The sequence below is a fragment of the Streptomyces sp. NPDC088762 genome (genome assembly GCF_044750905.1).
GTDB lineage: Bacteria > Actinomycetota > Actinomycetes > Streptomycetales > Streptomycetaceae > Streptomyces.
This window is the reverse complement of record NZ_JBIVKT010000026.1, coordinates 1-44,772: the sequence shown is the minus strand read 5'-3', so window position 1 is coordinate 44,772 and position 44,772 is coordinate 1. Positions and strand designations below refer to the sequence as shown.

The window sequence follows — 44,772 nt, the reverse complement described above, 5'->3', positions numbered from 1 at the left end:
GGGGACCCTGTGGGAGAGTAGGACGCCGCCGAACAATCATTGCGGGAAGCCCCGCACCAAATCCTTCGGGGTTCGGTGCGGGGCTTTTCTGCGTTTGCTGCCGGATGGCCGGACTAAGATCCGGCCCCACGCGGGGGACTCCCGGCCCGGAGGGCACTTCGGTGGGTGGGCCGCTGCTGTGGCCGGCCGGGGAGGAGTGGCCCACCTGTGCTGAGCCGGATGTGGAGATGGTGGCCGTCGCACAGATCTACCGGCGGGATGTGCCGGGGGAGTGGTGGCCGGATGGTGCGGATCTGCTGCAGATCCTCTGGTGCCCCAATGAGCACTGGGACGCGGGGCCTCCGCAGGACGAGGGCGCGCCGACTGTCGAGCTGCGTTGGAGGACCGCCGCCGAGGTGGTGGGCCCGGTGTCGGCCGCGGTATTCGCAGGCCGCCATGAAGAGGGATTGCTGCCGCAGCCTTGCACGCTCAAGGCAGTGGCGGCGGTGGATGACGATGCACATCCCATCAGCCGCTACGACGTGTGGAAGATCGGCGGGTTTCCCCGCTGGGTGCTCGCGGATCGCCATGAGATCCGGTGCGCGGACTGCGGTGAGGAGACCACGCTGCTGTTCACGATCTCCAGTGGCGATGTCACGGGGGTGAATGCCGGTCGTGCCGGGGAGCTGAGAATCTTCCGCTGTTCCTCCGTTCACCAGCATCGGGTTGCCGTGAACCTTCACTGACGGCTCGTAGGGTTGGGGTATGGGCTATGACCTCGTCATCTTCGACAACGACGGCGTGCTGGTGGACAGTGAGCCGCTCGCCAACAGCATCCTCGCCGAGTACCTGACGGAGCTGGGGCACCCGACCTCGTACGAGGACTCTCTCCGTGACTACATGGGGGGCGCCGTGCACCGGGTGCACGACCTCGTGCTCGAGCGGACCGGGAAGCGGCTGCCGGACGACTTCGACGAGATCCTGCACGGGCGGACCTTCGCAGCGTTCGAGCGGGAGCTGAAGCCCGTGCCCGGCGTGGAGGAAGTGCTCGGACTGCTGACCGCCCAGGGGGTCGGGTACTGCCTGGCCTCCTCCGGCACGCACGAGCGGATCCGGGTCGGGCTCCGGGTGGCCGGGCTCGACGGGTGGTTCGAGGAGGAGTGGATCTTCAGCGCTCAGGACGTCGGCCGGGGCAAGCCGGCGCCCGATCTGTACCTGCACGCGGCCCGGCACATGGGCGTCGAGCCCTCGCGGTGCGTCGTCGTCGAGGACAGCCCGCTCGGCCTGGAGGCCGCCCGGGCCGCCGGCATGGACGTGTTCGCGTTCACCTCGATGGTGCCCGCTGACCGGCTGCCCGGGGCCAGTGCGTACTTCGGGGACATGAAGCAGCTCCCGGGGCTTCTGCAACTGCCCGTGTGATCGCTCTACCCACCGGTAGTTCCGGGGCCTACGCTGTGCCGCCATGACGGTTGATGTGCGGTTGCGGCGCGGGCGCGGCGCTCTGGGGTTCAGCTTCTTCGCGCAGGGTGTCGCCTTCGCGCTGCTCGTCACGCGCATCCCGGCCATCCAGGACCGGTACGGGATATCCGACGGTCTGCTGCCCGCCTTCCTCGCCGCCGTGCCCGTCCTCGCGGGCGTGTCGAGCGTCGCCACCGAGCACCTCGTGAAGCGGGTCGCGCCCAGCGCGGTACTGCGGTGGGCGCAGCCGCTGGTGCTGCTGTCGCTGCTGGGGGTCGGGGCCGGTACCGAGATGTGGCATGTGGCGGCGGCCCTGGGGGCGTTCGGGCTGTCGGTGGGTGCGCTGGACGCCTCGATGAACATGCTGGGGGTCAGCCTGCAGCGGGCGTACGGGCGCAGCATCATGCTGGGCTTCCACGCCGCGTACAGCCTCGGCGGGATCCTGGGGGCCTCGGCCGCATGGGCCGGGGCGCACTGGCACCTGGAGCTCTTCGTGAGTTACCTGCCGGCGGTGGTGGTGCTGCTGCCGCTCGGGCTGGTGGGGAGCCGGAGTTACGTCGACGCGCCGGCCGAGGCCCAGGAGAAGGGGCTGGGGGCCGGTGGTGGCAAGCTGCTGCTGCCGCTCTGCCTGGTGATGGCGTGTGCGTACATCGGGGACTCGACGGTGGCGAACTGGAGTGCCAAGTACCTCCAGGACGTGCTGGGGAGCTCCGAGCAGCTGGCGACCGTCCCCTACAACGTCTACATGGTGACCACGCTCATCGGCCGGGCCGTCGGGGACCTGGGCGTGCGGCGCTTCGGGGCCGCGGCCGTCGTGCGGGGCGGGACGGTGGTCGCCGCGTCCGGTTTCGCCGTGGTGGCCGCGGCGCCCGGCGCGTGGGTGGGGATGCTCGGGTTCACGCTTCTGGGGATCGGGCTGTGCGTGATCGTGCCGCAGACCTTCGCCGCCGCCGGGAGGTTGTTCCCCGGGGCGTCGGACACCGCGATCGCCCGGCTGAACATCTTCAACTACGTGGGTTTCCTGATCGGGTCGCCGCTCGTCGGGGGGATCGGGGACGCGTGGAGCTACCGCGGGGCCATGCTCGTACCGATGGTGCTCGTCTTGATCACGCTTTTCCACGCCCGCTCGTTCGGCTCCGACGTGGCCAGATACGGTGTCCGGCATGAGCGGCCGCGGGTTGTTGATGTGGGACGAGGCGGTAACGAGGTATGACTTCGGACCGGACCATCCGATGGACCCGGTGCGCCTGGCGCTGACCATGGGCCTGGTGCGCGCCTTCGGGCTCGACCGGGTGATGGAGGTACGGGCGGCCCGTGCGGCCGGGGACTCGACGCTGAGGCTCGTCCACCGCGAGGACTACGTGGCCGCGGTGCGCGAGGTGTCGGCCGACCCGGGGATCGCCGACGGGTCGTACGGGCTCGGGACGATGGACGATCCCGCCTTCCACGGGATGCACGAGGCCTCGGCGTTGATCGCGGGGCAGTCGGTGGCGGGCGCGGAGGCGATCTGGCGCGGGGAGGCCGAGCACGCCGTGAACTTCGCGGGTGGGTTGCACCATGCGATGCCGGGTGGGGCGGCCGGGTTCTGCGTGTACAACGACGCGGCGTTGGCGATTGCGCGGTTGCTGGAGCTGGGGGCGGAGCGGGTCGCGTATGTGGATGTGGACGTGCACCACGGGGACGGTGTGCAGGCCGCGTTCTGGGACGACCCGAGGGTGTTGACCATCTCGCTGCACGAGCATCCGCGGACGCTGTTCCCCCAGACGGGGTGGCCCGAGGAGACGGGTGGCGCGGGGGCCGAGGGGTCGGCGGTGAATGTGGCGCTGCCGGCCGGGACGGGGGACGAGGGGTGGCTCCGGGCCTTCCACGCGACCGTGCCGGAGCTGTTGGCGGACTTCCGGCCACAGGTGCTGGTGACGCAGCACGGGGCTGATACGCACTTCGAGGATCCGCTGGCGCATCTGGCGGTGTCGCTGGACGCGCAGCGGGTGGTTCAGGAGGCGTGTCACGGGCTGGCGCACGAGTACGCCGGGGGGCGGTGGCTGGCGTTGGGGGGCGGGGGGTACGCGGTGGTGGACGTCGTGCCGCGGTCCTGGACGCATCTGGTGGCCATCGCCGGGCATCGGGGGGTCGCTCCGGAGACGGCGGTGCCGGCGTCTTGGCGGGACGAGGTGTTCGCGCGGACGCGGATGGTGGCGCCGGCGCGGATGACGGATGGGCGGCGCCCGGCTTGGCGGGACTGGGAGGCCGGGTACGACCCTGCCGACCGGACGGATCAGGCCGTTCTCGCCACGCGGCGGGCGGTGTTCCCCCTGCGGGGGATGCTGACCTGAGCGTCTGCGCTGCGCTGGCCTGCCTTGTCCTGTTCTGCCCTGCGGGGCCTGTCCCCTACCCGCCCTTCCGCCGTTCCCCGGGGCTCCGCCCCGGACCCCGCGCCTCAAACGCCGGCGGGGCTGGGTGGGCCTGGCGGGGCTGGGTGGGCCTGGCTGGGCTGGGAGGGGTCGGCCGGCTGGGTGGCCGGCTGGGTGGGGGCGGTGTGGCTGGATGGGGGTGGGGCGGCTGGAAAGGCTTAGGCCAACTGTGGGGCTGTTGCCGGTAATTGATGAGGCGCCAGGTGCGGTGAGGGAGCATCGGGGGGTGTTGAGCACCGGCGCGTTGCGTGCGCATCTGCTGGCCGCCCGGTTGGCCGGGACCGTTGCGACCTCGCGGGAGGAGAGCCTGCGCAGCTACCGGCTGTTCGCGGTGCGGGACCCGCGGGTGCTGCTGGGGCTGGAGCCCGAGTGGGGCTGGGGCGAGGGTGACCTCCTGAGGCTGATGGCGGACAAGTGCGGGGTGTCGGCGGATCCCGCGCATGTCAGCGGGCCGGACGTGATCGATCCGGAGCGGACGGTGGCAGCGCTGGAGGCGTTCGCGGGGCGGCTGCGGGCGGCGGCCGGGGCGCGGGCGCCGGTGTTGTTCGGGACGGGGCACCCGCACCGGCTCCTGGGGTTCTACGCCGGGTTGGCCGAGGCGATGTCGGCGGCGGGATGTGTTGTTCTCACCCCGGCGCAGGGGGTCAGTGTCGACATGGCGACCCGGTTCGGCGTACGCACGTACAGCATCGATTACGTACGGGGGGTCGCGCTGGTGCGCGAGCCCGGCGTGCGGTCGGCGCGGAGTGCGACCGGCGCGCACTCCCATTCGCCGCTGCCGGTGCGGGTCGCCCTCGGGGCGCTCGCGGAGGCCGGCGGGCCCTTGCCGGAACTCGTGGTGGGGGATCACGGGTGGGTCTGCGGTGCAGGTCAGTTGGGTGTGGAGGCGATCGGGCTGGCGGATACGGATGATCCGGCGCTGTTCGTCGGGGAGGCCGAGGGGCGAGTCTCGGTGACTGTTCCGCTTGATGATGCGGTGCGGGCGGACTACTACCGACCGCTTGTCCGCTACGTGCTCGACAGGGCGCGCTTGCCGGCCGGGCAGGAGTGGCCGTAGCTCCTCTTCCCCACTCGTATCACGCGCCCCTACTCTGGGGAGTGAGCGTGCGACGACGAGGAGTAACCGGAGGGGAAGCCGGTGCCCGTCATGCGCGGAAGGTCAAGGTGTGTCATGGCTGCTGGCGAGAGGCCTCTCAGTGAGGTTCAGTTCCTGACCGTGGCGGAGGTTGCCTCGGTGATGCGAGTGTCGAAGATGACCGTGTACCGCCTGGTGCACAACGGTCATCTGCCCGCAATCCGGGTGGGCCGGTCCTTCCGGGTCCCCGAGAACGCGGTCCACGAGTACCTCCGAGAGTCCTATGTGGGGGTGGAGTCGGCCTGAGACTGACCCCCGGCACGCCTCGGATTACAAGCTCAGAGCTGGGACGGGTAGGCTAGGCCGACGTAGGTCGTGTGGGCCCAGACGCCCCGCACCAGTAAAGAGAAGTGAGCGAGGGTAGTCGTGGGCTCTGTTATCAAGAAGCGGCGCAAGCGGATGGCCAAGAAGAAGCACCGCAAGCTGCTCAAGCGCACCCGCGTCCAGCGCCGTAACAAGAAGTAAACGGCAGCTGTACGTGTTCTCCGCAGCCCCTCCACCATCCTTGGTGGAGGGGCTGCGGTGCAGCCGGGGTACTTCTCGAGGGAGGCGCTGAACTCGTGGGGAAGGTCGTGCTCGTCACCGGGGCTGCCCGGCAGCTGGGCGGCCGCTTCGTGCGCCGGATCCAGCGCGACCCGGGGGTCGAGCGGGTGATCGCGGTGGACGCGGTGACGCCGCCGCACCGGCTCGGATCGGCCGAGTTCGTCCGTACGGACATCAGGCAGTCGGCGATCGCCCGCGTGCTCGCCGAGCACGCCGTGGACACGGTGGTCCATTTGGCCGTCACCGGTGGGAGTGCCGGCAGCGGCGGTGCGCACAGCGCCGTGAAGGAAACGAACGTCATCGGGACGATGCAGCTCCTCGGGGCCTGCCAGAAGTCGCCGACGGTACAGCGGCTCGTGGTGAAGTCCAGTACCAGCGTGTACGGGGGCACCTCGCGGGATCCGGCCGTTTTCACCGAGACAACGGAGCCCAAATCGCTGCCGGCGGGCGGCTTCGCCAAGGACGCGGCCGAGGTCGAGGGGTACGTACGGGGCTTCGCGCGCAGGCGGCCGGACGTGGCGGTGTGCGTGCTGCGGTTCGCGAACATCCTGGGTCCCTTCGCGGATTCGGCGCTCGCCGAGTACTTCTCGATTCCCGTGATGCCGACCGTGCTGGGCTACGACCCGCGGCTCCAGTTCGTCCACGAGGACGACGTCCTCGACGTGCTGGGGCTGGCGTCGCGGGAGCCGCGGCGGGGGACGCTGAACAGCGGGACCTTCAACATCGCGGGCGACGGGGTCCTGTTGCTGTCGCAGTGCGCGCGGCGGCTGGGGCGGCCGACGGTGCCGATGCTGCTGCCCGCGGTGACGTGGGTGGGGTCGGCGCTGCGGGCGGTCGGGGTCACCGATTTCTCGCCGGAGCAGATGAGGCTCCTGACGCACGGCCGGGTCGTGGAGACCAGGCAGATGCGGGAGGTGCTCGGCTTCGAGCCGATGTACACGACCGTCGAGACCTTCGCGGACTTCGCGCGGAGCCGGGGGAACGGGCTGCTGCCGCCCGAGCGGATGGGGCGGGCCGTGGAGCGGGTGGCGGCCCTGCTGAATGCCGATGCCGATGCCGATGCGGATGAAGGAGCGAAGCGATAGTGGCCGACGCCAAGGTCATTCCGTTCGACGAGGACCGGCCCCGACGCCGGCCGCCGCGCAGGGTGCGGGCGGTGTCTGCGCCCGAGCCGGCCGTGGAGCCCGTGGAGCCCGCCGCTCCCGAGCCCGGACCGGTGGAGCCGCGCGGGGGCGGCTGGGACCGGCGGATCGCGGGCGGCCTGTCGTTCCTGCGGCGGCGGATCACCGGGGACTACGAGGTCGACGAGTTCGGCTACGACAAGGAGCTGACGGACCAGGTCCTGATGTCCCTGATGCGGCCGCTGTACGAGAAGTACTTCCGGGTCGAGGTGAAGGGGCTCGAGAACGTCCCGGCCGAGGGCGGGGCGCTGATCGTGGCGAACCACTCGGGGACGCTGCCGCTGGACGGCCTGATGCTGCAGGTGGCGGTGCACGACCACCATCCGGCGCAGCGGCACCTGCGGCTGCTGGCGGCGGACTTGGTGTTCATGCTGCCGGTGGTGAACGAGCTGGCGCGGAAGGCCGGGCACACGCTGGCGTGCGCGGAGGACGCGCAGCGGCTGCTGGAGGCCGGGGAGCTGGTCGGGGTGATGCCGGAGGGCTTCAAGGGGATAGGGAAGCCGTTCGGAGACCGGTACAAGCTCCAGCGGTTCGGGGGGGGCGGGTTCGTGTCGACGGCGCTGCGGGCGGGGACGCCGATCGTGCCGTGCTCGATCGTGGGGGCGGAGGAGATCTACCCGATGGTCGGCAACGCGAAGACGCTGGCGCGGCTGCTGGGGATTCCGTACTTTCCGATCACGCCGACGTTCCCCTGGCTGGGGCCGTTGGGGGTGGTGCCGTTGCCGACGAAGTGGACGATCCAATTCGGTGAACCGATCCCGACGGACGGGTACGCGGCTGAGGCGGCGGATGATCCGATGCTGATGTTCAACCTGACGGATCAGGTGCGGGAGCAGATTCAGCATACGCTGTACAAGTTGCTCGTGCAGCGGCGGTCCGTCTTTTTCTGACCGTTGAGTGCCGGGGCTCTGCCCCGGACCCCGCGCCTCAAACGCCGGCGAGGCTGGGGTGGTCCGGCGAGGGCCGGGGTGGTCTGGCGAAGGCTGGGCGTGGAAAGGGCGGGCTGCGAGGTGCAGCCCGCCCCTTTCCTTGCTACTCCGCGTCCTCCGCGTTGATGCCCAGGCCCGGGAGGAGGCCCGGCAGGAGCGGCGGGAGGGTGATGTCCGGCTTGGGCTGGTCCGGGGTGCCCGGGGAGGGCGGGGCGGACTGGCCCGTCGGCGGGTTGAGGAGGTCGCCGGCGCCGCCGATCAGACCGCCCGTGGCCGGGGGTCTGGTGCTGCCCGAGGGGGACGGCGCGGGGCTGCTCGACCGGGTGCCGGAAGCCGGAGACGACTGGTGACCGGCGTCGGGGCTGCCGGGTGCGGCGGGGGTGGTGCCGGGCGCGCCGGAGCCGCGGGTCTGCTCGGGGGGCTTGGGGAGCAGACCCTGGAGCGGCGCCACGTCTTCGTCTATGGCCTGGAACACCGATTCCACCTCACCGCCCACGTCCGTGAGTTGCGGGGGGAGGTTCGACCGCAGCCGCCCCCACGTGTCGCGGTGCGAGCGGGAGAACGCGGACAGGGCCTGGATCGGGCCCAGCGAGCCGTCCCGTTCGTACGCTGCCTGGAGGAGCCGGTGGCCCTCCGCGGCGTCGTGCTTCATGCCCGCCAGTGCGCGGCGGATCTCGCCCAGGGCCTCGTGGTCCAGGATGCTTCCGCCCCGGCCGCGCTCCATCAGCCTGCGGGCCTCCGACAGACGGTTCGAGGCCTGGTCGAGATAGAGCTCGCCCCGGTCCGCATCGTCGTCGGCCATCCCGAGCTTCAGGTCCTCCATACCCCGCTTGACCGGGTAGAGGGAGTCACCGGGCAGGGCGTCGGTGCTGGCAGCGGCCACTCCGCTGAAGGCCCCTGCGGCCACACCCACGGTGAGGCCGCCCGCTGCGATGCCCTTGGACCAGCGGGAGCGGGGCCGCAATTTCCGGAGCGGGGTCGCCCGGTGGGCGCCGCGGCCGGTCCGCTGTTCGGGCAGCTGAGGGTCCGAGGCGGCACCGCCCCCGGCCCTTTCCTCCATCACCATGGCCTCCATGGCGGCAACGAGCTGGGCTCGCTGCACCACTTTGACCTCGGGGTCCAGCACCGGGCGCGGCATTCGTTCGCCGAGCACGCTCGCCAGGGCCAACAACCGGTCGTGGTCGGCAGGTTCGGCAGGTGCCTCGGACTGCTCGGCCGCCGGGTCCGGTTCCGAAAGGTCGGACGGGGTCCGATCCTCCAGGGCCTGGGCGAAGGCGTTCGCCCGCCGGTGCGGAGTCACGTTCGCGATCACTGGCGGCACCTCCTCTCGTCATGACGATCGACTCCCCAAGGTGTCCGGAAGGTTGCCTTCCTTGAGCACATCCACACTTTCGAGTGAGCGGCTTCGGGCAGGGCGTGTCCACAGGGAGCCTGCATTCCGCACAACGAGCGTCGCGGCACTTGGGTTACGGACGAAGGATGATCGGACCACAGCGTCATCGAGGGGTCACCGGTTGTAGGTGTCAGCGGGCGTCTTCGGGGAGGAGGCGGGCCAGGGTGCGGACCGCCCGGTACTGGAGGGTCTTGATGGCGCCCTCGTTCTTCCCCATCACCCGGGCCGTCTCGGCGACCGAGAGGCCCTGCAGGAAGCGCAGGGTCACGCACTCCTGCTGCTGCGGATTGAGTTTCCGTACGGCCTCCAGCAGGGCCGCGTTGGAGAGGGACTCGAGGACCGAGTCCTCGGGGGACCGTTCCACCTCGTTCGCGTCCAGCATCTCGCCGGTCGTGACTTCGAGGCGGAAGCGGCTGGACTTGAAGTGGTCCGCCACCAGGTTGCGGGCGATCGTCACCAGCCAGGCGCCGAAGTCGCGGCCCTGCCAGGTGAAGGTCGAGATGCGGCGCAGCGCGCGCAGGAAGGTCTCGCTGGTGAGATCCTCCGCCGTCGCCTTGCCGCCGACGCGGTAGTAGATGTAGCGGTAGACCGTGTCGCTGTACTGGTCGTAGAGGCGGCCGAAGGCCTCGGCCTCGCCGGCCTGCGCGCGTTCGACCAGGTCCATCATGCGGGCCTGGTCGCTGTCCGCGGTGGGGCGGCGGGGCGCGGCCTGGGTGCTCGTGCCGGCGGCTCCGGCCGAGCCCGCGGCCGTACGACCTCGTCTGCCCACCGTCGCTCCGCCGTCCGTCAGGGCATAGCAAGGGCCGGCCGGGCCGAGACCGGCAGGGACCGCGGCGAGGGCGGGGACGGCGTACGCGGTGGGGACGAAGCCGCGCAGGTGGTCGAGGACCGTTGCGCGCAGCGTAGCCAGGCCCGAGGCGTCAACCCCGACAGGTGGGTACACGGGACTCCCAGAGGCAGAGCTTCCATCACGTGCAGTGCGGGACCGTTCACCCGTCGTGGCGACAGATGGCCGGTGGCATGCGTTTGAGGAGAATAACGCTTCGTACAGGCAGCGCTACACCCAGTTGCTCAAATCACCGGTTCCGACACTTCTGTTGCGTGTCGAGGGCATATTCAGTCGCGGTTGGTGATCGATTCTTGATCACTTGGGTGTGCGGAATGGCCGCTTCCGGAGGGACCCGCGACCGAGTCGCACAGGGCGGAGTGCCGCGCGGCGGGCGCGGGTAGAGGTGAGCGAATGCCCGGGGAGGGGCCGGAGGCGGACCGGGCGGGCGCGGGCGCGCCGGCGGTGCGGGGCCGGGGCGGGCGTGGGGCCGGGAGAGGGCCCGGAGTGAGGCCCGGAGCGGGGCCCGGCGCGGCTACTTGCGGCGGCGGTGCAGGGCGATCGCGGCGGCGGCGCCGCCCGCGATCGCGCCGACCCCGGCGGCCGCCGGGACGCCGACCTTCACGGCCTTGCGGCCGGTGCGATAGTCGCGCAGCCGCCAGTCGTGGGTGCGGGCATGCTTGCGCAGTTTTGTGTCGGGATTGATCGCGTACGGATGCCCGACCAGCGACAACATCGGAATGTCGTTGTGCGAATCGCTGTAGGCGGCGCAGCGTTCGAGATCGAGGCCCTCGGCCGCGGCCAGCGCGCGGACCGCCTCGGCCTTGGCGGGGCCGTGCAGCGGCTCGCCGACCAGGCGGCCGGTGTAGACCCCGTCGACGGATTCGGCGACGGTGCCCAGCGCTCCGGTCAGGCCGAGCCGGCGGGCGATGATCGTGGCCGTCTCCACCGGGGCGGCGGTGACCAGCCACACCTTCTGGCCCGCGTCGAGGTGGGCCTGGGCCAGGGCGCGGGTGCCCGGCCAGATCCGCTCCGCCATGTACTCGTCGTAGATCTCCTCGCCGATGGCCATGAGTTCGGAGACCTTGTGGCCCTTGACGATGGACAGGGCGCTGTCGCGGGCGTCCTGCATGTGCTCGGGGTCCTCGACCCCGGCGAGCCGGAACCAGGCCTGCTGCCAGGCGAAGCGGGCGAGTTCGCGGCGGCGGAAGAACTCGCGCTTGTAGAGGCCGCGGCCGAAGTGGAAGATCGCGGCGCCCTGCATGACGGTGTTGTCGAGGTCGAAGAAGGCGGCGGCGAGGTCGTCGCCGGCGACCGGGAACTCGGGCTCGGCCGGTACTTCCTCCGCTGCTTCCGGCGCTTCCGCTTCCGCCTCCTGCGGCTCCGCGGGCGCGGCCCCCGCGGATTCGGTCAGCGCGGTCTTGCGGGCGGCCTCGGCCGAGGCCTCGCCTGCGAGAACGCTCCGCGCGGTGGCGGAGCGCCTACGGGGGGTGAGCCATCCCAGAGCGGCCATGACGCGAGCATAGCCACTGTGTTCGGGAGATCCCGAACCGATGGGATTCCGCGGCGTGAACTCTTCGGGGCGCGGTTGTTAAGGCGGGGAGCGGGAGAATGGCCGCATGAGCCCTTTGTTGCGCCGCAAGGAGAAGAAGCGTCCCGAGGACCGGGTGGTGACGCTCGTCGGGAAGCCGGGGTGCCACCTGTGTGACGACGCACAGGAGGTCATCGAGAAGGTCTGCGCGGAGACCGGTGCGCAGTGGCAGAAGAAGGACATCTCGCAGGACGAGGAGCTGTACCGGCTGTACTGGGAGCAGATTCCGGTCGTGCTGGTGGACGGCGAGCAGCACACGTTCTGGAGGGTGAACCCGGACCGGCTGCGCCGGGCGTTGGAGGGCTGACCTTCTCCCCGGTTACCATCATGGGCGATTTGTGGGGTCTCGGGGGCGTATCTGTGAGGAGTGTGTGCGGTTTTGCCCCCTTCGGTATTTGAACGGGTTCGGCGTGCCGTCGGTTCCACCCTCACCCGCCCCGGTTGCGTGACCCCGGTCACTTTGGTCGGACAAAGCGGACACAATCTTTGTGCACGCGTTCACAAAGGCATAGCCTGCTGTCGACGGGGCGGTCCTGGGACAAGTGACCGCCTGCAGCCCCGCTCATCCCGCAGGAGCATCGTGGCAACTGGCCGAACTCACCGACCGGCGACCCGCAGCCGAGGTATTCCCGAGGCCACTGTCGCCCGGCTTCCGCTGTACCTGCGCGCACTCACCGCGCTCTCCGAGCGATCGGTCCCGACGGTGTCCTCCGAGGAGCTCGCGGCCGCCGCCGGAGTCAACTCGGCGAAGCTGCGCAAGGACTTCTCCTACCTCGGTTCCTACGGGACGCGCGGCGTCGGCTACGACGTCGAGTACCTCGTCTACCAGATCTCCCGCGAGCTCGGGCTGACCCAGGACTGGCCGGTCGTCATCGTCGGCATCGGTAACCTCGGCGCCGCGCTCGCCAACTACGGCGGCTTCGCGTCCCGCGGTTTCCGTGTGGCCGCGCTGATCGACGCCGACCCGGCGATGGCCGGCAAGCCGGTGGCCGGGATGCCCGTGCAGCACACCGACGACCTCGAGAAGATCATCGAGGAGAACGGTGTCTCGATCGGCGTCATCGCGACGCCGGCCGGTGCGGCCCAGCAGGTGAGCGAGCGGCTGATCGCCGCCGGTGTCACCTCCATCCTGAACTTCGCCCCGACCGTGCTGTCCGTGCCCGAGGGCGTGGACGTGCGGAAGGTCGACCTCTCGATCGAGCTGCAGATCCTCGCCTTCCACGAGCAGCGCAAGGCGGGCGAGGAAGCCGCCGCAGCCGCTGCCGCGGGCGGTTCCTCCGTGGGCGGCGCCGCCCCCGCCGCGGCCGTGGTGCCGCCGGCCGGGCGCGCGGCCGCAGAAGCGCGCAAGGGCAACCCCGACGGTGACGTGCCGGCGGTGATGCCGGCATGAGTCTGCTCGTCGTAGGGCTGAGCCACCGCAGCGCGCCCGTCAGCGTGCTGGAGCGGGCCTCGCTGTCCGCGGATGCCAAGGTGAAGCTGCTGCACGACACGCTGGCCGCCGAGCCGGCGGCCGAGGCGGCGGTGCTCGCCACGTGCAACCGGATCGAGCTGTACGCGGACGTGGACAAGTTCCACGCCGGTGTCGCGGAGCTGTCGACCCTGCTGGCGCAGCACAGTGGTGTCGCGCTGGAGGAACTCACCCCGTACCTGTACGTGCACTACGAGGACCGGGCCGTCCACCACTTGTTCTCGGTGGCGTGCGGACTGGACTCGATGGTCGTCGGCGAGGGGCAGATCCTCGGACAGATCAAGGACGCGCTGGCGCTGGGGCAGGAGCTCCACACGGCGGGCCGGCTGATCAACGACCTGTTCCAGCAGGCGCTGCGGGTCGGCAAGCGGGCGCACTCCGAGACCGGGATCGACCGGGCGGGGCAGTCGCTGGTGACGTTCGGGCTGGAGCAGCTGTCCATGGGCGCCGAGGTGTCCCAGTGGGCCGCCGGCAAGCGGGCTCTCGTGATCGGGGCCGGGTCGATGTCCTCGCTGGCTGCGGCGACGCTGGCGCGGGTTGGCGTCGCCGAGATCGCCGTGGCGAACCGGACCGCGGAGCGGGCGGAGCGCTTGGCGGAGATTCTGGTTGCCTCAGGCACGGGTGTCGCTGCGCGGGCTCTGCCGATGGCTGCCGTTGCCGATGAGCTGGCTCGGGTTGATGTCGTTGTGTCCTGCACTGGGGCCACTGGTCTTGTGCTGACCGCCGATGACGTGCTCGCCGCCGTGTCCCAGGGCTCTGCCCCGGACCCCGCTCCTCAAACGCCGGAGGGGCTGGATTTTGCCCCCGCCGGAGATTTGGCTTCCGTTGGGGGTGTGGCCCTTGCCGGGGATGTGGCTGTCGGGCTGGACCCCGCGGTCGTGGCCCGGCTGGTTGCTGCTGCCCAGGCCGGAGGCCGGCTGGTCGATGCCGGGGCCGTGCGGACCATTGCGGCCGTGCCGGGTGGCGACGGGTGTCCCGTTGACCTGCCGGGAGGCGACGGGCGGGCCGCGTTGACCGGGGTCGACGCCAACTCGCTCGAGTTGCACGGGACCTGGGCCGATCAGGGGGAGGCCGCCGCGCAGCGGCAGCCCCGCCGGGCGGTCCGGGCCCAGGGCGACGGTACGGCCGTACGGCTGGCGCTGCTGGACCTGGCCATGCCCAGGGACATCGACGCCGCCGTGCACCGGATCCCGGGCGTGAGGCTCGTGGACATCGAGTCGCTCGCGGAGGCTTCCGCGGACGCACCCATGGCGGCCGATGTGGATGCCGTACGCGGGATCGTCACCGAAGAGGTGGCCGCGTTCGGGGCGGCGCAGCGGGCCGCGCACATCACGCCCACCGTCGTCGCCCTGCGGGCCATGGCGGCCGAGGTCGTGGCCATGGAAGTGGCCCGCCTCGACGGGCGGCTGCCCGATCTCGACGAACGGCAGCGGGCCGAGGTCACCCAGACCGTGCGCCGCGTCGTCGACAAGCTCCTCCACGCGCCGACCGTGCGCGTGAAGCAGCTCGCGAGCGAGCCCGGCGGCGCCGGGTACGCCGAGGCGCTGCGCGAACTTTTCGATCTCGACCCGCAGACGGTGGCCTCCGTCAGTCAGGCCGACAAGAACGACGATCCAGGACGGGCATCATGAACCCACGTCTCGACCAGCCCCTCCGGCTCGGCACGCGGCGAAGCAAGCTGGCCATGTCCCAGTCGGGCCATGTCGCCGACGCCGTGCGGGCGATCACCGGCCGCCCCGTGGAGCTCGTGGAGATCACGACCTTCGGCGACGTGTCGCGGGAGCACCTCGCGCAGATCGGCGGGACGGGCGTCTTCGTCACGGCCCTGCGGGAGGCGCTGTTGCGCGGCGAGGTCGACTTCGCCGTGCACTCGCTGAAGGACCTGCCGACCGCGCAGCCCGACGACCTCGTGATCGCGGCCATGCCGCCGCGCGAGGACGCGCGCGACGCCCTCGTGGCGCGCGACGGGCTGACCTTCGAGCAGCTGCCCGACGGGGCGCGGGTCGGTACCGGCTCGCCGCGGCGGATGGCCCAGCTGAACCACTACGCCCGTTCCCTCGGCAAGCGGATCGAGACCGTCCCGATCCGCGGGAACGTCGACACCCGCATCGGGTTCGTCCGCGACGGCGAGCTGGATGCCGTCGTGCTGGCCGCCGCCGGTCTGAACCGGATCGGGCGCAGTGACGAAGCGACCGACCTGCTGTCGGTCGACCACGTCCTGCCGGCTCCCGGTCAGGGCTCCCTGGCCGTGGAGTGCCTCGCGTCCGACGCGGAGCTCATCGCCGCGCTCGGCGAACTCGACGACCCGCACACGCGGGCCGCCGTGACCGCCGAGCGTTCCCTGCTCGCCGCCCTGGAGGCAGGCTGCAGCGCACCCGTGGGCGCGTTCGCCGACCTTTTGGCCGACGGACAGACTGTCAATGAAATGCGCCTGCGCGGCGTCGTCGGAACCCTCGACGGCTCGACGCTGGTGCAGCTGTCCACCACCGGTCCCGTGCCCCAGTCGTACGACGAGGCCATGGCGCTCGGCCGCGAACTCGCGGACGAGATGCTGGCCAAGGGCGCGGCCGGTCTGATGGGGGAGCGATCGCTTTGAACCCCTCAAGTCCGACCACCTCCGCTTTTCCGGCGTTCGCCGCCCACGGACACGTCACCTTCCTCGGTGCCGGCCCCGGCGACCCGGGTCTGCTGACGCTGCGTGCCGTGGAGGCACTCGCGGCCGCGGACGTACTGATCGCGGAGCCCGACGTGCTCGACGTCGTACGCACGCATGCCCGGGCGGGTGTGGACACGCCGCAGCTGACGATCGCTGACGAGGTGTCAGCAGCCGCCGGTGTACCGGTAATCCGGGACGCGGCCAATCTTGTCATGGAGGCCGCGCGCTCCGGCAGGCGGGTCGTGCGTGCCGTCACCGGTGACCCCGGGCTCGACGGGAACGCGGCCGAGGAGATGCTGGCCTGCGCCACCGGCGGGATCCCCTTCGAGGTGGTCCCCGGTGTGGCGACCGCCGTCGGCGTGCCCGCGTACGCGGGTGTGCCGCTGCGGGGCGAGCAGGGTGCGGACGTGCGGTTCGTCGACGCCCGCAACGCGTCGGCGCGCTGCTGGAGCGAGGTGGGTGCCAGCGACGGGATCCTCGTCGTCTCCGCGACGCTGGAGACGGTGTCCGCGGCGGCCGCCGAGCTGGTGGGCGCCGGGCGCAAGCCCGACACCCCGCTGACGGTGACCGTGGCCGGTACGACCACGCGGCAGCGGACCTGGACCGCGACGCTCGGGACGATCGCCCAGGTGTTCAAGCAGGGCAAGGTGCTGCCGTCGCCCGAGGGCGCCCGGCCGGTCATAGCCGTGGTCGGTGAGCACCGCGCCGCCGCGCGGCGTGAGGACATGGCCTGGTTCGAGTCGAAGCCGCTGTTCGGCTGGCGGGTTCTCGTGCCGCGCACCAAGGAGCAGGCCGCCTCGCTCTCCGACCAGCTGCGTTCGTACGGCGCGGTGCCGCACGAGGTGCCGACCATCGCCGTGGAGCCGCCGCGGACCCCGCAGCAGATGGAGCGGGCCGTGAAGGGCCTGGTGACGGGCCGCTACGAGTGGATCGCCTTCACCTCGGTCAACGCCGTGAAGGCGGTGCGCGAGAAGTTCGAGGAGTACGGGCTCGACGCGCGGGCCTTCGCGGGCATCAAGGTCGCCGCGGTCGGCGAGCAGACCGCGGCCGCGCTGGTGGAGTTCGGCGTGAAGCCGGACCTGGTGCCGAGCGGGGAGCAGTCCGCGGCCGGGCTGCTGGAGGACTGGCCCCCGTACGACCCGGTCTTCGACCCGATCGACCGCGTCTTCCTGCCGCGCGCCGACATCGCGACCGAGACGCTGGTCGCGGGCCTGATCGAGCTGGGCTGGGAGGTCGACGACGTGACAGCCTACCGGACCGTGCGCGCGTCGCCGCCGCCGGCGGACACGCGCGAGGCGATCAAGGGTGGCGGCTTCGACGCCGTTCTCTTCACGTCGTCCTCGACGGTGCGCAACCTCGTCGGCATCGCCGGCAAGCCGCACAACGTGACCGTGATCGCGTGCATCGGGCCGGCGACGGCCAAGACCGCCGAGGAGCACGGCCTGCGGGTCGACGTCCTCTCGCCGGAGCCGTCGGTTTCGAAGCTGGCGGAGGCGCTCGCCGAGTACGGCGCGGCGCGCCGCGAGGCGGCCAAGGAGGCCGGCGAGTCGGTGTTCCGGCCGAGTGAGCGGCGGCCGGGCGCGCGCCGTCGTCGTACGACCTGATCGACGAGGTCCCCCCAGGGCCCGGGTGCCGCGTGCACCCGGGCCCTGTGGCATGTTCGGGCCCATGGACCTGGTGGGAGCGGTACGGGCGCAGGACGCCGAGGCGGTGCGCGAGCTGCTGGATGCGGGCGCGGACCCGGACACCGTGGGCGAGGACGGGCTGCCGGTGCTGTGCGTGGCGGTGGCGGCGTACGCGGTGGAGACCGTACGGGCGCTCGTGGAGGGCGGCGCGGACCCGGACCGGCTCCTGCCGGACGGGACGACCCCGCTGCTGCGGGCCGTGGAGGGCGGCTCCCCGGCGGTGGTCGACGAGGTCCTGGGGCGCGATCCGCGGCTGCGGCTGCCCGAGGTCGAGCGGGGGCGGCTGCTGGACGCGGCCCGTCGGTGGTACGAGGCGGGCGCGGAGGTGGAGTTGCGTCGGCTGACGGGCGCCCTGGGCCCGGCGCGCACCCGGATCGTCCTGGACGGGGAGTCCGACCTCGTCGAGGAGGTCACGCTCGGCGGACGGACCGTACGGGCCGGACACGGAGCGGTCCTGACCCACCTGGAGTGGCAGTTCCGGATCCTGGCCCCGGTCGGGGAACTCGTTGCCCGGGCCGTGAGGTACGGAGACGAGGACCACGTCGACCGTCAGGCGGCCCGCTGGATCCTCGTGCTGCGGCGGAGCGCGGAGACCTGGTCGGCGGTGGTGGAGTACCACCGGCATCCCTCGCCCGCACACCGGGCGTTCGTCGCGGAGTTCCTGAGTCTGGGCGAGCTGATGTCGGGCGTCACCCTGCACGACCGCTGGTACCGGCAGCAGTTGGCGGTGCTGCTCCCCGACTGGGCGGACGTGGAGCCGGACGGCGGGGTCCTGGCACGTGTGCTGGGCCTGCTCAGGGACCAGGTCCACCCGCAGACGCGGGCGTTCGGGTTGCGGTACGCCGCGCATCCGGACCGGCGGGTGCGGCGCCGCATACCGCGGCTGTTCGACGAGCCACTGGACCCCATGACGGCGCAGGCGGTCCGGGACCTCGGCCGGGACCCCGACGGCGGTGTGCGGGCGGTGGCCGCGGAGACGCTGGGCCGGGAGGACGAGCTGGGGGAGCACGGCCGGACGGTCATGCTCGCCCTGCTGCGGGACGGGGATCCGGAGGTCCGGCGCAGCGCGGCGTACGGCACCGGCAGGGGCCGCGACTGTTCGCCGGAGATCGTCGAGGAGCTTGTCGCACTCCTCGGCTCCGACGACCAGGACGTCCGGCTGAGCGCCGCCTACGGCCTGGCCGGGCGGGACGACCCGCGCACCCCGCAGGCGTACGCGCGGGTGGGGCCGCTCGGACCGGAGCTCGAGGGTGACCCCCGGGCCGACGGCCTGTGGCGCTGGAGGGTCAGGAACGAACCCACCGGGTGAGGCCGGCCCAGGCGGCGGGGGCGAGGGTGAGGTGCGGGCCGTCTTGGACCTTGGAGTCCCGGACGTGGACCCCGTCGGCGGGGCAGGCGGCCATTTCGACGCAGGCGTCGCCCTCACTGCTGCTGTAGGAGGACTTCCGCCAGGTGACGGCTACCTCCAGGCACTGGCCGCCCTCGCTACCGCTGTAGCTGGACTTGAACCACTTCAGTGGGGCGCTCATGACTCTCCTAGCAGCCGGTCCAACAGGTCCTTCGTCTCCGCGAAGTTGAGGGCCTGTGACCGCAGCATCGCATACTTCTGAGTCAGGATGCTGACCTCGTTCGGGTCGCGCACGAGGAAGCTGCCGCGCTGGGTTTCCGAGTAGGCGAGGTGCTGGAACTCGGGTGTTTCCAGCAGGGTGAACGGGCCGTCGAGGCCCGCGTGGGCGCTGATGCCCAGGGGCAGCACTTGAAGCGAGATGCCGGGGCGATCGGCGCAGGAGCGCAGGTGGCGCAGCTGCTCCCGGCGAACCTCGGTGCCGCCGATCCGGTCGCGCAGGGCGGGTTCCCAGACAATGAAGCTGAGGGTCGGAGGGACGGGCCGGTTCAGGATCTCCTGGCGCTTCATGCGGTGGGCGGTCTGGAGGCCGATCTTTTCCTCGCCCATGAACGGGACTCGGCAGCCGAGCACCGCACGGGCGTAGCTCTCCGTTTGGAGCAGGCCCGGAACGGCCAGCGTGTCGAACCAGGACAGGGCGAGCGCCTCGCGCTCCCTCTCCATGTACTCCTCCGCCCAGGCCGGGATCGTGTCGACCTCCGGCATTTTGAGCGCCGCGACGGCCAGGAGGCCCGGGAGGCCGAGGACCCGGTCCATCTTCTCGGCGACGTTGGGCATGAGCACGCGCCTGCCCTGCTCAATGGAGGCGACGGTCTCGACGTCGATGTGCAGCGCCTCCGCGAAGACGCGCTGGGTCAGTCCTTTGGCGATGCGGGCGGCGGCGACCTGGGCGCCGACCATCTTCATCGCGGTTTCGTTGGGCCGGGGCCTCTTGCGTGGTGGCATGCCTGTGAACTCCCCGTGTGGGCACGAGAGATACCGGTACCAACCCGTACTCATGAAGGAGTACGGGTTACCGGTCTCGCCCACGCTAGTCACGCACCGCGACGATCGCCCTGTGAACGTGGAAATCCAACCCGCCCTGCTGCGCGAGCGGTTCTACCCCCGCAGCCGGCAAAGCATCCGCTCTGCCAGGCAGTTCACGGCAGTGACACTGCACGCGTGGGGTGTCACATGCCGCCGCGACGACGTGTTGCTCTGCGTGAGCGAGCTGGCGACCAACGCCCTGCTGCACGGGGTCCCGCCCGGCCGCGGCTACCGGCTGCGGCTGCTGCGGTTCGGGGACGCGGTCCGCGTCGAGGTGCACGACAGCGGGGGCGGGCGGCCGCGTGTGGAGGACCGGGATCCGGGGGCGGAGGGCGGGCGGGGGCTGCTGCTGGTCGCCGCCGTCGCGGACCGGTGGGGGGTCGGGGTGCGGGTGCCGGGGAAGGTGGTGTGGTGCGAGTTCGGGCTCGTACCCAGGCGGGATTGAGTAGCTGTGCGGATCCGGGGACCCTCGCGGTCGGGGTTGGGTGTCCCCATGAACGAGATCGACCGCGACCGCCGGGCCTTCATCGCACCGCTGGCCTCCACCGTGCTGACGCTGCCGCTGGCCTTCCTGTCGCTGCTGTACGCGGGGCTGTCCCCGATGGCCTGCGACTCCTGCAACGGGCAGACGGCCGACGCCTTCGACGCGAGCTTCGAGACCGCCTTTCCCATGTTCCTGGCGGGGCTGGTGACCGTGCTGGTGCTGCTGGTGTGGTGCTGGGCCCTGCCGTGGCGGACGCACAACGCCGCCCGGCGCGTCGGGATCGCGGTGGCCGCGCCGGCCGTGGTGCTGCTGAACGCGGCGGTGTTCTGGGCCCTGCTCGACCTGCCGTAGATCCGGGGCGGGGTCTCAGCTCTGGGCCTGCTGCAGGAGGGAGACCTGCTGGGCGATCAGGCCGGCCGGGAAGTCGTGCGGGTCGAGGCCTCCGACCGACAGTTTGGTGAAGGTCGCGACGACCCTTCCCGTGCGGACCACCGTGTACTGGGTCACGTGAGCGCCCATCTCGCTTGGGGCGGTGATGTCGAACTGGACGGCTTCGTCCCCGAGTCGCGGGGCGGCGGCGACGGTGACCGTGCCCCTGTAGATCATGGCCGGGGCCGGCGCCGGGGTCTCGAAGTACCGGCAGGTGTTCAGTCCCTCGCGGATCTGTGCGAACGCCGCCACCGCGCCGGAGTTCCCGTACGAGGCGAGGGTGGAGCCGCCGCCGCTCACGTCGTTCTTCCAGTTGAAGGTCTGCACCGCCACGGCCGGCGTGGGGCGGGAGGGCTGCCGGGCATGGGCGGCCGCCAGCATCTGCGCGCAGGCCGGGTCGGACGGCTCGGATTTCGGGTCGGCGGTCCGGGGCTTGCGGACCGAGACCGGGTGCCCGTACGAGTCCGCGCTCTCCTCTCCCGGCAGGGCGGCCGCCACAAGTTGTTCCGCGGTCAGCGGGCGGCTCGCGGAAGCAGCCGGAGCCGCAGGGGCCGCCGAGGTGGGCTCGGACGCCGGCTTCCCGGGTTCCGTCCCGCAGCCGACGAGAGTCAGGGCGGCGACGGCCCCCAGGGCGGGCAGGCCGAAAGGCCGTCGTGCAAGGCGTATCGGCATGCTCTGTCCTCGGGAACCGTACGGATGACCAGGCGGACGGTACCGGCCGCGGCAGACCTTCACCAGGGCTTCCCACCTGTCGGGACTCCGACAGGCCCTAGGCTTGTGCCGACTGCTGTCGATGCTCGAAGAGGCGACTGAAGATGAGCGCGTACGGATCCTTCCCCGGCTCGCGGCCCCGCCGGCTGCGCACCACCCCGGCGATGCGGCGGATGGTCGCGGAGAACCGGCTGCACCCCTCGGACCTGATCCTCCCGGCGTTCGTGCGCGAGGGCATCAGCGAGCCCCTGCCGATCTCGGCGATGCCGGGCGTGGTCCAGCACACGCGGGACACGCTGCGGAAGGCGGCCGTGGAGGCGGTCGAGGCGGGCGTCGCGGGGATCATGCTCTTCGGGGTCCCGGCGGACGAGAACAAGGACGCGCTGGGCACGGCGGGCACCGAGCCGGACGGCATCCTGCAGGTCGCGATCCGCGACGTGAAGGCCGAGGTCGGCGACGACCTCGTCATCATGTCGGACCTGTGCCTCGACGAGTACACGGACCACGGGCACTGCGGGGTCCTGGACGAGCACGGCCGCGTCGACAACGACGCCACCCTGGAGCGGTACGCGGAGATGGCGCAGGTCCAGGCGGACGCGGGCGTCCACGTGGTCGGGCCCAGCGGGATGATGGACGGCCAGGTCGGCGTCATCCGCGACGCGCTCGACGAGACCGGGCACGAGGACGTCTCCATCCTCGCCTACACGGCCAAGTACTCCTCCGCCTTCTACGGGCCCTTCCGGGAGGCGGTCGCCTCCAGCCTCCAGGGTGACCGCAAGACCTACCAGCAGGACCCGGCGAACGCCCGGGAGTCGCTGCGCGAGCTGGCCCTGGACCTGGAGGAGGGCGCCGACATGGTCATGGTCAAGCCGGCCGGTCCCTACCTCGACATCCTCTACCGCGTCGCGCAGGCGGTGGACGTGCCGGTGGCCGCGTACCAGATCAGCGGTGAGTTCGCGATGATCGAGGCGGCGGCGGAGAAGGGCTGGATCGAGCGCGACCGGGCGATCCTGGAGACCCTGCTCGGCATCAAGCGGGCCGGCGCCGACACGATCCTCACCTACTGGGCCACCGAGGTGGCGGGCTGGCTGCGCGAGGCCCGCTGAGGTCCCGGCGGCAACCGTGACCCCCAACCGGTTCGTCCTCGAGGCCGGTTGGGCAAGGTGACGGTGGAGGTGGGGGCTCTTGTCCGGATGGGTGCGCGCGTTACGGGTTCCGTCGACGAGGAAGCGGCTGCTGGTCACGCTGGGCGCGGTGTTGATGTTCCGGCTGGGGCAGAACCTGCCGCTGCCGGGGGTGGACGGGCCGGTCGGCCCGGGCGGGCTGCTCGACCTGGTCACCGGCGGCGGATTGCGGGCGCCCGCGGTCCTCGCGCTGGGCGTCGTCCCGCTGTACGCCGCGCGCGTCCTCACCTCGGTGCTGACCGTGCTGGTCCCGCGGATGCGGGCGCTGAAGGCGTACGAGGACCGGGAGGGCGGGAGCGCGGTCGGGCGGTTCACCCGCTACCTCACCGTCGGGCTCGGCGCCCTCGGGGGCGTGGCGGTGGTGGTCGCGGCGGATGCGGGCCGGCTCTTTCCGGACGGGGTCGCCGCGGTGGCCTGCATGACCGCCGGGACCGCGCTCACCCTGCGGCTGGCCGAGTGGATCGGTGACCGCGGACTCGGCGCCGGGATGTCCCTGCTCTTCCTGACCCAGGTCGCGGCCGTCCTTCCGGGCCAGGCGTACGCCGCGGGAGGCGTTCCGGCCCTGGCCGTCGTACCGGCCGTGGCCCTGGTCGTCGTCCTGGCCGTCGTCACGGCCCGGCAGGCCAAGCGGAACGTCCCGGTGCAGCGCGCGAAGAGAATGATGGGCCGCTGGCCGCACCCCACGGACACCGTCCACATCCCCATCCGGTTCGACCAGGCCGGCTACAACCCGATGGTCTGGGCCTCCCTCGCGGTGTTCGTACCGGCGTGGGTGTGGGACCTGGGCGGCCCCTGGTACCTCGCGGCCGCCTTCGTGGCCGTCGTCCTCGGCATGTACCTCTGCGCGCTGCGGGTGCTCGACCCCGAGAAGGTGGCCGGTGACCTCCGGCGGCAAGGCGGTTTCGTCCCGGGCATCGAGCCGGGCAGGCCGACCGCCGCCTACCTCGGCCACGTCCGCGCGCGGATGGCCTGGTGGAACGGCCTGTACTCCGGGGTGATCGTGCTGCTCCCGATGGTGGCGCTGGCCGTGCTGGGCATCGGGGCCCGGGACCCGCTGAACGCTCCGGGGATCCTGGTGGCCGCCGGCCTCTCGATGATCGTCTCCAGGGACGTCGCCCAGCAGGTCGAGAGCTCCTTCCTCGAGGAGAGGTACGCGGCCTTCCTGCGCTAGCCAGCGCTCGCGTACGGGGCATCGTGGGCGCACCCTGGAAGTCAAAGGGTGACCCCTGGAGGTGATGCACCATGGCCACGCTGGTCGGGTGGCATGTGGAGCTGGAGTTCACCGAGGAAGGCCACCGCACGAGTGCGGCGGCCATGGTCAGGCTCGGTGACGGTACTGAGGTGAAGGCGCGCGGCTACGCCCTGCGTCACCCGTCCGACCCGGAGCAGCTGCGGGTCGGAGAGGAGATCGCGGGAGCCCGTGCGCTCATGGATCTCGCGTCGCAGCTGCTGACGAAGGCACACGGTGAGATCGACGAGGTGACGGGCCGGCACTCGTATCCGCTGAGCCACTGAGCCACCTCCGCGGCAGGGCGGTCCGGGCCGTGCTCGGGCCGCCCGCTACCGCGTCCGGCGGCGGAAGAGGACGGCCGTCAGGGCGACGGCGAGGACCGTGATGGCCGCGCACCAGGCCAGGGCGATCCAGGGAGCGTGGCCGGCGGGCCGGTCCAGGAGCAGGGCGCGGAGGGATTCGATCACCGGGGTCAGCGGCTGGTGGTCGGCGAAGCCGTGGAGCCAGCCCGGCATGGTGTCGATCGGCACGAAGGCGCTGGACGGGTAGGGCAGGAACATCATCAGGAACGTGAACCCGCCCGCGCCCTCGGGGGACTTGGCGAGCAGACCGAGGGCCGCGGCCAGCCAGGAGATCGCCGTGATGTAGGCGGTGAGCAGGCCGGCGGCGGCGAGGAAGCCGGGCGCGCCGGCCTGGGGGCGGAAGCCGATGGCGAGGGCGACGGCGAGGACCAGGGTGGTGGAGAGCAGGTTGCGCGCGACCGAGGCGGTGACGTGCCCGGACAGGATCGGGATGCCGCCGATGTCCAGGGAGCGGAAGCGGTCGATGACGCCGCTGCGCATGTCGTCGGCGACGCTGACGGCGGTGCTCGCCGCGCCGAAGCCCGCGCAGAGCAGCATGGCTCCCGGGACGACGTAGGTCACGTACGCGGTGCCGGTGTCGATGGCCCCGCCGAAGAAGTAGACGAAGATCAGCATCAGCATGACGGGCAGCATCAGCGCGGCGATCAGGGCGTCGGGGCGGCGGCTGCTGATGCGCAGGCTGCGGCCGGCGAGGGAGAGGGCGGCGGTGCTCATGGGGCGGCTCCCGTCAGGGTGAGGAACACGTCGTCGAGGGTGGCGCTGCGGACCGCGAAGCGGTCGACGGTGGTGCGGGCCGGGTCGAGTTCGTCGAGCAGGGCGCGGACGTGGGCGGCGGTGCCGTCGGTGGGCAGTCCGAGGGTGAGCTCGTCGGGGGCGTGGTGGACGGCGCGCGGGGCGAGCGCGTCGTAGGCGGCCCGGGTGGCGAGGGTCAGGTCGAGCCGGTGTCCGGCGACGCGGGACTTCAGTTCGGCCGGGGTGCCCTCGGCGGCGATCCGCCCGTCGGAGAGGACGGCGACGCGGTCGGCGAGCCGGTCGGCCTCCTCCAGGTACTGGGTGGTGAGCAGGACGGTCGTGCCGTCGGCGCGCAGTTCCCGTACGAGGTCCCACAGGTCCTGGCGGCTGCGCGGGTCGAGGCCGGTGGTGGGTTCGTCGAGGAAGAGCACCTCGGGGCGGCCGACCAGGCTGGCGGCCAGGTCCAGGCGGCGGCGCGTGCCGCCCGAGTACGTCTTCGCGGTGCGCCCGGCGACCTCGGCGAGCCCGAAGCGGTCGAGCAGCTCGTCGGCGCGGGTGCGGGCGGCGCGCGGGGAGAGCCCGGACAGCCGGCCCATCATGCGGAGGGTCTCGGTGCCGGTCTGGAGCTCGTCGACGGCCGCGAACTGCCCGGCGAGGCTGATGCGTTCGCGGACGCGGGCGCGGTCGGCGGTGATGTCGTGGCCGGCGACGCGGGCGGTGCCCGAGCCGGGGTCGGGCGTGGTGAGGGTGGCGAGGAGGCGGACGACGGTGGTCTTGCCGGCGCCGTTGGGGCCCAGGAGGGCGAGGACGCTGCCGCGGGGGACGGCGAGGTCCAGGCCGTCCAGGACGCGGAGGTCGCCGTAGGACTTGACGAGGCCGGAGGCGTGGATGCCGAGGTCGGCGGCGAGGCCGGGTTCGGCGCGGACGCCGAGTCCGGCGTGGACGCCACGTTCGGTGCGATCCAGGTCGTACGTGGTCATCGGGACCACGCTCCCTTCTGCGTATGGGTTACGCGCTTCTGCGTAAGTAATACACAGACCTAGGATGTGGGTCAATCGGGAAATGGCGGAGGGAGGGGCGGCGATGCCGGACGAGGACAGTGGCACGGGACTCCCCGCGAGCCTGGAAATGGCCTGGGGCCTGCGGGAACGCCCCGGCAAGGGCCCGCGTCCGACGCTGACGCTGGCGAGGATCGTGGACGCCGCCGTCGCGCTGGCGGCCGGTGAGGGCATGGACGCCGTCTCCATGGGCCGCGTCGCCAAGGAGCTGGGCGTCTCGACGATGTCCCTCTACCGCTACGTGACCGCGAAGGAAGAGCTCTACATCCTGATGGCGGACGCGGGCGTCGGCACCCCGCCCGCGCCCACCGGCGGGGAAGGGGCGGGCTGGCGCGAGCTGCTCTCGGAGTGGGCGTACGCGCAGCGGGCGGTCCTGATGGCCAACTCCTGGATCCTGCGCATCCCCATCACGGCCCCGCCCGCCACGCCGAACCAGCTGGCCTGGATGGAACGCGGGCTCGCGGCGCTGGCCGGCACGGGCCTGGAGGAGGGCGAGAAGCTCTCGACGATCATCCTGATCGGTGGCCTCGTACGGAACGAGGCCACCATGGCCGCGGACATGATGGACGCCATCGTCAAGGCCGGGCTCTCACCGGACCAGGTACTGGGCCAGTACGTACGCACGCTGCACCTGCTGACCACTCCGCAGACGCACCCGGCCCTGACGCGGCTGCTGGAATCCTCCGCGTTCGGCGGATCCGGCGAGCCGGACTTCCAGTTCCGCTTCGCCCTGGACCGCCTGCTGGACGGCCTGGCCGAGCTGATCGGCGCCCGCTCGTCAGACGGGTGACTCAGGAGCCGGGGGCGCGGACCGAGCCGGTGCTGGAGCCGCTGCTGTCGGTCAGGACGCAGGTGACCTCGTGGTCGCCCTGGTCCCAGCTCCCGGACTTCGGGTAGTAGTAGGAGGTCCTCATCGTCTGGGGCAGCTTCGCGGCGTCGCCCACGTAGTCGGTGAGCAAGGTGCCGCCGCACTTGTCGTCGGCGAGGGCGATGATTTTCTCCGTGCCCGGGTACGGCCCGTCCTCCAGGTCGAAGACGGCGTAGGCCTCCCCCTCGTGCGGCTGCTCGCAGGGCACGATGCGTACCGAGGGGGCGGCCTCGCCGCCGGTGCCTTCGGTGTGCTCCGTGAGGTCGTCTTCCGTGTCGAAACAGTCCCCCGTGCGGATGTCGTGCACGTCGCTGGTGCCCGGGCCGGTGACCTGGCCGCTCTCGTCGCGCTTCGGGCCGCTGTCCAGCACTCCCAGGCCTCCGAGGCCCACCACGAGCACGAGGGCCACGCCCTGGATGACGATGGCCGCGATGGCGAAGCCCTTGCCCTTCTCGCCACGGTTGCGGATCTGTGAGAGGGCGATGAAGGCCAGGATCAGCGGGATCAGCGGCACGCAGACGAGCGACGCGACGAACGCCACGACGGCCAGCACGTTCGTCTTCTGCGACGGCGGCGGGGCCGGTGCGTGCCAGCCCAGCGGATACGGCTCAGGTGGTAGGGACATGCGCGTTGCGCTCCTTGCACGGAGGGGAAGACGCAACCAACAGGTCGTTCATTTCACGCTAACCCCGAGCCCGGGGGAGCGCCTGGCGAAGGCGCCCTAGCCCGCGGCGGTGAGGGAGGCGGCGAGGCGCAGGCGTTCGTCGAGCTGCTTCTTCACGCGGTCCAGGGTTTCGGCGTTCTGTTCCACCAGCCGCTTCTGGTAGGCGACTTCGACCGTGTACCAGGTGCCCACCAGGTTGGTCTGCTTCTTGCAGTCCACGTCCTGCTTCGCGATGGCGATGGCCTGCGGGCCGCCGATGTTGGTCTCGTTGATGCCGGGTGGCGGGTCCAGCGGGGTGCTCATGGTGTAACCGTGCTTCGCCATGCACGCGCTCCAGGCCCGGGTCGCGGTGCGGACCCGGCTGTCCTCGCGGGAGCGGCCGAAGGCCTCGAAGCCGATGTTCTGCGGAACCATCTGGTCCACGGTGTCCTTGGACGGGTTGTACAGCTTGAGGGCGCTCTCGCGCAGGCAGCCGCCCGCCGGGACCTTCTGGCCGCCGACGGCCGTGGTCGCCACGTCGGACCCCTCCGCCTCCTCCTGGCTCATCGGGACCGGCTTGGAGGGGTCGACTTCCAGCCCGTGCAGCACCAGCTGCTCGTTGGCGCCGAGGGGCGGCTGCGGCGGCCGCTGGGTGGCCTTCGCCGCCGGGTTCTCGTAGCCGGTCCGCTCGGCCTGGGCGGCGTCGGAGATCCCGTAGCGCCGCTCGTTGTCCTTCCTGGCGGCCGGGTCGGCCTGGCGGCGCAGCCCGTAGCGGAAGCCGTAGCGCTGCATGCACCGGTCGACGAGGACGTCCTGCGCCTGGTCGAGCAGGCCGCGCCGTTGCGCGTCCGGGATGTACGGATCCAGGGGGAAGGCGAGGTCCCGGCTTTCGAGCAGCTGCGGTACGGAGCCGATGACGGGCTCCTTGGCCACGTCGCCGCCGGCGCCGCCGTCCGGTGCCGAGCAGCCGGCCAGCAGGAGCGTCAGTACGGCTGCGGAGGCTGCCAGCGCGGGCAGTGCGGGCAGTGCGGGACGCGGCGGGGGCATGGTGACTCCGTGGGGCGGGGACGCGGGCGGGGAGGGCGGGTGGACGGGTGGTGTGGGGGGAGGCAGTTCCGCTGCGGCGGCGGACGGCGGAACTGCCGTCGTCCGCCTAGAAGTAGAAGGCCGAGGAGATCGTGTTGGTGAAGGTCGAGGTGGTGTTGCCCCGCGCGCCGGCCGGGATGGTGGCCGTGTAGCCCTGGCCCCCGAAGCCGGTGTAGATCTTCCAGTCGTAGGTGTCCCTGTTCAGGTACGACTCCGTGTAGTTGTCGACGAGCTGATTGGCACAGCTCTGGCTGCCCTTGAAGAAGTCGTCGCCGAAGTTGATGTCGTTGCCGTAGAGGTCGAAGACCGAGTCGGTCTGGTTCTTGTAGCAGAACAGGCCGAACTCCCCGCTGGTGAGCCAGCCGTCCTTCTCCGTGGCGGAGGCGGGGCCGGCACCTATGCACAGGGCGGCGAGGACCAGGCCGGCAGCGGTGGCGGCGCGCAGTGAATTGCGAAGCTTCATCGGGAATGCCCTTCATTCACGTCGTCGGGTCTTGAGATTGGGATTTCGGCCATGGCGGGGGAGTGGGCGCCGACCGCGGAGAAGTCGATCACGCGCGCACGGTTGCCGCAACTGCCTCTGAGTTCAAGGTTCTTGGGGATTGTTTGGTCTATTGTGCGAAGACACAAGGTCGCCTAGGAGGCTTGCTGTGTCACGTCGATGGGCCCGTTCCCTGGCCGTCCCGGCTCTTGTCGCCCTCCCGCTCCTGCTGGCCGGCTGTTCCGGTGGGGATTCCGCTTCGGCCGCGCCGCCGCCTTCCTCTCCGTCGTCGGCCGCGCCCTCCATGGAGGTGTCCGAGCCGCCGAAGCGGTCCAAAGGCACGGTCCTTCCCGAGATGGCGCCCTTTTTCCAGTGCATCAAGGAAAAGGGCCTGCCGATGAAGGACACCCCCTCCGGGATTCCGGTTGTGGATGATTCCCAGGCGGATCCGGAGAAGATCCGGGAAGCGGAAGAGGCCTGCCAAAGCCTCGTACCGGAGAAGCCCGTGACCCCGGAACAGCACACGGCGGCCGCGGAGTTCACCGCCTGCATGCGGGCCAACGGCATTGCCGAGTTCCCCGACCCCGATCCGAAGACCGCCCGGCACGACTACGAGCGGCTCGGCGTCAAGGGGACCACGCAGGGGGACGCCGCCATGAAGGCGTGCGCGGGCAAACGCGGGTGACGCCCGCCGAGGCTCCACCGCGGCTCTGACGAAGCTCCACCGCACACACACGCCGGCGCTCTGCGCGGGCGGGACCGACGGAGCGGCCCCGCCCGGCCGGGGAACGCCTCCTACGCGGGCTGCTCGGGCGGGGTCGAGCCCGTGATGACCGAGAAGGTGCCGCCCTGCGGGTCGGCGAGGACCGCCATCCGGCCCGCCGCCATGTCGAAGGCCGGGGCCATGACACTGCCCCCGGCCCGTTCGACGGCGGCCTGGGCCTCGTCGACGCCGTCCACGTGGAAGTACGGCATCCAGTGCGGCGGCACGCCGGGCGACAGCTTGGCCAGGTCCATCATCCCGGCCACCGCGCGCCCGTCCACCTTGAACTCGGTGTACTCCTCGGCGCCCGGCACGGTGGAGCGGGCCGTGGTGACGGGCAGGACGGCGGTGTAGAAGGCGGCCGCGGCAGGGACGTCGGGGGTGTTCAGCTCGTTCCAGATGAGGGCGCCGTGCTCGTTGACGATGCCCGCGCCGTCGAAGCTGCCCGGCTGCCACAGGCCTACGGCGGCGCCGGTCGGGTCGGTGACGATGGCCATCCGGCCCAGGTCCATGACGTCCACCGGGCCCATCACGACCGAACCTCCGGCGTCGGTGACGGCCTTGAGGGCGCCGTCCACGTTGTCGGTGGACAGGTAGGTGTTCCACGCGGTCGGCGGCATCGGATCGGGCACGCTGCCGTCCGGGTTGGACGCCTTCATGATCCCGGCGACCGGCTTGCCCTTGAGGAGGCACACCGAGTACCCGCCGGTCTCCGGCGGCCCGATCTCCCCCTGCCAGCCGAAGAGGTCGCAGTAGAAGTCGAGTGCCGCCTGCTGGTCCGGGACCATCAGGTCGATCCAGCAGGGCGTGCCGGGCTTGTAGGGGCCGTTCATGTCGGGCACGGGGAGCCTCCGGGTGGGGCTGGGGGAAGGACGGGCCGTCCCCTACCCGGCCCGCCGGGCCCGAACCGGGCCGAACGGGCGACGCCCGGCGCCGGCCGGTACGAGCGCCAGGCGGGCCGCCGCCCAGCCGAAGCCGAGGCACGCCGGGGTGTAGAGCGCGAGGTTGAGGACGTGGAAGGGGCTGTCCGGCGGACTGTCGAGCACCCCGGCGGCCCACCCCAGCCCCGCCAGGGCCCGTACGCCCATCCCGGCGGCCACGGCCCCGGTGACGGCCCGCGTGACCATCCCGCCGCGCCCGCGGGAGTGGGCGAGTACGGCGGCCGCCCCGCCCAGGGTCAGCGCGGCCAGCGGCAGGACGGTGGGAGGCGCGAAGGAGGTCTCGATGCCGAGGACGGCGAGCGACAGCGCCCGGCTGTCGGCGGCGGGCCAGGTCGCCCCGGTGGCCCAGTACAGGTGCAACAGCCCGTCGGCGGCGAGCAGTCCGGCCAGCGCGAGCCCGCTGCGGTGTCGTGTCGTGGTCTCCATGTGAAAAGAGAGGGGACCCCCGGGGGAAACATTCCCTGTGGGCCCCGTCACACGGGTGGCGCCTCGGCTCAGGCGGTGGTGCGGTGACGGCGACCGGTGCCGGCGACCGGTGCCGGCGACCAGGGCCAGAGCCACGCCCGCGCCACCGAGGGCCCAGGTGGTGGCCGCGTCGGCGCCGAATCGCCAACGGCCCCGGCAGCAGCTGCCGGGGCCGTTGGCCGTATGCGCGGAGGGTGGAGAGGTCAGAGCTTTTCGGGGGTCCGGATGCCGAGGAGGGACATGCCCTTGCTGAGGGTGCGGGCGGTCAGCTCGCACAGGAACAGGCGGTTCTCGCCGACGACCTGCTCCGGCTCCGGCTTGATGACCGGGCACTCGGTGTAGAACGTCGTAAACAGGGAGGAGAGCTGGTAGAGGTACGCGGCCACCTTGTGCGGGGCGTGCTCCGCGGCCGCCTCCGCGATCAGCTCGCCGAAACCGTCCAGGTGCAGACCCAGCGCCCGCTCCGACGGCGCCAGCTCCAGCTCCGGGTGGGCGACCGGCTTGCGGTCGCCCGCCTTGCGCAGGATGGAGCGGATACGGGCGTACGCGTACTGGAGGTACACGGAGGTGTCGCCGTTCAGCGAGACCATCTGGTCCAGGTCGAACTTGTAGTCGCGGGCGGCGGAGGTGGAGAGGTCCGCGTACTTGACCGCGCCGATGCCGACGTACTGGCCGTTCTCGACGATCTCCGCCTCGGTCAGGCCCACCTTCTCGGCCTTCTCCCGGACGACGGCCGTCGCCCGCTCGACGGCCTCGTCGAGGAGGTCGACCAGCCGGACCGTCTCGCCCTCACGGGTCTTGAACGGCTTGCCGTCCTTGCCGAGGACGGTGCCGAAAGCCAGCTGGACGGCCTTGACCTCGTCGTTCAGCCAGCCGGCCCGGCGGGCCGTCTCGAAGACCATCTTGAAGTGCAGGGACTGCCGCGCGTCGACCACGTAGATCAGCTCGGTCGCACCCAGCTTGCCCACCCGGTCGCGGATCGCGGAGAGGTCGGTGGCGGCGTAGCCGAAGCCGCCGTCCGACTTCTGCACGATCAGCGGGGTCGGGTTGCCGTCCGGGCCCTTGACGTCCTCGAAGAACACGCACAGCGCGCCGTTGGAGCGGACGGCGACGCCCGACTCCTCCAGCAGCCTGCACGTCTCGACCAGCATGTCGTTGTAACCGGACTCGCCGACCACGTCGGGGTCCTGGATGTCCATGTCCAGCTTGTTGAAGACGGAGTAGAAGTAGATCTTCGACTCGTCCACGAACCGCTGCCACAGCGCCAGCGTCTCCGGCTCGCCCGCCTGGAGGTCCACCACCCGGGCCCGGGCCCGCGTCTTGAACTCCTCGTCGGAGTCGAAGAGCGCGCGCGAGGCCTTGTAGAGGCGGTTGAGGTTCGACATCGCCTCTTCGCCCGAGACCTCGTCCGACTTGTGGTCCAGCTCGTGCGGGTGCTCCAGCAGGTACTGGATGAGCATGCCGAACTGGGTGCCCCAGTCGCCGATGTGGTGGCGGCGGATCACCTTCTCGCCCGTGAACTCCAGGATCTCCACCATCGCCGCGCCGATCACGGCGGACCGCAGGTGCCCGACGTGCATCTCCTTGGCCACGTTCGGCTGGGCGTAGTCGATCACCGTGGTGCCCGGGTTCGCCGCGAGCGGCACGCCGAGGCGGTCGTCGCCGGCCCGCGCCGCGAGGGTCTCGATGATCGCCTTGTCGGCGACCGTGATGTTGAGGAAGCCGGGGCCCGAGACCTCGATCTCCCGGATCAGGTCACCGGTCGGGATGCCTTCGACCACGGTCGTCGCCAGCTCGCGCGGGTTGGCCTTGGCCTTCTTCGCGAGCGCCAGGATGCCGTTGGCCTGGAAGTCGGCCCGGTCGCTTCGTCGCAGCAGCGGGTCGGCGGCACCGGCCTCCGGCAGGGCGGAGGCGAGGGCGTCCGCGACGCGCTGATTGACGGAGGAAGCGAGGGAAGGGACCGAGGCCATGAGCTGCCGTTCCTGTGAGGTTGTGCCTGATGCTGCACTTGGGTGTTCCGACAAGTGCCGAGTATCCCATGCGGGGCCCTGCGGTTTCGCGGGAGAAAACAACCGCGGAGCGGCTTCTCACGTCTGGGAGAATGGCTGAAGCCAGCATTCGAGTAGAAGGACGTGTCGTGGCTCAGAGCAGCACCGAGACCGACTGGGTCTCCCGTTTCGCGGACGAGGTCATCGCCGAGGCGGAGCGCCGAGCACCCGGCAAACCTGTCGTCGTCGCGTCCGGCCTGTCCCCCTCCGGCCCGATCCACCTGGGCAACCTCCGCGAGGTCATGACCCCGCACCTGGTCGCGGACGAGATCCGCCGCCGGGGCCACGAGGTCCGCCACCTGATCTCCTGGGACGACTACGACCGCTACCGCAAGGTGCCCGCGGGCGTTCCCGGCATCGACGAGTCGTGGGCCCAGCACATCGGCAAGCCGCTGACCTCCGTCCCCGCCCCGGCCGGTTCCGCGTACCCGAACTGGGCCGAGCACTTCAAGGCCGCCTTCGTCGAAGCGCTGGCCGAGATGGGCGTCGAGTACGACCCGATCAGCCAGACCGAGCAGTACACCTCGGGCGCCTACCGCGAGCAGGTCCTGTTCGCGATGAAGCACCGCGGCGACATCGACGCCGTCCTCGACCAGTACCGCACCAAGCAGAAGCCGGGCGGCAAGAAGCCCCAGCAGAAGCCGGTCGACGCGGCCGAGCTGGAGGCCGCCGAGGGCTCCGGCGCCGCCGCCGAGGACGACGGCAGCTCCGGCGAGGGCGGGTACTTCCCGTACAAGCCGTACTGCGGCGAATGCGGCAAGGACTTCACCAAGGTCACCTCGTACGACGACGAGACGACCGAGATGACCTACGTCTGCACCGAGGACGAGTTCACCGAGACGGTCAAGCTCAGCGAGTTCAACCGCGGCAAGCTGGTCTGGAAGGTCGACTGGCCGATGCGCTGGGCCTTCGAGGGCGTGATCTTCGAGCCGTCCGGCGTCGACCACTCCTCGCCCGGCTCGTCCTTCCAGGTCGGCGGGCAGATCGTGCACATCTTCGGCGGCGAGCAGCCGATCGGACCGATGTACGCGTTCGTCGGCATCAGCGGCATGGCGAAGATGTCCTCCAGCAAGGGCGGGGTCCCGACCCCGGCCGACGCGCTGAAGATCATGGAGCCGCAGCTGCTGCGCTGGCTGTACGCCCGCCGCCGCCCGAACCAGTCCTTCAAGATCGCCTTCGACCAGGAGATCCAGCGGCTCTACGACGAGTGGGACAAGCTGGAGGCCAAGGTCGCCGACGGCTCCGTGCTGCCCGCCGACGCCGCCGCGCACAGCCGTGCCGTGCGCACCGCCGCCGGCGAGCTGCCGCGCACGCCGCGCCCGATGGCGTACCGGACCCTCGCGTCCGTCGTCGACATCACCGCCGGGCACGACGAGCAGACCCTGCGCATCCTGAGCGACCTGGAGCCCGAGAAGCCGCTGACCTCGCTCGACGAGGTACGGCCTCGCCTGGACCGCGCGGAGAACTGGATCACCACCCAGGTCCCCGCCGACCAGCGGACCCTCGTGCGCGAGGAGGCCGACGTAGAGCTGCTGTCCTCGCTGGACGAGGAGGGCCGCGAGTCCCTGCGGCTGCTGCTGGAGGGACTGGACTCGCACTGGTCGCTCGACGGGCTGACCACGCTGGTCTACGGCGTCCCGAAGGTCATGGCGGGCCTGGAGCCCGACGCCAAGCCGACGCCGGAGCTCAAGGTCGCGCAGCGCACCTTCTTCGCGCTGCTGTACCGGCTCCTCGTGACCCGGGAGACCGGGCCGCGACTGCCCACGCTGCTGCTGGCGGTGGGCGCGGACCGGGTGCGCAAGCTGCTCGCGGTCTGAGCGGTCTGAGCGTCTGAGCGGGCTGCGCCGCCTGCGCCGTCCGCGCCGCGTGACATGTGAAAGGGCCCGCACCCTCCGGGGTGCGGGCCCTTTCACATGTCCGGATGCCGCTAGGCGATGTGCTCGTTCTCGAGGTCCGACTGGTAGCGCTGCTTCAGGTCCGGCATCATGCGGCGGATCATCGAGGCGCTGCGCGGGTGCACCACCCCGTGCCGGTCCGAGAGGTGTATGTCCACCTGCTCCGGGGTCGGGAACTGGGAGTGCTCGTCGATGAACGCCCGGAAGACCTCGTAGGCGACCTCCGCGAACTTCACCTCGTCGATGTCCGGCGCGGCCTCCTCCGGGCGGGGGCCCGGCATCGGCAGCTCCTGCTGGTGCGGGAGGTGCTCCTCCGGCTCCGGGCCCGTCGGGGGCATCACCGGGGTCGGCTCCAGGCCCTCCACCACGTGGGGGTGGTAGCCGCCCTCGTACGCCGCCTGCGGGGCCCGCGGCGCGGCGAACCAGGCGCTGTTGTGCGCGGCCGGCATCGCGGTCGGTTCCACCGCGAAGGGGGCCGGGGCCGTGACGGCGGGCTCGGGGAGCCCCACCGGCTGGGCCGCGGCGGCCGCTGCCCCCGCCGCCGGCTGCCCGGGCGCCGGCTGCGGCTCGGCGCCCGCGGGGAGCGCCGGGCCGGCGCCGGACCCGGCGAGAGCGGCCGTACCGTCCTGCGGCCCGGACGGCAGTGCCTCCGACGCGGGCGGCAGCAACGCCGGGCTGATGCCCGCCGCCGCCAGCCCCTCCGGCGCCGTCTGGGCGAGCGGGACGCCGATACGGGCCAGCCGCAGCGGCATCAGGGCCTCCACCGGAGCCTTCCGCCGCCACGCACGCCCGTAGCGCGCCTGGAGCCGCGCCTGGTAGATCAGCCGATCCTGCTCCATGCCGACCGCCTGCTCGTAGGAGCGCAGCTCCCACAGCTTCATCCGGCGCCACAGCTTGAAGGTGGGGACGGGGGACAGGAGCCAGCGCGTGATGCGGACCCCCTCCATGTGCCGGTCCGCGGTGATGTCCGCGATGCGGCCCACCGCGTGCCGGGCCGCCTCCACCGTGACCACGAACAGGATCGGGATCACGGCGTGCATGCCCACACCCAGCGGGTCGGGCCAGGCCGCCGCGCCGTTGAAGGCGATCGTGGCGATCGTCAGCAGCCACGCCGTCTGGCGCAGCAGCGGGAAGGGGATGCGGATCCACGTCAGCAGCAGGTCCAGCGCGAGCAGGACGCAGATGCCCGCGTCGATGCCGATCGGGAACACCAGCGAGAAGCTGCCGAAGCCTTTCTGCAGGGCGAGGGCGCGCACCGCGGCGTACGAGCCCGCGAAGCCGATGCCCGCGATGACGACGGCTCCGGCGACCACGACGCCGATGAGTATCCGGTGCGTACGAGTCAGCTGCATCGCCGCCACTCGTGATCCCCTCCCCTTGCCGAGCACTTACCGAAGCACTGACCGAGCCTTTGCCAAGCTGCGGCAGGCACAGCGTACGGGTGACCCGGTGTCAGTGCTTCCGCAGGCTCCTACTGCTTGTTGGCGCCGTCCACCGAGGCCACGGCCTCCTTCGCCGCGGCGATGGCGTCCTGGAGCAGCTTCGCCTGGTCCGGGGCGCCGGCGCCCTCGTAGGCCGCACCGTTGTAGTCGAGCGTCACGACCACGTTCTGGCTGCGCGCCACGATCGTCGTGTTGAAGAAGTCGACGTCCTTCTTCACGCTGTAGACGACCGACGTCCCCTGGTCACCGATGCCGCCCGCCTCCTCCGCCTTGAGGTTCTGCGCGCCCTCGGTCACCTTCGCGGCCTCGACCTGCTTGGTGTACTGCTCCTCCGCGCGCTTGTTGGCGCTGCCGAGGGAGGCGTGCGAGTCGTAGCGGAAGAGGGAGAGCGACAGCCAGCGGTACTGCGAGCCCTTCAGGCCGTCCTCGTCGAGACCGTTCCAGGAACAGCTGGCGCGGCTGGCCAGGTCGTTGGACTTCGTCGCCGTGCCGTTCTTGTCCTTCGCCTCCGGCACCAGGGTGTCGATCGTGCCGGTCTGGAGCGCCTTGCAGGGGTCGGGCAGCGTGGCGTACGCCGCCTTCTCCAGGGTCGGGGAGGGCTTCCCGCTGGGCTTGGCCGACGAGGAGGAATCGGACTTCTTGCCGCCGTCCGAGCCCGAGGCCTTGCCCGAATCGGACGAGCAACCGGCGACGGCGAGGATCACCGGGACCGCTGCGCAGGCGAGAACGCGGGTGAGGCGCGAGGCTGATCGGTGCATGGTTCCTTCAGTACGTGTGTGGGTCTGCTTCGAACGCGTGGACCCGGGCAACGGTAGCCCGATCGGGTGGCGGCCTGCTGTGCGCGCCGTCACCCGGGGGCGCCGGGCGCCCCGCTCACTCGTTGAGACGCTCGACCAGAGACTGCGCCAACTGCCGTACCTTCTCCTGGGTTTCACCGCTCGGCGGGATGGCGCCGGGCAGCGCCGGCTGCACGCTGTACTCGAGCGTGACGATGACATTCGAGGTACGGAACACAATCCGCACGGTGCGCGCCTGCGCCGCGGTGGCACCGGCCGGGCTCAGCTTGTCCTCCAGGAACGCCTCGTTCCCTAGGCCCTCCAGCACGCGCGAGCCGAGCTCGGGAGAAGCGGAGGGGCTGGCGCCGGGGGTGGACGTGCCGGAGGGCGCGGCCGGCGGGGGCGGGGCCGCGGTGGTCTGGGAGGGCGCCGGGTTCGGGGTGCCGGTGGTGACCGGGCCGGGGAAGGGCAGCTTCGCGTCGGTGAGCCGGCGCACGTACACCTGGCGCGCCTTGTCGTCGTCGCTGGCGGTGGCCCGGTCGTACGAGACCACGCGCTCGAAGCCGACCGACAGCAGCCGCGTCTCCTCGGGCGTCTGTGCGGTCCAGCGGCAGCCGACGTGCCGGTCGCCGTCGTACGAGGCGTCCGCGACGCCCGCGTAGAGCTGGTCGCGCTGCTCGGGCGTGAGCGAGTCGGCGGCCGGGAGCATGCCCTTGAGCCGCTTGCTGTCGACGCCGGCCTTGCAGGGGGCGGGCAGGCTGCGGTACTTCCCGGGCTGGGCGGGCGCCGCCTGGCTGCCGCCGGCCTTCGAGTCGCTGGTGTCGCCGCCCTTGCCGCCGCTGCTGCACCCGGCGGCACCGGCCGCGAGCGCGGTCAGCATCGCGATGCCTGGCAGGACACGCCGTACCGCCTTGCGCTGCACGATCACTGGCTCCCCTCCGGAAAATGCGTTGCCGCGGTTCCGACGCGGATGGGAACAATGTCTATCGCACACGCTGGTGCCGGCGCCGGTCCCCTGTCGCATTTGGGGTCAAGAGCGAGGCTTTTGCGTTTTGACTCTTTTCTGCTGGTTTCGGGGGATCATTTTCATATGTCGTACGTAGAGGTACCCGGGGCGAAGGTCCCGATCCGGATGTGGACGGATCCGGCGTCGGTCGAGGACGGCGCGATGCAGCAGCTCCGCAACGTCGCCACCCTTCCCTGGATCAAGGGCCTGGCCGTCATGCCGGACGTGCATTACGGCAAGGGCGCCACGGTCGGCTCGGTGATCGCGATGAAGGACGCGGTCTGCCCGGCGGCGGTGGGCGTGGACATCGGCTGCGGCATGTCGGCGGTGAAGACCTCCCTCACGGCGAACGACCTGCCGGGGGACCTGTCGAAGCTGCGGTCGCGCATCGAGCAGGCGATTCCGGTGGGGGCCGGGATGCATCGGGAGCCGGTGGATCCGGCGCGGCTTTACGGGTTCCGGGAGGCGGGGTTCGGGGACCTGTGGGAGCGGTTCGACTACGTCGCGGATGCGGTGAAGTACCGGCGGGACCGGGCGATGCGGCAGATGGGTAGCCTTGGCCAAGGAAACCACTTCTGTGAGGTCTGCATCGATACGTCCGGTTCCGTGTGGCTCATGCTGCACTCGGGCTCGCGCAACATCGGCAACGAGCTCGCGGACTTCCACATCAACGTGGCCCGTGGCCTGTCGCACAACCAGGGCCTCGTGGACCGGGACCTGGCGGTCTTCCTCGCGGCCACACCCGAGATGGAGGCGTACCGGAACGACCTCTTCTGGGCGCAGGAGTACGCGAAGTACAACAGGGCCGTGATGATGAGCCTGTTCAAGGAGGTGTTCCGGAAGGAGTTCCGGAAGGCGAAGGTCTCCTTCGACCGCGAGATCAGCTGCCACCACAACTACGTGGCGGAGGAGCGGTACGACGGCATGGACCTGCTGGTCACCCGCAAGGGCGCGATCCGCGCCGGCAGCGGTGACTACGGGATCATCCCGGGCTCCATGGGCACGGGCTCGTACATCGTGAAGGGTCTCGGCAACGAGAAGTCCTTCAACTCGGCCTCGCACGGAGCGGGCCGGAAGATGAGCCGGACGGCGGCGAAGAAGAGGTTCTCGGCGCGCGACCTGGCGGAGCAGACCCGGGGCGTGGAGTGCCGCAAGGACTCGGGCGTCGTGGACGAGATCCCGGGCGCGTACAAGTCGATCGAGCAGGTCATCGACCAGCAGACGGACCTGGTCGAGGTCGTGGCCAAGCTCAAGCAGGTCATCTGCGTCAAGGGCTGAACCGCCGGGCGCACGGGGCGGGGGAGTGCGAGGGGTCCGGAGCGTCTGTGACGGTCCGGGCCCCCTCCGTGTGAAGCCGTCAGTCGAGCAACATGTCCACCGGGAGTTCGAGGGACACCCCGAGGTGGTCGGGAAGCCGGAGTGATGTGCCGCGCTTGAAGGTCCTGCGCAGGCGATAGGACGTTCCGCGGGGATCCGTGTACATCACGACTTCGTCGTGGTGCCGGTCGGCGACGATGTAGACGGGGACGTCCGCCTTGGCGTAGCTCTCCACTTTGGTGCCGATGTCGTCTGCCCAGTTCGAGGAGGTGACCTCCAGGATCATGCGGAAGACGTCCGGTCGGTAGCAGTTCTTGACCACCTTGTGGTCCAGGAAGTCCGCCTCGACGAGCGAGAAGTCCGGGACGGCGTAGTCGTCCTCGCCGGTGGGCAGCCAGATTCCGATGCCCTGGAGGAATTCCAGACCCGCCTTTTCGGCTCCGGCCTCATGGAACGCCACGGTGAGCCGTGTCAGGGTGCGGGCGTGTCGCCCGTCGGCAGGTGGTGTCACGGTGAGCCTCCCCTGGAGAATCTCCACTCGGTGCCCGGGAAGCTCCCTGGAGAGTCGATCGGCGGCCTCCGCGATCGTGGTCTCGTGCTGCATCACGGCCATAGCTTCCTCCCTTTCGTGACCCACGCTTTCGGAGCGTAGCCGCGGCCGCGGACCATCGGCTCGACTTCACCCGTACGGGCCCGAATCCGGCCCGGCACGCACGTGTGCCGTGCCCGGGAGGGTCCGGGCACGGCACAGGCGTTTCAGCGGGGTCCTGAGGGGTCAGGGGCGCTTGGTCTTCTTCGCGAACCCGCCGGTGGCGTCCGGGGTGAAGCCGACGGCGTTCCAGCTGGAGGCCGAGCAGTCGATTTCGTTGCCTTCGGACCCGCACACGAGCTCGTACACGGTTCCGTCGCGGGTCTGAACCTTGAAGATCGTCGGGTTGCCGTTCCCGGAGCTGACCGCGGCGGAGCAGACCGTGCTCCGGTCGGTGGGGTAGCCGGGGCGGAGGCTGAGGTTCTGGCGGTTGTAGGGAAGGGTCACGGGGCCGGGAGCGGCCACGGGGCCGACCCGGTGGCCGCCGAAGGCGGTCCCGTCGACCAGGAAGATGCTGATTTCCTCGTTGCCGGTCTGATTGACCGAGTCGACGTCGTTGCCGCACTCGTCTCGACCGTCGCGGCCGTCACGCCCGTCGCGTCCGTCCCGGCCGGGCTCTCCGGGCGGTCCGGGGATGCCGCCCTTGTCTTCACACTTGTCGTGGTTGCCGCCGACCCGGGCGTCGGGGCCCTCGTCGGAACGGTAGTCCTCCTCGCACTCGTCGCCGCCTCGTGCGTCTGCCGACGTCACCGGGGCCGGCTGCGGCGTGGCGAGGGCCGCCTGGGCGGGGGTGGCGAAGCCGAGCACCGCGATTGCCATCGATGCCACCGCACCGCCGGCGAGCCACTTGTTCTGCCGCGCCAGCGGACCCATACCGGACGGCGTCCTTTGCTCAGGACTCATGTGTGTTGCTCCTCGTGGAACCGTTGGGTTGTCCTTGAGGCACGAAGCGCCTCGTCACGCATGGTTGGGCCTGCGGGCGCCGCACGACGGGAGGCGCGAGTTCCGATCATCAGATCGGAGTCAGATGTGGAGCCGATCAGACGATGTGCTGTTTGCGAGCGTCCGGAGGCCTCGCGTCCGCATGGCTCCTGTGGTGGTGCGCCTGGTGAGGGAGTCAACTCCCGGATTCAGCACTGGGGTTGACGCTGTGGATGGTCTAGACCAAGGTGGGCGCATGTGGAGATCTCGCGTGCTTGTCGCCGCGCTCGCGTCGTTGTCGCTCGCCCTCGGGGCCGCCGGGTCCGCCCAGGCGCGGGCCGGGCTGCCGCCCGTCGTGTCGCACGTGCCGACCTCGGAGAAGGTCGTGTTCCTCACCATCGACGACGGCTGGAACCACGATCCGGAAGCCGCCCGGATCCTGCTGGAGAAGCGGGTGCCGGTCTCGTTGTTCCTGCTGCCGGGCGCGACCTCGTACGACACCGGCTACTTCACCGCGCTCACCGAGCAGGGCCGCGCCACGGTGGAGAACCACACCGTGAACCACCCGGACCTGACCACGCTCGACGCCGCCGGCAAGGACGCCGAGGTGTGCGGGGCCGGGGAGCAGCTGCAGGCCGCCTTCGGGCGGACGCCGAAGCTGCTGCGGCCGCCGTACGGGGCGGTCGACGACGACGTGCGGCTCGCGGCCAAGGCGTGCGGGGTGAAGGCCCTGGTGACGTGGACGTACGAATTCACCACCTGGGGCGCGACGCCGCCGACGCCGGAGCTGAAGGCCGGGGACATCGTGCTGCTGCACTTCACGCCGACCCTGGCCGCGGATCTGGAGCGGGCGCTGGGCGCGGCGAGGGCAGCGGGGCTGAAGCCCGCGGCCCTCATGCCGCACCTGAGGACGGCCGGCCTGGTTCCGTAGCGGAACGGGCTAGCGAACGCCGCCGGCGGCCTGCTGTCGCCGGTAGCGGTCGAACTGCCAGGCCGTGAACGCCACCACCGGTACGGCGACCGCGGGGACCACCCACCACGGGACGCCGAGCAGGAAGGCGGCGTACGCCACGCCGAAGCTGACCACCGCCGTGGCGATGAGCAGCGGCTTTCCGAGCGAGCGCCAGGTGTAGGGCCCGTATCCGCGAGGCCCGGCCGACAGCAGCATCACCCCGAACCACAGCGCGATGGCCGCGAGGAGGCCGGTGAAGGTGCCGAGGCCGGCTGTCATCTGGGCCTCGTCGCGGGGCTCGTCGGTGGTGCTCTGCCGGACGCCGTCCTTGGCGAGCGTCATGACGGCGCCCCGCCAGACGGTCCCGGTCACCTGGTCTCCCGGGCGGAGTTCCCGGAGCAGCGGCCCCGGGTCACCGAAGTCCACGGGCCCGTTCCAGAAGGGTGCGCCGGACAGCGTCGCCACATAGCTGGAGCGGCTCCTTGACGGCTCGTTCCGCGTCGCGTCGACGGTGAAGGAGAGCGTGCGCACGCAGTTCTCCCGCTCGCGCGCCGGCGGGTCGGCGGGGCACGGCTGGGCCGCCGTGTAGTCCTGGTACGACCGGATGTCGCCCCGCAGCTGCACGGCGAACGCGAAATAGCAGACCAGGGCCGGGACCAGCGACACCAGCAGCAGCCACGCGCCGGTGGCCCGTACCCCCACCGCGGGTCCACCCGGTATGTGCCCTGCCGTCGTTTCCGTCATGGCGCGCCTCCCCCTGGCCTTCGCTACGGCTCCATTCAGCCACAGGAGTGCACGCCGGGGAGGCTAAAGCTCGCGATGGACCTTCGTGTTCGAGGCCTGGGCGCGGGGGCGGACCACCAGGAGGTCGATGTTGACGTGGCTGGGGCGGGTGACCGCCCAGGTGACGGTGTCGGCGACGTCGTCGGCGGAGAGGGGTTCGGCGACGCCCGCGTAGACCTTCTCGGCCTTCTCCGCGTCACCGCGGAAGCGGGTCTTCGCGAACTCCTCGGTCTTGACCATGCCGGGGGCGATCTCGATGACGCGCACCGGCCGGCCGACGATCTCCAGGCGGAGGGTCTCGGCGAGGACGCGGGCGCCGTTCTTGGCGGCGACGTAGCCGGCGCCGCCCTCGTACGTGGAGTGGCCGGCGGTGGAGGACAGGACGACCACCGTGCCGTCGCCGGAGGCGGTGATCGCCGGGAGCAGGGCCTGGGTGACGTTGAGGGCGCCGATGACGTTGACCTCGTACATGGTGCGCCAGTCCGCGGGGTCGCCGGTGGCGACGGGCTCGGCTCCGATGGCGCCGCCGGCGTTGTTGACCAGTACGTCACACCGGTCGAGCGAGGCCGCGAACGCGTCGACGGCGGCGCGGTCGGTGACGTCGAGGGCGTGGGCGGTGGCCCGCAGGCCCGCTGCGGTGAGCTCGGCGGCGAGGGCCTCGATGCGGTCCTTGCGGCGGGCGGTGAGGACGACGTGGAAGCCGGCCGCGGCGAGCTGCCGGGCGGTGGCGGCGCCGATGCCGCTGCTCGCTCCGGTGACTACGGCGGTTCGGATGGCGGCCGTGCTCATGTGCGGGCTCCTCGTTCGTTCGTACGGTCGATTCCCCGCCAGCATAGGCGGGTGCGGGCCGGCTCAGCGGCCGCGCGGGGCGTACATGATCACGGCCATGCCGGCGAGGCAGACGAGGGCGCCGGCGACGTCCCAGCGGTCGGGGCGGTAGCCGTCGGCGACTGCGCCCCAGGCGAGGGATCCGGCGACGAATACCCCGCCGTAGGCGGCGAGGACGCGGGCGAAGTCGCCTTGGGGCTGGAGGGTGGCGACGAATCCGTAGAGGCCGAGGGCGATGACCCCGGCGCCGATCCAGGCCCAGCCCTTGTGCTCGCGCACGCCTTGCCAGACGAGCCAGGCGCCGCCGATCTCCAGGACGGCGGCGAGGGCGAAGAGGGCGGCGGAGCGGGCGATGAGCATGGCCGGAAGCCTACGGGCGAATGGGGGATCGGCCCGCCCTCATTCGTGTGATGGTCCGATTCGGAGGGGCGCGGTGGGGCTTAGCGTCCGCGCGTGGAGGTGGTGGCGATGCGCCGTGTTGCCGTACGGAGTGTGGTGCTGGCCGGGCTGCTGGTGCTCGCGGGGGCGTTGCCCGCGGGGGCCGATGCGGGGCCGTTGCCCGCGGGGCCCGATGCGGGGGTGGAGGCCGACGTGGCGTACCACGGGCGGGTGCACCTGGCCGGGGAGCGGCTGCGGATCTGGCTGGTCCCGGCGAACGACGGCCCGGCGGCGCTGCCGAACGCGACGGTGCGCGTGCGGCTGTCGGCCGAGCTGGCCGACCGGCAGGAGCTGTCGGGGGGATGCGCGCGGGCGGGGCTGCGGGAGGTGGTGTGCGAGACGGGGCCGCTGCCGGCGCACGGGCGGGGCCGGCACATCGGACTGGTGCTGGGGCTGCGGGAACCCGTGTCGGAGGTGGTGGTGCGGGTGGACACGTGGTGGAACGGTGGGGCGTCGGACCGGAACCTGGCGAACAACGAGCATGTGGTGCTGGCGCTGGCCACGGGGGACGCGTACGCCTTCTAGCCGCCCTTGCCGTGTCTCCGCCCCGGCCCCCCGCGCCTCAATCGCCGGCGGGGCTGGGTGGTGCCCCCGGGGCGGGGCCCCGATCCCCGGGCGGGGTGCGGTTCGCCTCAAACGCCGGCGGGGCTGGG

Annotated in this window: 48 protein-coding genes; 26 read left to right on the top strand and 22 right to left on the bottom strand. The window is 71.4% G+C overall.

What is annotated here, in order from left to right:
• The first annotated feature begins 227 nt into the window (after window positions 1-227).
• The 9 genes from ACIP5M_RS35110 to ACIP5M_RS35070 all read left to right on the top strand — a co-directional run bounded on the left by ACIP5M_RS35110 (window position 228) and on the right by ACIP5M_RS35070 (window position 7,597).
• Window positions 228-725 (top strand): hypothetical protein, encoded by a 498-nt coding sequence (locus ACIP5M_RS35110; protein ID WP_401204920.1) that lies wholly within the window; start codon window positions 228-230, stop codon window positions 723-725.
• Between the two features lie 19 nt (window positions 726-744).
• The gene (locus tag ACIP5M_RS35105) at window positions 745-1,398 is read left to right on the top strand and encodes an HAD family hydrolase (RefSeq protein WP_401204917.1); all 654 of its coding nucleotides are present in this window, start codon (window positions 745-747) and stop codon (window positions 1,396-1,398) included.
• A 43-nt stretch (window positions 1,399-1,441) separates the two neighbouring features.
• Window positions 1,442-2,650 carry an MFS transporter gene (locus ACIP5M_RS35100; protein WP_401204914.1) on the top strand — a complete coding sequence of 403 codons (1,209 nt, stop codon included), beginning with the start codon at window positions 1,442-1,444 and terminating at the stop codon, window positions 2,648-2,650.
• On the top strand, window positions 2,601-3,770 hold the full coding sequence (locus ACIP5M_RS35095; RefSeq protein WP_401204912.1) for an acetoin utilization protein AcuC: 1,170 nt from the start codon (window positions 2,601-2,603) through the stop codon (window positions 3,768-3,770). The genes ACIP5M_RS35100 and ACIP5M_RS35095 overlap by 50 nt, the downstream gene beginning before the upstream one ends.
• 304 nt (window positions 3,771-4,074) lie before the next feature.
• The gene (locus ACIP5M_RS35090; protein WP_401204909.1) at window positions 4,075-4,905 is read left to right on the top strand and encodes a phosphatase; all 831 of its coding nucleotides are present in this window, start codon (window positions 4,075-4,077) and stop codon (window positions 4,903-4,905) included.
• Window positions 4,906-5,019: 114 nt separating this feature from the next.
• Complete coding sequence (locus tag ACIP5M_RS35085) at window positions 5,020-5,229, top strand: helix-turn-helix domain-containing protein (RefSeq protein WP_008738568.1); 210 nt, start codon at window positions 5,020-5,022, stop codon at window positions 5,227-5,229.
• Window positions 5,230-5,349: 120 nt separating this feature from the next.
• Window positions 5,350-5,448 (top strand): 30S ribosomal protein bS22, encoded by a 99-nt coding sequence (locus ACIP5M_RS35080; RefSeq protein ID WP_003948845.1) that lies wholly within the window; start codon window positions 5,350-5,352, stop codon window positions 5,446-5,448.
• Window positions 5,449-5,543: 95 nt separating this feature from the next.
• Window positions 5,544-6,611, top strand: coding sequence for an NAD-dependent epimerase/dehydratase family protein (locus ACIP5M_RS35075; protein ID WP_401204906.1), 1,068 nt, complete (start codon window positions 5,544-5,546; stop codon window positions 6,609-6,611).
• Window positions 6,611-7,597, top strand: coding sequence for a lysophospholipid acyltransferase family protein (locus ACIP5M_RS35070; protein WP_401204904.1), 987 nt, complete (start codon window positions 6,611-6,613; stop codon window positions 7,595-7,597). The genes ACIP5M_RS35075 and ACIP5M_RS35070 overlap by 1 nt, the downstream gene beginning before the upstream one ends.
• Before the next feature lie 142 nt (window positions 7,598-7,739).
• Here ACIP5M_RS35070 and ACIP5M_RS35065 read toward each other — a convergent pair whose 3' ends face one another.
• From ACIP5M_RS35065 to ACIP5M_RS35055, 3 genes are all read right to left on the bottom strand, one after another.
• Window positions 7,740-8,948: a DUF5667 domain-containing protein gene (locus ACIP5M_RS35065; protein WP_401204901.1), complete on the bottom strand. Its 1,209-nt coding sequence runs from the start codon at window positions 8,946-8,948 to the stop codon at window positions 7,740-7,742.
• Window positions 8,949-9,159: 211 nt separating this feature from the next.
• The gene (locus ACIP5M_RS35060) at window positions 9,160-9,972 is read right to left on the bottom strand and encodes an ECF subfamily RNA polymerase sigma factor, BldN family (RefSeq protein WP_401204898.1); all 813 of its coding nucleotides are present in this window, start codon (window positions 9,970-9,972) and stop codon (window positions 9,160-9,162) included.
• Between the two features lie 418 nt (window positions 9,973-10,390).
• The gene (locus tag ACIP5M_RS35055; RefSeq protein ID WP_401204895.1) at window positions 10,391-11,368 is read right to left on the bottom strand and encodes an HAD family hydrolase; all 978 of its coding nucleotides are present in this window, start codon (window positions 11,366-11,368) and stop codon (window positions 10,391-10,393) included.
• Between the two features lie 106 nt (window positions 11,369-11,474).
• Between ACIP5M_RS35055 and ACIP5M_RS35050 the strand changes: the two genes are divergently transcribed.
• The 6 genes from ACIP5M_RS35050 (at window position 11,475) to ACIP5M_RS35025 (ending at window position 18,564) form a co-directional block, all read left to right on the top strand.
• Window positions 11,475-11,753 carry a glutaredoxin family protein gene (locus ACIP5M_RS35050; protein WP_401204892.1) on the top strand — a complete coding sequence of 93 codons (279 nt, stop codon included), beginning with the start codon at window positions 11,475-11,477 and terminating at the stop codon, window positions 11,751-11,753.
• 273 nt (window positions 11,754-12,026) lie between these two features.
• Complete coding sequence (locus ACIP5M_RS35045; protein ID WP_401204890.1) at window positions 12,027-12,836, top strand: redox-sensing transcriptional repressor Rex; 810 nt, start codon at window positions 12,027-12,029, stop codon at window positions 12,834-12,836.
• A complete protein-coding gene (locus ACIP5M_RS35040) occupies window positions 12,833-14,545 on the top strand; it encodes a glutamyl-tRNA reductase (RefSeq protein WP_401204887.1) in 1,713 nt (570 codons plus the stop codon). The genes ACIP5M_RS35045 and ACIP5M_RS35040 overlap by 4 nt, the downstream gene beginning before the upstream one ends.
• On the top strand, window positions 14,542-15,510 hold the full coding sequence (hemC, locus tag ACIP5M_RS35035) for a hydroxymethylbilane synthase (protein ID WP_401204885.1): 969 nt from the start codon (window positions 14,542-14,544) through the stop codon (window positions 15,508-15,510). Before ACIP5M_RS35040 ends, hemC begins: the two co-directional genes overlap by 4 nt.
• On the top strand, window positions 15,507-17,174 hold the full coding sequence (locus tag ACIP5M_RS35030) for a uroporphyrinogen-III synthase (protein ID WP_401204882.1): 1,668 nt from the start codon (window positions 15,507-15,509) through the stop codon (window positions 17,172-17,174). The genes hemC and ACIP5M_RS35030 overlap by 4 nt, the downstream gene beginning before the upstream one ends.
• A gap of 64 nt (window positions 17,175-17,238) precedes the next feature.
• Window positions 17,239-18,564 carry a HEAT repeat domain-containing protein gene (locus ACIP5M_RS35025; RefSeq protein ID WP_401204879.1) on the top strand — a complete coding sequence of 442 codons (1,326 nt, stop codon included), beginning with the start codon at window positions 17,239-17,241 and terminating at the stop codon, window positions 18,562-18,564.
• Here the strand turns inward: ACIP5M_RS35025 and ACIP5M_RS35020 are convergent.
• Window positions 18,542-18,784: a DUF397 domain-containing protein gene (locus ACIP5M_RS35020; protein ID WP_401204876.1), complete on the bottom strand. Its 243-nt coding sequence runs from the start codon at window positions 18,782-18,784 to the stop codon at window positions 18,542-18,544. The two genes, ACIP5M_RS35025 and ACIP5M_RS35020, sit on opposite strands and share 23 nt — an antisense overlap.
• Complete coding sequence (locus tag ACIP5M_RS35015) at window positions 18,781-19,605, bottom strand: helix-turn-helix domain-containing protein (RefSeq protein ID WP_401204874.1); 825 nt, start codon at window positions 19,603-19,605, stop codon at window positions 18,781-18,783. Before ACIP5M_RS35015 ends, ACIP5M_RS35020 begins: the two co-directional genes overlap by 4 nt.
• Before the next feature lie 112 nt (window positions 19,606-19,717).
• On the opposite strand from ACIP5M_RS35015, the gene ACIP5M_RS35010 reads away from it, so the two are divergent.
• Complete coding sequence (locus tag ACIP5M_RS35010; protein WP_401204871.1) at window positions 19,718-20,131, top strand: ATP-binding protein; 414 nt, start codon at window positions 19,718-19,720, stop codon at window positions 20,129-20,131.
• A gap of 48 nt (window positions 20,132-20,179) precedes the next feature.
• Complete coding sequence (locus tag ACIP5M_RS35005) at window positions 20,180-20,521, top strand: hypothetical protein (RefSeq protein WP_401204868.1); 342 nt, start codon at window positions 20,180-20,182, stop codon at window positions 20,519-20,521.
• Between the two features lie 15 nt (window positions 20,522-20,536).
• Here the strand turns inward: ACIP5M_RS35005 and ACIP5M_RS35000 are convergent, their stop codons facing one another.
• Window positions 20,537-21,271 carry a hypothetical protein gene (locus ACIP5M_RS35000; protein WP_401204865.1) on the bottom strand — a complete coding sequence of 245 codons (735 nt, stop codon included), beginning with the start codon at window positions 21,269-21,271 and terminating at the stop codon, window positions 20,537-20,539.
• Between the two features lie 143 nt (window positions 21,272-21,414).
• On the opposite strand from ACIP5M_RS35000, the gene hemB reads away from it, so the two are divergent.
• The 3 genes from hemB (at window position 21,415) to ACIP5M_RS34985 (ending at window position 24,009) form a co-directional block, all read left to right on the top strand.
• On the top strand, window positions 21,415-22,416 hold the full coding sequence (gene hemB, locus ACIP5M_RS34995; RefSeq protein WP_401204863.1) for a porphobilinogen synthase: 1,002 nt from the start codon (window positions 21,415-21,417) through the stop codon (window positions 22,414-22,416).
• Between the two features lie 79 nt (window positions 22,417-22,495).
• On the top strand, window positions 22,496-23,665 hold the full coding sequence (locus tag ACIP5M_RS34990; protein WP_401204860.1) for a preprotein translocase subunit SecY: 1,170 nt from the start codon (window positions 22,496-22,498) through the stop codon (window positions 23,663-23,665).
• A gap of 71 nt (window positions 23,666-23,736) precedes the next feature.
• On the top strand, window positions 23,737-24,009 hold the full coding sequence (locus ACIP5M_RS34985) for a DUF1876 domain-containing protein (protein ID WP_401204857.1): 273 nt from the start codon (window positions 23,737-23,739) through the stop codon (window positions 24,007-24,009).
• Window positions 24,010-24,054: 45 nt separating this feature from the next.
• Here ACIP5M_RS34985 and ACIP5M_RS34980 read toward each other — a convergent pair whose 3' ends face one another.
• Both ACIP5M_RS34980 and ACIP5M_RS34975 read right to left on the bottom strand, forming a co-directional pair.
• Window positions 24,055-24,801, bottom strand: coding sequence for an ABC transporter permease (locus ACIP5M_RS34980; RefSeq protein WP_401204855.1), 747 nt, complete (start codon window positions 24,799-24,801; stop codon window positions 24,055-24,057).
• A complete protein-coding gene (locus ACIP5M_RS34975; RefSeq protein WP_401204853.1) occupies window positions 24,798-25,799 on the bottom strand; it encodes an ATP-binding cassette domain-containing protein in 1,002 nt (333 codons plus the stop codon). Before ACIP5M_RS34975 ends, ACIP5M_RS34980 begins: the two co-directional genes overlap by 4 nt.
• Window positions 25,800-25,902: 103 nt before the next feature.
• Here ACIP5M_RS34975 and ACIP5M_RS34970 point away from each other — a divergent pair, with 103 nt between their 5' ends.
• Window positions 25,903-26,667 carry a TetR/AcrR family transcriptional regulator gene (locus ACIP5M_RS34970; RefSeq protein WP_401204850.1) on the top strand — a complete coding sequence of 255 codons (765 nt, stop codon included), beginning with the start codon at window positions 25,903-25,905 and terminating at the stop codon, window positions 26,665-26,667.
• A 1-nt stretch (window position 26,668) separates the two neighbouring features.
• Here ACIP5M_RS34970 and ACIP5M_RS34965 read toward each other — a convergent pair whose 3' ends face one another.
• The 3 genes from ACIP5M_RS34965 to ACIP5M_RS34955 form a co-directional block, all read right to left on the bottom strand.
• Window positions 26,669-27,370 carry a septum formation family protein gene (locus ACIP5M_RS34965; protein WP_401204847.1) on the bottom strand — a complete coding sequence of 234 codons (702 nt, stop codon included), beginning with the start codon at window positions 27,368-27,370 and terminating at the stop codon, window positions 26,669-26,671.
• 96 nt (window positions 27,371-27,466) lie between these two features.
• Window positions 27,467-28,435 (bottom strand): hypothetical protein, encoded by a 969-nt coding sequence (locus tag ACIP5M_RS34960; RefSeq protein ID WP_401204844.1) that lies wholly within the window; start codon window positions 28,433-28,435, stop codon window positions 27,467-27,469.
• Window positions 28,436-28,541: 106 nt separating this feature from the next.
• Window positions 28,542-28,937 (bottom strand): hypothetical protein, encoded by a 396-nt coding sequence (locus ACIP5M_RS34955; RefSeq protein ID WP_401204841.1) that lies wholly within the window; start codon window positions 28,935-28,937, stop codon window positions 28,542-28,544.
• Window positions 28,938-29,382: 445 nt separating this feature from the next.
• Here ACIP5M_RS34955 and ACIP5M_RS34950 point away from each other — a divergent pair, with 445 nt between their 5' ends.
• A complete protein-coding gene (locus ACIP5M_RS34950; RefSeq protein ID WP_401204839.1) occupies window positions 29,383-29,640 on the top strand; it encodes a hypothetical protein in 258 nt (85 codons plus the stop codon).
• A gap of 110 nt (window positions 29,641-29,750) precedes the next feature.
• On the opposite strand, the gene ACIP5M_RS34945 is transcribed toward ACIP5M_RS34950, so the two are convergent.
• The 3 genes from ACIP5M_RS34945 to argS form a co-directional block, all read right to left on the bottom strand.
• Window positions 29,751-30,551, bottom strand: a complete 801-nt coding sequence (locus tag ACIP5M_RS34945; protein ID WP_401204922.1) for a VOC family protein — start codon at window positions 30,549-30,551, stop codon at window positions 29,751-29,753.
• Between the two features lie 51 nt (window positions 30,552-30,602).
• Window positions 30,603-31,085 (bottom strand): DUF3995 domain-containing protein, encoded by a 483-nt coding sequence (locus ACIP5M_RS34940; RefSeq protein ID WP_401204837.1) that lies wholly within the window; start codon window positions 31,083-31,085, stop codon window positions 30,603-30,605.
• A 242-nt stretch (window positions 31,086-31,327) separates the two neighbouring features.
• Window positions 31,328-33,094 (bottom strand): arginine--tRNA ligase, encoded by a 1,767-nt coding sequence (gene argS, locus ACIP5M_RS34935; protein WP_401204835.1) that lies wholly within the window; start codon window positions 33,092-33,094, stop codon window positions 31,328-31,330.
• A 131-nt stretch (window positions 33,095-33,225) separates the two neighbouring features.
• Between argS and lysS the strand changes: the two genes are divergently transcribed.
• Complete coding sequence (lysS, locus tag ACIP5M_RS34930; protein WP_401204832.1) at window positions 33,226-34,989, top strand: lysine--tRNA ligase; 1,764 nt, start codon at window positions 33,226-33,228, stop codon at window positions 34,987-34,989.
• 110 nt (window positions 34,990-35,099) lie between these two features.
• On the opposite strand, the gene ACIP5M_RS34925 is transcribed toward lysS, so the two are convergent.
• From ACIP5M_RS34925 to ACIP5M_RS34915, 3 genes are all read right to left on the bottom strand, one after another.
• Window positions 35,100-36,419: a DUF2637 domain-containing protein gene (locus tag ACIP5M_RS34925; protein WP_401204829.1), complete on the bottom strand. Its 1,320-nt coding sequence runs from the start codon at window positions 36,417-36,419 to the stop codon at window positions 35,100-35,102.
• A 119-nt stretch (window positions 36,420-36,538) separates the two neighbouring features.
• A complete protein-coding gene (locus tag ACIP5M_RS34920; protein ID WP_401204827.1) occupies window positions 36,539-37,267 on the bottom strand; it encodes a DUF3558 family protein in 729 nt (242 codons plus the stop codon).
• Between the two features lie 115 nt (window positions 37,268-37,382).
• Entirely contained in the window at window positions 37,383-38,207 is an 825-nt protein-coding gene (locus ACIP5M_RS34915) for a DUF3558 domain-containing protein (protein WP_401204824.1), read from the bottom strand.
• A gap of 168 nt (window positions 38,208-38,375) precedes the next feature.
• On the opposite strand from ACIP5M_RS34915, the gene ACIP5M_RS34910 reads away from it, so the two are divergent.
• Window positions 38,376-39,569 carry an RtcB family protein gene (locus tag ACIP5M_RS34910; protein ID WP_401204821.1) on the top strand — a complete coding sequence of 398 codons (1,194 nt, stop codon included), beginning with the start codon at window positions 38,376-38,378 and terminating at the stop codon, window positions 39,567-39,569.
• 79 nt (window positions 39,570-39,648) lie between these two features.
• Here ACIP5M_RS34910 and ACIP5M_RS34905 read toward each other — a convergent pair whose 3' ends face one another.
• Both ACIP5M_RS34905 and ACIP5M_RS34900 read right to left on the bottom strand, forming a co-directional pair.
• Window positions 39,649-40,221: a Uma2 family endonuclease gene (locus ACIP5M_RS34905; protein WP_401204818.1), complete on the bottom strand. Its 573-nt coding sequence runs from the start codon at window positions 40,219-40,221 to the stop codon at window positions 39,649-39,651.
• Window positions 40,222-40,383: 162 nt separating this feature from the next.
• Window positions 40,384-41,100: a hypothetical protein gene (locus ACIP5M_RS34900; protein WP_401204817.1), complete on the bottom strand. Its 717-nt coding sequence runs from the start codon at window positions 41,098-41,100 to the stop codon at window positions 40,384-40,386.
• A gap of 274 nt (window positions 41,101-41,374) precedes the next feature.
• Between ACIP5M_RS34900 and ACIP5M_RS34895 the strand changes: the two genes are divergently transcribed.
• Window positions 41,375-42,049: a polysaccharide deacetylase family protein gene (locus ACIP5M_RS34895; RefSeq protein WP_401204814.1), complete on the top strand. Its 675-nt coding sequence runs from the start codon at window positions 41,375-41,377 to the stop codon at window positions 42,047-42,049.
• A gap of 9 nt (window positions 42,050-42,058) precedes the next feature.
• Here the strand turns inward: ACIP5M_RS34895 and ACIP5M_RS34890 are convergent, their stop codons facing one another.
• From ACIP5M_RS34890 to ACIP5M_RS34880, 3 genes are all read right to left on the bottom strand, one after another.
• Window positions 42,059-42,814, bottom strand: a complete 756-nt coding sequence (locus tag ACIP5M_RS34890) for a hypothetical protein (protein ID WP_401204812.1) — start codon at window positions 42,812-42,814, stop codon at window positions 42,059-42,061.
• Window positions 42,815-42,877: 63 nt separating this feature from the next.
• On the bottom strand, window positions 42,878-43,642 hold the full coding sequence (locus tag ACIP5M_RS34885; protein WP_401204809.1) for an SDR family NAD(P)-dependent oxidoreductase: 765 nt from the start codon (window positions 43,640-43,642) through the stop codon (window positions 42,878-42,880).
• A 63-nt stretch (window positions 43,643-43,705) separates the two neighbouring features.
• A complete protein-coding gene (locus ACIP5M_RS34880) occupies window positions 43,706-44,041 on the bottom strand; it encodes a YnfA family protein (protein WP_401204806.1) in 336 nt (111 codons plus the stop codon).
• 108 nt (window positions 44,042-44,149) lie between these two features.
• Here ACIP5M_RS34880 and ACIP5M_RS34875 point away from each other — a divergent pair, with 108 nt between their 5' ends.
• On the top strand, window positions 44,150-44,644 hold the full coding sequence (locus ACIP5M_RS34875) for a hypothetical protein (protein ID WP_401204803.1): 495 nt from the start codon (window positions 44,150-44,152) through the stop codon (window positions 44,642-44,644).
• The last annotated feature ends 128 nt before the right edge of the window (window positions 44,645-44,772 follow it).

Coding starts and splice junctions, on each gene's coding strand:
- ACIP5M_RS34880 (WP_401204806.1), bottom strand. CDS start 44,041: ATGCTCATCGCCCGCTCCGCCGCCCTCTTCGCCCTCGCCGCCGTCCTG.
- ACIP5M_RS34890 (WP_401204812.1), bottom strand. CDS start 42,814: ATGACGGAAACGACGGCAGGGCACATACCGGGTGGACCCGCGGTGGGG.
- ACIP5M_RS34980 (WP_401204855.1), bottom strand. CDS start 24,801: ATGAGCACCGCCGCCCTCTCCCTCGCCGGCCGCAGCCTGCGCATCAGC.
- hemB (WP_401204863.1), top strand. CDS start 21,415: ATGAGCGCGTACGGATCCTTCCCCGGCTCGCGGCCCCGCCGGCTGCGC.
- ACIP5M_RS35015 (WP_401204874.1), bottom strand. CDS start 19,605: ATGCCACCACGCAAGAGGCCCCGGCCCAACGAAACCGCGATGAAGATG.
- ACIP5M_RS34920 (WP_401204827.1), bottom strand. CDS start 37,267: ATGCACCGATCAGCCTCGCGCCTCACCCGCGTTCTCGCCTGCGCAGCG.
- argS (WP_401204835.1), bottom strand. CDS start 33,094: ATGGCCTCGGTCCCTTCCCTCGCTTCCTCCGTCAATCAGCGCGTCGCG.
- lysS (WP_401204832.1), top strand. CDS start 33,226: ATGGCTGAAGCCAGCATTCGAGTAGAAGGACGTGTCGTGGCTCAGAGC.
- ACIP5M_RS34945 (WP_401204922.1), bottom strand. CDS start 30,551: ATGAACGGCCCCTACAAGCCCGGCACGCCCTGCTGGATCGACCTGATG.
- ACIP5M_RS35095 (WP_401204912.1), top strand. CDS start 2,601: ATGAGCGGCCGCGGGTTGTTGATGTGGGACGAGGCGGTAACGAGGTAT.
- ACIP5M_RS34975 (WP_401204853.1), bottom strand. CDS start 25,799: ATGACCACGTACGACCTGGATCGCACCGAACGTGGCGTCCACGCCGGA.
- hemC (WP_401204885.1), top strand. CDS start 14,542: ATGAACCCACGTCTCGACCAGCCCCTCCGGCTCGGCACGCGGCGAAGC.
- ACIP5M_RS34875 (WP_401204803.1), top strand. CDS start 44,150: ATGCGCCGTGTTGCCGTACGGAGTGTGGTGCTGGCCGGGCTGCTGGTG.
- ACIP5M_RS34985 (WP_401204857.1), top strand. CDS start 23,737: ATGGCCACGCTGGTCGGGTGGCATGTGGAGCTGGAGTTCACCGAGGAA.
- ACIP5M_RS34885 (WP_401204809.1), bottom strand. CDS start 43,642: ATGAGCACGGCCGCCATCCGAACCGCCGTAGTCACCGGAGCGAGCAGC.
- ACIP5M_RS35040 (WP_401204887.1), top strand. CDS start 12,833: ATGAGTCTGCTCGTCGTAGGGCTGAGCCACCGCAGCGCGCCCGTCAGC.
- ACIP5M_RS35000 (WP_401204865.1), bottom strand. CDS start 21,271: ATGCCGATACGCCTTGCACGACGGCCTTTCGGCCTGCCCGCCCTGGGG.
- ACIP5M_RS35005 (WP_401204868.1), top strand. CDS start 20,180: ATGAACGAGATCGACCGCGACCGCCGGGCCTTCATCGCACCGCTGGCC.
- ACIP5M_RS35105 (WP_401204917.1), top strand. CDS start 745: ATGGGCTATGACCTCGTCATCTTCGACAACGACGGCGTGCTGGTGGAC.
- ACIP5M_RS34960 (WP_401204844.1), bottom strand. CDS start 28,435: ATGCCCCCGCCGCGTCCCGCACTGCCCGCACTGCCCGCGCTGGCAGCC.
- ACIP5M_RS34905 (WP_401204818.1), bottom strand. CDS start 40,221: ATGGCCGTGATGCAGCACGAGACCACGATCGCGGAGGCCGCCGATCGA.
- ACIP5M_RS34925 (WP_401204829.1), bottom strand. CDS start 36,419: ATGCAGCTGACTCGTACGCACCGGATACTCATCGGCGTCGTGGTCGCC.
- ACIP5M_RS35050 (WP_401204892.1), top strand. CDS start 11,475: ATGAGCCCTTTGTTGCGCCGCAAGGAGAAGAAGCGTCCCGAGGACCGG.
- ACIP5M_RS34900 (WP_401204817.1), bottom strand. CDS start 41,100: ATGAGTCCTGAGCAAAGGACGCCGTCCGGTATGGGTCCGCTGGCGCGG.
- ACIP5M_RS35055 (WP_401204895.1), bottom strand. CDS start 11,368: ATGGCCGCTCTGGGATGGCTCACCCCCCGTAGGCGCTCCGCCACCGCG.
- ACIP5M_RS34965 (WP_401204847.1), bottom strand. CDS start 27,370: ATGTCCCTACCACCTGAGCCGTATCCGCTGGGCTGGCACGCACCGGCC.
- ACIP5M_RS35020 (WP_401204876.1), bottom strand. CDS start 18,784: ATGAGCGCCCCACTGAAGTGGTTCAAGTCCAGCTACAGCGGTAGCGAG.
- ACIP5M_RS34970 (WP_401204850.1), top strand. CDS start 25,903: ATGCCGGACGAGGACAGTGGCACGGGACTCCCCGCGAGCCTGGAAATG.
- ACIP5M_RS35100 (WP_401204914.1), top strand. CDS start 1,442: ATGACGGTTGATGTGCGGTTGCGGCGCGGGCGCGGCGCTCTGGGGTTC.
- ACIP5M_RS35085 (WP_008738568.1), top strand. CDS start 5,020: ATGGCTGCTGGCGAGAGGCCTCTCAGTGAGGTTCAGTTCCTGACCGTG.
- ACIP5M_RS35025 (WP_401204879.1), top strand. CDS start 17,239: ATGGACCTGGTGGGAGCGGTACGGGCGCAGGACGCCGAGGCGGTGCGC.
- ACIP5M_RS34940 (WP_401204837.1), bottom strand. CDS start 31,085: ATGGAGACCACGACACGACACCGCAGCGGGCTCGCGCTGGCCGGACTG.
- ACIP5M_RS34910 (WP_401204821.1), top strand. CDS start 38,376: ATGTCGTACGTAGAGGTACCCGGGGCGAAGGTCCCGATCCGGATGTGG.
- ACIP5M_RS35110 (WP_401204920.1), top strand. CDS start 228: ATGGTGGCCGTCGCACAGATCTACCGGCGGGATGTGCCGGGGGAGTGG.
- ACIP5M_RS34955 (WP_401204841.1), bottom strand. CDS start 28,937: ATGAAGCTTCGCAATTCACTGCGCGCCGCCACCGCTGCCGGCCTGGTC.
- ACIP5M_RS34895 (WP_401204814.1), top strand. CDS start 41,375: ATGTGGAGATCTCGCGTGCTTGTCGCCGCGCTCGCGTCGTTGTCGCTC.